This window comes from Streptomyces silvisoli (assembly GCF_029269905.1).
In the GTDB taxonomy this organism is placed as follows: Bacteria; Actinomycetota; Actinomycetes; order Streptomycetales; family Streptomycetaceae; genus Streptantibioticus_A; species Streptantibioticus_A silvisoli_A.
Map to the genome: position 1 here is coordinate 171,056 of NZ_JARJBC010000006.1, position 55,982 is coordinate 227,037.

The following is a 55,982-nucleotide window of genomic DNA, read 5'->3' on the forward strand; positions in this document are numbered from 1 at the left end:
CGCCCGGGTCATGGGCGACCAGCCGGTCGATCAGGGCGAGCTGTTCGTCGTGCGGCAGCGTGGCCAGGCTGCGGCCCTCCACCGCCAGCAGCTGGAAGGGGGCGAGCCGCACCCCGTCCAGACCCTCGGTCGGCCAGCAGTGGCGGCGGTAGGCGTCGGTGAACGCGACGGCGTCCGCGGCCCGCTCGCCCTGCCGGGCCAGCAGCTCCGCGACGTCGGCGCCGTTTTCCAGCGCCTGCCGCAAAGCGGCCACGGCGGCGGGGAGGACCGCGCGGGACGCGGCGCCCACCGCCGCGTACTGCCGGCGCAGCAGCCCGGATGCCTTCAGTGACCACGGCAGCAACTCGGCGTCCAGCAGCAGCCAGTCGGTGCCCAGCTCGTCCCACAGCCCCGCGCCCCCGACGCTGTCCCGCAGCCGGTCCAGCACCCGCTCGGTCATGCCCGGGTCGGTGAAGAACGGGCGGCCGGTACGGGTGTAGAGCGCACCGGTCTGCTCGCCGCCGGTGCCGAAGCGCTTGCGGGCGGTCTCGGCGTCCCGGCACACCAAGGCCACCGCACGCGAGCCCATGTGCTTCTCCTCGCACACCACCCGGCCGACGCCGTCCGCGCGGTAGGCGGCGAAGGCGTCCTGCGGATGCTCCAGATAGCCGTCCCGCCGCGAGGTCGCGCAGGGAGCCATGGTCGGCGGCAGATAGGGCAGCAGCCGCGGGTCGACGGCGAAGCGGCTCATGACCTCCAGGGCCGCCGCGGCGTTCTGCTCACGTACCGCGACCCGGCCGTGCCGGGCGGTCTCGATCACCCGTCGGCCGTGTACGTCGCCCAGGTCCAGGGGACGTCCGTCATGGCCGCCCGGGGCCTGACCGGCCAGCGGACGGACCGGCTCGTACCAGACCCGTTGCGCGGGCACCTCGACCAGTTCGCGCTCCGGCCAGCGCAGCGCCGTGAGCTTGCCGCCGAAGACGCAGGCGGTGTCAAGGCAGATGGTGTTGTTGAGCCAGGTGGCCCGCGGTACGGGCGTGTGCCCGTAGACGACCGCGGCGCGGCCCCGGTACTCCTCGGCCCACGGGTAGCGGACCGGCAGGCCGTACTCGTCCGTCTCACCGGTGGTGTCGCCGTACATGGCGAACGAGCGGACCCGGCCGGAGGTGCGGCCGTGGTACTTCTCCGGCAGCCCCGCGTGGCAGACCACCAGGGCACCGCCGTCCAGCACGTAGTGGCTGACCAGTGAGCCGATGAACTCCCGTGCGCGGTCGGGGAACTCCGGCTCCTCCTCGGTCACCCCGGCCAGCTGCGCGATGGTCTCGGCCAGGCCGTGACCGGGCTTGACCTGGCGTCCCCTGAGGTGGCGGCCCAGCTTGTCCTCGTGGTTGCCGGTGACGCACAGCGCGTTCCCGGCGGCGACCATGCCCATCACCAGGCGCAGCACACCGGGGCTGTCCGGGCCGCGGTCGACCAGGTCGCCGACGAACACGGCGGTGCGCCCCAGCGGATGCGCGGCGCCCACCGGCCGTCCCGCCGCGTCGTGGCACAGCTCGTAGCCGAGCCGGTCCAGCAGCCCCGTCAACTCGGCGCGGCAGCCGTGCACATCGCCGATGATGTCGAACGGACCGGTCAGGTGGCGCAGGTCGTTGAACCGCCGCTCCAGCGTGACCTCGGCCGCCGCCACCTCCTCGACGCCGCGCAGCACATGCACCCTGCGAAAGCCCTCGCGCTCCAGCGAGCGCAGCGAGCGGCGCAGTTCGCGCTGGTGGCGGGCGATGACATGGCGGGGCATGTCCGCGCGGTCCGGGCGGGCGGCGTTGCGCTCGGCGCACACCTGCTCGGGGACGTCGAGCACGATCGCCATGGGCGGCACATCGTGCTCGCGGGCCAGCCGGACGAGCTGCGCCCGGTCCTCGGACTGGACGTTGGTGGCGTCGACCACGGTCAGCCGTCCGGCGGCAAGCCGCTTGCCGACGATGTGGTGCAGCACGTCGAACGCGTCCGCGCTGGCGCTCTGGTCGTTCTCGTCGTCGCTGACCAGGCCGCGGCAGAAGTCGGAGGAGACCACCTCGGTTGGCCTGAAGTGGCGCCGGGCGAAGGTGGACTTGCCGGAGCCGGTGGCGCCGACCAGCACCACCAGGGACAGGTCGGTGACGGGCAGCGGTACCCGGCGCTCGCTCATGCGGACGCCCCCTTCGCGGTGCTCTCGGTCCTGCTGAAGACGGCCGACTGGGTCGGCGGCCCGGCCTCGGGGTCGTCCTCGCCCACCGCGCCGAACTCCACGCGGTAGCCGTACCGTTCGCCGACCTGGTCCGCCCAGCGGCGGAACTCCTCGCGGGTCCACTCGAAGCGGTGGTCCGGATGCCGTACCCGCCCGTCCGGCAGCGTCTCCCAGCGCACGTTGTACTCGGTGTTGGGCGTGGTGACGATGACGGTGGCGGGCCGGGCGGCACCGAACACCGCGTACTCCAGGGCGGGCAGCCGGGGCGGGTCCAGGTGCTCGACGACCTCGCTGAGGACGGCCGCGTCGTAGCCCTTCAGCCGCGAGTCGGTGTATGTCAGCGAGCCCTGGAGCAGCCGCACCCGGTCGGCCTGCCGCTCCGTCATCCGATCAGGGCGCAGCCGCCGCGCGGCGACGGCGAGAGCGCGTACCGACACATCGACACCGACGATCTCGGTGAACGCCGCGTCCTTGAGCAGCTCGCCCACCAACTGGCCCTGGCCGCAACCGAGATCGAGGACCCGGTGGGCGCCGGCGGCGCGCAGTGCGGCGACGATCGCCTCGCGGCGGCGCACCGCGAGCGGCACCGGGCGCTCCTCGGTGTCCGCGGTCTCGTCCACCGCGTTGTCGATCTCCTCGGCCGCGCTGTCGTCCACGGCGGCGAGCCTGGCGAGTTCCGGTCGCTCCGTGGCCTGGCAGGTCAGCGACCGGCGGCGGGCCAGATAACGGGAGGTGATCAGCTTCTGCTCGGGGTGGCCGGCCAGCCAGCCGTCACCGGCGCGCAGCAGCTTGTCGACCTCGTCCGGCGCGATCCAGTGGTGCTTGGCGTCGTCCAGCACCGGGAGCAGGACGTACAGATGGCGCAGCGCGTCCGAGAGCCGCTGCCGCCCCTCGAGGGTCAGCGCCACGTACCGCGAGTCGCCCCACTCGGGGAACCGCTCGTCCAGTGCGATGGGTTCGGCGGCCACGGCCCAGCCGAGCGGCTCGAACAGCGCGTGGACCAGGGCCGCACCGCCCTTGGCGGGCAGCACGGGTATCTCGACGCGCAGCGGCAGCGACTCGGCGGCGCGCTGCGGCATGGTGCGGCAGACGCCCTTGAGCGCGGTGGAGAAGACGTTGCCGAGCGCCACGGCGAGCAGCGAAGTCGCCGCGTACGGGCGGTCGTTGACGTAGCCGGCCAGCGCCACCTCGGGGCTGCCGCCACGGCCCCTGCCCTTCGCCCGGCGGGCCAGGGTCACCGGATCGACCTCCAGCAGCAGCGCGGCCGTGCAACGCCGCTCCGACGCCTCGGGGTAGAAGACGTGCGCGGTGCCGTGCGCGGTGGCGAACGCCTGGGCCCTGTCGGGGTGCTTGTGCAGCAGGAACCCCAGATCGGTGGCCGGGGACTTCGCGCTGCCGGTGGTCGACATCGTCAGGAACACCTGGCCGAGTATGACCCGGTGCGCCGCGGCTGACCAGCGGATTAGCGGGCGTTACGGGTGGGCGAGCGCGGCGGCGACACGGGCGATGTCCCGTGGCCCGACCCGGCAGCAGCCGCCGATCAGCCGGGCGCCGTCCGACCGCCAGCCGCGCACCAGGGCCGCCACGTCGAGGGGCGTGTCGCGCCAGGTGCGAGCCACCGCGTCCCACTCACCGCCGTTGGGGTAGGCCACCACCGGCTTGCCGGTGACGGCGTGCGCGACGGCCACCGCCGGGCCGATGTCCTGGGCGGCGGAGCAGTTGACGCCGACCGCGATCACCTCGGGCACGGTCGCGGCCAGTGCGAACGCCTCCGCCAGCGGCTGCCCGGCGCGGGTGCGTCCGCCGCTGATGGTGTACGACAGCCAGACCGGCAGCCCGACGCCGTCGACCGCCCTGAGCAGCGCCTCCGCCTCGTCGGTGTCCGGGACGGTCTCCAGGGCCAGCACATCGGGACCGGCCGCGGCCAGCGCGTCTATCCGGGGCCGGTGGAAGCGCTCCAACTCCCCTACCGAAAGACCGTACCGGCCCCGGTACTCGCTGCCGTCGGCGAGCATCGCGCCGTACGGGCCGACGGAGGCGGCCACCCACACCTCGGGCAGCCCGCGCGCCGCCCGCCGGGCGAGTTCCACGCTGCGCCGCAGCAGCTGAGAGGTCTCCCGCTCGGACCGTCCCCGCTGGGCGAAGCCCTGGTAGGTGGCCTGGTAGCTGGCGGTGGTGAGCACCCGCGCGCCCGCCCGCAGATACGCCGCGTGCGCCGCCTCGATCTGTCCGGGGGCGTCGGCGAGCAGTCGGGCGGTCCACAACTCGTCGGACAGGTCGCAGCCCTGGTCCTGGAGTTGGTTGGACAGACCGCCGTCGAGCACCACCGGTCCCTCGGCGAGGACGGCGGCCAGCGGGGTGGTCGGGGCGGCCAACGCGGATGCTCCTTGGGGGTGTTGGGGGCGAGCGCCGTCCGGTCAGCCGAGTTGCGACTGTACGCGGGAGGCGATCAGCTCCAGGTGGTCCAGGTCGTTCAGGTCGAGGATCTGGAGGTAGATCCGGGACGAGCCGACCTCGCGGTAGCGGCCGATCTTGTCGACCACCTCGTCCGGCGAGCCCGCGAGGCCGTTGGCCTTCAGCTCCTCCACCTCCCGGCCGATGACCGCGGCGCGGCGGGCCACCTCGGCGTCGTCCTTGCCGACGCAGGCGACCAGCGCGTTGGAGTACACGATCTCGTCCGGCTTGCGGCCGTGCGCCACGGCGGCCTCGCGGACCCGGCCGAACTGCCGCTCGGTGTCCTCGACCGAGGCGAACGGGATGTTGAACTCATCGGCGAACCGGGCCGCGAGCCGCGGGGTGCGGTTGGCGCCGTGTCCGCCGATGATCACCGGGATCTTGCGCTGCGCGGGCTTGGGCAGCGCGGGCGAGTCCTTGAGCTGGTAGTAGGTGCCGTCGAAGTCGAAGGTCCGGCCCACCGGGGTGGACCACAGACCGGTGATGACGGCCAGCTGCTCCTCAAGGCGACCGAACTTCTCCTTGGGGAACGGGATGCCGTACGCGGTGTGCTCCTCCTCGTACCAGCCCGCGCCGAGGCCGAGTTCCACCCGGCCTCCGGACATCTGGTCGACCTGCGCCACCTGGATGGCCAGCACGCCGGGCAGCCGGAAGGTGCCCGCGGTCATCAGCGTGCCGAGCCGGACGCGCTTGGTCTCCCGGGCGAGTCCGGCGAGGGTGATCCAGGCGTCGGTCGGGCCAGGCAGCCCGTCGACCGCCCCCATCCGCAGATAGTGGTCCGAGCGGAAGAAGGCGTCGTACCCCAGCTCCTCGGTGGCCTTGGCCACCGAGAGCAGGGTGTCGTAGGAGGCGCCCTGTTGAGGTTCGGTGAAAATGCGTAGATCCATAACCTCCATCCTGCACCGGGTACGGCCGCGATGCCGCGCTCTACCGGGCGGGGCGTGCCAGGGAGAGTGCGAACCGGCCTTCCGGATCGGTCCACCAGTGCGCCAACTCCATTCCGGCTGCGGCCAGTTCGCGGCGCACCCCGGCCTCGCGGAACTTCGCCGACACCTCGGTGCGTATTTCCTCACCGCGCGCGAAGTCGACCTTGAGGTCCAGTGCCGGGACCTTGACGGTGAGCGGGCGCCGGGCGCGCAGCCGCATCTCCATCCACTCCTGTTCGCGGTCCCACAGCGCCACATGGTCGAAGTCGTCCAGGGCGAAGTCGGCTTCGAGTTCCCGGTTCAGCACGCTCAGCACGTTCTTGTTGAACTCGGCGGTGACTCCGGCTGCGTCGTCGTAGGCGGCGACCAGCACCCGTTCGTCCTTCACCAGGTCGGTGCCGAGCAGCAGCGCGTCGTCCGGGCCGAGCGCGGTGCGCACCGCGTTGAGGAACGCGGCGCGCTCGGCGGGCCGCAGATTGCCGATGGTGCCGCCGAGGAACGCCAGCAGCCGCGGGGCCTCGCTGTCCGGGAGGCTGAGCCCGGCCTGGAAGTCGGCCACCAGGCCGTGCACGTTCAGCCCCGGGTAGTCGACAAGCAGCGCCCGGCCCGCCTGTTCCAGGGCGGACTCGCTGACGTCGATGGGCAGATACGTGGCCAGCGTGCCGTACTCGCGCAGCGCGTCGATCAGCAGCCGGGTCTTCTCCGAGGATCCGGAGCCGAGTTCGACCAGCGTCCTGGCGCCAGTGGCGGCGGCGATGTCGGGGGCGACACGGTCGAGGATGGCCCGCTCGGCGCGGGTCGGGTAGTACTCGGGGAGCCGGGTGATCTCCTCGAACAGTTCGCTGCCGCGGGCGTCGTAGAACCACTTCGGCGGCAGCCACTTGGGGTTGGCGGTCAGTCCCACCGCGGCGTCGGCGCGCAGCGCCGCGGTGGTGGCGTCCAGCGGAAGCTGCCTGGTCAGGGTGAAGGCGCTCATACGGTCGGCTCCTTGAGGGGGGTCGTCTCGATCCCGTCCCGGGTGGCGAGCAGCAGGGTGCGGTCGGGGACCTCGGTCCAGCCGGGTTCGTCGTCGTACGGTTCGGAGGCGACGGTGACGCCGTGGCCGGGTTCCAGCCGGTGCCACAGGGAGTCGCCCCAGGCGGTGGCGGCTATGCAGCTGCCGTCGGTGAGCAGCAGGTTCAACCGGGCCTCCGTGCGGGCGGCGACATCGGTGACCGTCTCCGCCAGGGCGTCGCCGAGCGCGTAGCCCGACCGCAGCCGGTGCAGCACCAGCGCCCACAGCAGCGCCGAGTCGCAGCGCGCCTCGATGTCGAGCAGTTCCTCGGCGGGCAGTTCCTCGGCCAGTTCGGCGACGGAGCGCGGCCAGCCGGGCACGGCGCCGTTGTGGCTGAACAGCCAATCCCCCGCGCCGTAGGGGGCGGTGGCGGACTCGTCGGGCGTCGAACCGTCAGTGGTGTCCCGTACGGCGGCCAGCAGCGCGCCGGTACGCACCACCCGGGCCAGGTCGGCGAACGACGGGTCGGCCCAGATCGGCCGGGCCTGCCGGTAGCGGGCCGGCACCGGATCGTCGGGCGCGTACCAGCCGACGCCGAAGCCGTCCGCGTTGACGGTGCCGTTGCGCTGGCGGCGCGGTGCCCAGGACTGCCGGTACAGCGAGTGCGGCGGCTCGACGAGGATCCGGCGCAGCGGGACGTCGGGGCCGAGGTAGGCGAGGTGGCGGCACATCAGAGCACCTCGGCGGGGTCGGCGTCGCGGGCGGTGCGGAACCCGGCGAAGATCTGCCGCCGGACGGGGTAGTCCCAGTTGCGGAAGGTGCCGCGGCAGGCGACCGGATCCACGGCGAAGGACCCACCGCGCAGCACCTTGTACTCCGGCCCGAAGAAGACCTCCGAGTACTCCCGGTACGGGAAGGCGCGGAACCCCGGGTACGGCACGAAGTCGCTGGCGGTCCACTCCCACACGTCGCCGACCAACTGCCTTATGCCGTACGGCGAGGCGCCCTCGGGATAGCTGCCCGCGGGGGCGGGCCGCAGATGGCGCTGGCCGAGGTTGGCGTGCGCCGGGGTGGGATCGGCGTCCCCCCATGGGTAGCGGCGGGAGCGGTCGGTGGCCGGGTCGTGGCGGGCTGCCTTCTCCCACTCGGCCTCGGTGGGCAGTCGGCGGCCCGCCCAGCGGGCGTAGGCGTCCGCCTCGTACCAGCTCACGTGCACCACCGGCTCGTCGGCACGCACCGGCTCGACCGCGCCGAAGCAGCGGCGCAGCCACTGGCCGCCCTCATGGGTCCAGAACAGCGGTGCGGACAGGACGTGTTCGCGCACCATGGCCCAGCCCTTCGGCTGCCACCAGCGTGACTCGCGGTAGCCGCCGTCCTCGATGAAGCGCGCATAGTCGCCGCAGGTGACCGGGGTGGTGTCCAGGAAGAACGGCGCGACGTCCACCCGGTGCGCGGACCGCTCGTTGTCCAGCGCCCAGGGCTCGGTGTCGGTGCCCATGGTGAACGGGCCGCCGGGGACCAGGACTTCGGCCGGTAGCCGTAGCGCGTCGGCGGGGGCCGGGCCGGGTGGTGGCGCGGTGAGCGCGGCGTGCCCCTGGCGCAGCTGGTGTGTGATCAGCATGGTCTCGTCGTGCTGCTGCTCATGCTGGGCGATCATGCCGAACGCGAAGCCCGCCGTGAGCAGTTCGGTACCGTGCAGCGCCGTGGCGTCCAGCAGGTCGAAGACCCGTCCGCGCACCTCGGCGGCGTATCCGCGGGCCTCGGCGGGCGACAGCAGCGGCAGGCTCGGACGGGCGGCCCGGGGGTGCTCGAAGGCGTCGTAGATCGGGTCGATCTCCGGGCGCATCGCGTCACGCCCGCCGACGGCCCGCAGCAGCCACAGCTCCTCCTGGTTGGCGATGTGCGCGAGGTCCCACACCAGCGGAGACATCAGCGGAGAGTGCTGGGTGATCAGATCCTGGTCGTCGACGCAGGTGGTGAGGGTGCTGGTGCGGGTGCGCGCGGTGTCCAGTACCCGCGCGACCCGCTCCTTCAGGAGTACCGGGTCGGCGCTCTCGGCGGTTTCGGAGTGCTGGGCCGTCACGGTCGGCCGTCCTTTCCGATCAGCGAGGCGGTGCGGGCGGTCGCCCGCTGCCCCTGTGTCACTTGGTCGAGCAGGTCGTCGGCGGGACATCGGCCCCGTGCGACATAGCGCTCGGTGAAGGCGTCCACAGCGGTACGGATCGCCATCGAGGCCCCCAGCCTTGGCAGCGCGTCGCGGGCCGCGGCGAAGCACCCCTCGGCGGCGCGGCGCAGCGCCGGGTCGGTCAGCCCGTGCCGGGCGGCTCGTCGCCACAGCGGGTTGCCGGGCGCGCGGTCGTACGGGCGCAGGTCCAGCGTGCCCACCGCACGGTGCGCCGCCACCGCCGCCACCGGGTCGTCCAGCAGCGCGGCGGTGACCGCCAGCGGGACGATCCAGCCGTCGTCGCCCGGCTGCGCGTCGATCATGCGCAGTTCCAGATGGCCGTGCGGGCGCACCGGCGGGAAGAGGGTGGTCAGGTGGTAGGCGAGGTCGTCGTCGGTGGGCGCACGCGGCGATCTGTCGCGGCCGCCGTCGCGTATCCAGTCGCGGAAGGACAGCTTCTCGGGGACCGCCCATGCTTCGCCGTCCTGCCGTATGCACAGCACGGGGGCGTCCAGTGCGTATCCGGCCCAGGCGTCGCGGGGGTCGGCGGCCTCCGGCGGGGCCATGGTGCGGGGCGGGTCGAGTGCCGCCCACACCGCCTGCCTGGTACATCGGATCCCGGTGGGCTGACCGAGGCTGAACGGCGAGTTGGCGAACGACGCGACCAGCACCGGCCCGATCAGATGGGCCAGCCGCCAGCGGGCCGCGTAGCCGTCCGCGCCCCGCCCCTCGGTTCCGGCGTCCAGACAGACCTGGACGGAGGCGGTGCCGCACATCATGGCGCGGCCGACCGGGCCGCTCCGGTCGAAGTACTCCTCCATGGCGGTGTAGCGCGGTAGTCGCAGCAGCCGACGGGGTCTTCGCCAGGGCTCGTGCCCGTATCCGACGAGGCGCAGCCGGTGGCCGTGCAGCGCTTCCCGTACCGCCGCCAGGTCATTCGCCATCGAGGTCACGCACTCGGTGATCGAGTCCGCGGGCGGCGAGCTGAGTTCGAGTTGGCCACCCGGTTCCTGGGTGAGCGTGGAGCGCAGCGGGAGTCGTCTCAGGTCGGCCAGTGCGGCGCTGTAGCGTGCCCGGCCGACGGTGCGCAAGGGGTCGAGGTCATCGTGGACCAACCATTCCAGTTCGACACCCGTGCGCCTGGGCGGGCCGTTCTTGAAGCAGATGCCGTGTGCTCGGGCCTCTGCTTCGGTCTCGCTGATCGGACGGTCACTCGTCATCGCGGGGACCCCTTGTCGACGGTCGCTGTCTGACAACCACTCCACTGCATCACGTTCACGTGCAAACCGCATGTGCTTTGCGAACATGTGTTCACACGCCGACCACTCCTTTCGCCTGTTTGCCCACCGGGGGGCCGGTCAATCCCCTGTCTCGAACATCGGCTTCCGGCTGCCACCGGAGGGTGAACATCTTCAACTCGCCGCCAGCCGCGCCCCGTTGGCAGTGACCACCGGCATTCGTGATCGTTTGGTCGGGCGGAGCCCGGGCGCCGGGCCCGCGCGAGTCCGGCGCCCGCCACGATCGGTTACATCGCCCGCCCGCTTGGGGAGGGCCAGGGCCCAAGGAGGCCACGTTGTCCCAGGAGACCGCCCCCGACCAGGGCCTCTCGGACGCAGGGAGCACGGGCGCGGCACCGCCCAAGGGGCTGCTGCAGCAGATGGAGGAACTACTTGCCGCCGTGACGGCGGATCTCGCGGGGCTCGACGCGGACCTACGCTCGTCCGACCGCGCCCCCGCCCCGTCGGCGGACGCCGACGGCCCTGCCGCCTGACGCACCGCCCGCCGGGCCGGCGGGCTGCGGTGGGTCCGGCACCTGTGGACCTGGCCGGTCGTGGTGGCTCGCCGAACCCGCCGCAGGCAGAGTGCTCCCCCGGGCACGCCCCTCATGGCGGCGCCGGTGGCGGCTCCTCCGGGGGCTCGGGGCGGCGCGCCCCGTACTGGCGCAGTAGCGCGCGCACGCGGTCCTTCGTCTCGTCCGTCGCGTCCAGCGCGTCAATGCACTGCCAGTAGACCCGCTCGTCCTCCGTCGTGCAGGCGAGCGTGGCCACGGCTGCGCCCGTCTCCGCCAGGAGGGCCAGCAGACGCCGCAGGACGGCCGCAGGATCCCGTACCCCGGTCAGCCGCGCCGCGCGTATCACGGGCGAGCGGGCGCCCTGGGACTGTGCCGTGTCCCGGGCCCGGCCGCCCGCAAGGCACAGCGCGCGGGCCGCGTCCCGTAACGCGGGGTCACCGCGCGCCGCGAGACAGGCGCCGACGGCCTGGGCCAGCGCCTGTGCCTGCCAGACCTCGGCGATCACCGCCGCCACGTCCGTGGCCTGCGCGAGTGCCTGTCGGTTCGCCACGATGAGTCGTGTAGCGTCCATCGCCCTGTCCCCCTTCACGATCCGGTTCGTTGACCGGCTGACACCCAGCGTGACGGCTGGCGATCAACCCGGAAAGAAGGGCGGTGAATTCGGTGGACAACCAATCCGATGTGGATAACTCACTCACCCGCACGAGTGAGTTACGGCTTGGGGAAACGTTCCTCGTTACGGTCGATCTTCGCCGACAACGCCGCCAGCGGATCGATTCCCAATGACTCGCAGAACTGCAGCAGATAGGCCAGCACGTCGGCGACCTCGTCCTCGACCCGGTGCGCGGTGTCCGGTTCGGCCATCACCCGCGCCGATTCCTCCGGCGTCAGCCACTGGAAGATCTCCAGCAGCTCCGCCGCCTCCACGCTCAGCGCCGCCGCGAGGTTCTTGGGCGTGTGGTAGGGCTCCCAGCGGCGCGCCGCCGCGAACTCGACCAACCTGCGCCGCAGTCCATGCAGTTCTTCACTCACCCCGCCAGGTCTACCGCATGAGCGCCGCGCACCCTGCGCCCGGCCCCGCATCGCACGGCGCTACTCCCGATCACGGCGCGTCGTCACGGCGGACGCGCCCCGCTCCGCCTCCCCGCGCTGCTGCGGCACCCGCGCCCCGCCCTCGTCAGCAGACCGCAACCGGATCACCGACACCGACTCCGCGTCCTCGAACGGTTCAGCGTCGTACACCGTCCCCAGGAGCCGCACATGCCCCCGGCGGGCGGCGCGGGCCGCCAGGGCGAGGAGTTCGGCGGTCTGGCGGCGGTCCAAACCGCTGTCCAGACCGTCCGCCAGCACCGTCATGGCACGCAACGCGGGCGGCACCTCGGCGCTTTGGTCCATCTCCAGCACGCCTGGCCCGGTGAGCAGCACCAACGCCATTGCCAGGAAGCGCAGTTCGCTGTCTCCCAGCCGGTCCAGCGGAGTCGCGCCCAGCGGTCCGCGGTCCACGGCGGCCAGCACGCTGTCGCGTCCCTCTGGATGAGCCACCAGGCCGTCCACCGGTCCGGCGCAGGCCACCCGGGCGGCGCCGACCAGGGCGGCGTGCCGGGTACGGCACTCGTCCTGGGTGCGGTACAGCACGGCGGACAGGTTGTCGCACCCACCGCGCAGCAGCCCGTCGCCGAGCCGGGCGGGCTCGCGCATCCGCCATGGCTGCGGATCGACGGGGAAGACCGCGCGCAGCGCGATGACCACCTGCTCCGCGGCGGCCAGCACCAGCCTCTGCCCGTCCGTCGTACCCGCCACACGCAGCGGCAGCAGGGCCGTGGCCAGCCGGTCGGCGGGCAGCGGCGCGCGGGTGACCCGGGTCAGGCCCGCGGTGTGCCAGGCAGCCTGGACGGCGTGCCGGGCCGGATCCCTCAGCGCCGTGGCCAGCAGGATCCGTCCCCCGCCCGTCAGTCGCTCGCCTACGACGCGGAGCTCCGGCTCGGTCTGCACCGCCACGTCGAGCCGTACCGTCCCCGCCGGGCCCTCCACCGTGCAGCCGATGCGGAAGCCGCGTCGTCGGGTGTCCGGTCGGGGGCCGCGCGGCGCGCAGGCGGGCGCGCCGCCGCGTACCACCCCGTCGAAGGCGCCGCCCAGTTCATCACCGCCGGCCAGCCGGGCCAGCACCGCCAGCGCCTCCAGCACGCTGGACTTGCCGCTGCCGCCGCCTCCGGCGATCAGCGTGAGCGGACCGAGCGCGAAGCGCGCACCACGGTGTGCCTTGAAGGCGGCCAGCCGCAGTTCGGTGATCGTGGGGCGGGTGTTGCTGGGATTCATGATCGGGAACGTAGGACATTCCCCCGCGCGCCGAACCGTTCCGCCCGGGGTGCAGTCCTCCGAACGGGCTACCGTGACGTCGTGACGAGATATGTGGCCCTGCTGCGCGGCATCAACCTCGGTTCGCGCAACCGGCTGCCGATGGGCACCCTGCGCGAACTGATCGGCGCCATGGGCGGGGAGAACGTCAAAACGCTGCTGCAGAGCGGCAACGCGGTTTTCGACCACGCCGAGGCGGATCCGGCGCTGCTCGCCGAGGAGTTGGAATCACGCATCGCCGCGGAGAGCGCACTGACGGTGCCGTGCACGATCCGCACCGGCGCGGATATCCAGCGGGTCGTCGAGCGCAATCCGTTCGCGCGGGAGCTGGCGGGCGAGGTCACCGGGGTACGCATCGACCCGGCCAGGCTTGTGGTGACATTTCTTTCCGGCCCGATCGACGCGTCAAGGCTCCCCGAACTGGATCCGGAACGGTACGCTCCGGACCAATTCCGGCAAGGGGAGCGTGAGTTGTACGTGCATTGCCCGAACGGCATCAGTGGCAGCCGTCTCGTCCGCGATCTCGCGACGGCCCGCCTCGGCGTGACCGGCACCTCCCGCAATTGGCACACGGTCACCAAAATCGCGGCGCTGACCAGCGGTTAGGTGCGCGCCAACTGCCACTGCCGGAAAACCGAGTTCGGCGATTTGGCCTCGCGCCGGTGACGGAGCACATCCTCGCCGCACGATTTCAAGATCCCCGTGTCACCCGGGTGCGACATCCGTGTCACACACGGGTACAACATTGCGTGTGGGGCGCCACGTCCCACCCGTTCCGTCCTCTTCCCCCCACCCTTGAGGAGGCGCCCCCACCATGTTGCAGGGCATCGACGTCAGTTCCTACCAACCCAGCGATTACTCCACCACCGGGCTTTCCTTCGTCTTCATCAAGATCACCGAAGGCCTCGGTTACGTCAATCCGAAGTGGGTCGCCCAACGCACCACCGCGCGCCACGCCGGGCTGGTCACCGGCTTCTACCACTACCCCCACATCGCCAACTCCCCGACGGCGGAGGCCGATCACTTCCTCGCCCAGATCAACCTGGTGGCGGGCGACATCGTGTGCCTCGACTGGGAATGGTATGGGCAAAACGTTTCGGACCAGCAGGCACGCGCATACAAGGACGCCTGGGTGGCACACGTCCGCGCCAGGGCGAAGGGCCATCGCGTGGTCGTCTACTGCAGCCGGACCGACTGGCTGACCGTGGACACCGATTCCAACTGCGGCGACGGCCTGTGGATCGCCGACTACACCAACGCCGGGCACCCGCGGGTCAAGCACCACTGGACCTTCCACCAGTACACCAGCACCCCGCTGGACAAGGACGTCGCCAACTTCCCCAGCATCGCCGCACTGCGTTCCTGGGCGGGGGCACCGCACCGTCTGACCACCGAGGCCGAGGCCCCGGCCTCCGAGACCTCGTCAGGCTGAGCCCTCGCGCACCGGCTCCAAAATCGCCACGCACTCCACGTGATGGGTCATCGGGAACAGGTCGAACGCCCTCAGTGACACCGGGTGGTAGCCCTCCGCGGCGAAGTAGGACAGGTCGCGGGCGAGGGCGGCGGGGTCGCAGGCCACGTAGGCGATGCGGCGGGGGGTCAGGGAGGCGAGGTGGCGGACGGTGGGCTTGCCCGCGCCGGCTCGGGGCGGGTCGAGGACGACGAGGTCGGCCTCGGTGATGCCGGTGCGCGGCAGGACGTGCTCGACCTTGCCGAGTTCGATCCGCACCCGGTCCAGGTCGGCGAGGTTGTGCCGGGCATCCTCCACCGCGCGCTTGTCGGACTCGACGGCGAGCACCGCGCCGCGGTCGCCGAGCCGCTCGCGCAGCGCGCCCGCGAACAGGCCGACGCCGCAGTACAGATCGAGTGCGGTCTCCCCCTTGCGCGGCTTCAGCCCGTCCAGCACCGCGCCGACCAGGATGTCCGCGGCCTGCGGGTGTACCTGCCAGAAGCCGCCGGAGCCGACCCGCCAGGTGCGGTCGATCGCCCGCTCGCGGACGAAGCCGCGGCCGTGCACCCGGTGCACGCCGCCCTGCTCGTCCACCCGCAGCACGGAGACCGGACGGTCGAGTTCCACGATGGGCAGCCGACCGCCGGGGGCCGGGGTGACGATGACCTGGCGGTCCGAGGAACCGGTCGCGGCGATGGCCTCGACAGCGGCGACCCCGGTCCAGTCACGGGACTCGACGCCGAGTTCACTGACGCCCGGGGCGGCGATCAGGCAGTGGTCGATCGGCTCGACCTCGTGCGAGCGGTGCCGACGCAGACCGGCCCGGCCCTCGGCGTCCACCGCGTACTGCACCCGGGTGCGCCACGCCGGGACCTGGCCCTTGGCCACCTTGTCACCGGGGGCGGGCTCGACGGTGCCGTCCCAGCCCGCCTCCTCGGGGGTGAGCCCCGCGAGCCGGGCGAGCTGCTCGGTGACGACGGCGACCTTCAGCCGACGCTGCGCGCCGGGCGCCACGTGCTGCCAGTCGCAGCCGCCGCAGCGGCCGGGCCCGGAGAACGGACAGGGCGCCGCCACCCGGTCGTCGGAGGCGTGCAGCACCTCGACGGCGTCGGCCCGTAGGAACCGGGAGTCCTCGCCGCCCTCGGTGACCTGGGCGATCACCCGCTCGCCGGGCAGCGCGTGCCGTACGAACAGCACCCGGCCCTCATGGCGGGCGATGCAGTGGCCGCCGTGCGCGACCGGGCCGACCTCGACCTCGTACCGCTCGCCCACCAGCGAGCCGCCGCCCGCGGTGTCCTGGTCCTTCGTACGGTTCGCACGGGTGCGGTTCTTCACGGTGCGGGGGCTCCTGAGCACGATCCAGTGCCTCCGTTGAGGCAACAGCCCCTCAGTCTACGTCCCGCTCCGCTCGCCACCGACCGGCCGCTCCGCCTCGCCGGACCGCCGGGGCGCGGAGACCTGGCCGCGGCGCACCGAACCGGGGGCGCTCCAGTCGCGCCGCCCACGGGAACGGTTCTTCGCCCGGACGCTGGAGTCGAGCTGCCACGGTACGGAGGTGACCATCACGCCCGGGGTGAACAGCAGCCGCCCCTTGAGCCGCAGCGCGCTCTGGTTGTGCAGCAGGTGCTCGTACCAGCGGCCGACGACGTACTCGGGGATGTAGACGCTGACCACCTCGCACGGGCTGTGGCGCCGTACGTCGCGCACATACTCCACGATCGGCCGGGTTATCTCGCGGTACGGCGAGTCGAGCACCCTCAGCGGTACGTCGAGGTCGCGGCGCTCCCACTCCCGCTGGAGCAGTTCGGTCTCGGCGGGGTCGACGTTGATGCTGAGCGCTTCGAGGGTGTCGGAGCGGAACAGCTTCGCGTACGACAGGGCGCGCAGCGTCGGCTTGTGCAGCTTGGAGACGAGGACGATGGAGTGCACCCGGGACGGCGCCGCCGTCTGGTCGTCCGGGTCCTCGGCCACCGACAGCTCCTCGCTCACGCTGTCGTAGTGCCGTCGGATGCCGGTCATCAGCAGGTAGAACACGGCCATGCCGACCACCGCGACCCAGGCGCCGTGGGTGAACTTGGTGAGCAGCACGATGACCAGGACCAGGGCGGTCAGGAAGGCGCCGAAGGTGTTGATCGCCCGGGAGCGGATCATCCGGCGGCGCTCGGCCGGGTCGGTCTCGGTGGCCAGATGCCGGTTCCAGTGCCGGACCATGCCGGTCTGGCTGAGGGTGAACGAGACGAAGACGCCGACGATGTACAGCTGGAGCAGCCTGGTGGAGTCGGCACCGTACAGGTACACCAGCAGCCCGGCGAACAGGGCCAGGGCCACGATGCCGTTGCTGAACGCCAGCCGGTCGCCGCGGGTGTGCAGCTGGCGCGGCAGGTAGCGGTCCTGGGCGAGGATCGAGCCGAGCACCGGGAAGCCGTTGTACGCGGTGTTGGCGGCGAGGAACAGTACCAGCGCGGTGACCGCGGACAGGAAGACGAACGGGATCGAGCCGTCGCCGAACACGGCCGCGGCGACCTGGGTGATCACGGGGTTCTGGACGAAGCCCGGGCCCACCGGGTGCCCGTCGCGCAGCAGGTCGGTGGCCGGGTACTCGGCCATCCGCACACGGGTGGTCAGCGCCAGCGTGATGATGCCGACGAACATGACCACCGCCAGACCGCCCATCAGCGCCAGCGTGGTCGCGGCGTTCCTGCTCTTGGGCTTGCGGAAGGCGGGTACACCGTTGCTGATCGCCTCGACGCCGGTGAGCGCGGCGCAGCCGGAGGAGAAGGCGCGCAGCAGCAGGAAGACCATGGCGAACCCGGCGATGCCCTGGGTCTCGGCGTGGATGGTGAGGTCGGCGGTGGGCGCCCTCATGTGCGCGTCGAGGACGAGGGCCCGCACCGCACCCCAGATGATCATGAGGCAGACGCCGCCGACGAACGCGTAGGTCGGGATGGCGAAGATGGTGCCGGACTCGCGGACCCCGCGCAGGTTCATCAGGGTCAGCACAGCGATCACCGCGAGCGCGCAGAGCACCTTGTGTTCTATGACGAACGGCACCGCGGAGCCCAGGTTCTCGATACCCGAGGAGATCGAGACGGCGACCGTCATCACGTAGTCGACGAGCAGCGCGCTGGCGACGGTGAGCCCGGCGCGCGGACCCAGGTTGGTGGTGGCCACCTCGTAGTCGCCGCCGCCACTGGGGTACGCGTGCACGTTCTGCCGGTAGGAGGCGACCACCGTGAACATCAGCACCACGATGGCGACCGTGATCCACGGGCTGAGGTGGTACGCCGAGACGCCCGCCATGGACAGGACGATCAGCACCTCACCGGGCGCGTAGGCCACGGAGGAGAGCGGGTCGGAGGCGAAGACCGGGAGGGCGATGCGCTTGGGGAGCAGTGTTTCGCCCAGTCGGTCGCTGCGCAGCGCCCGGCCGATCAGGATCCGTTTCGGCAGGTCGGTCAGATTGGACACCAGAGGATGTTAAGGGTTCGTCAAGATTGCTCGACAGTCGCCACCCCCGTGTGCCCGCGCGGAACGCTTGCGAGCCGTGCGTGGACTCCCCGCGACGACCGCGCGTGTGTAGCTTTGGCCCCGGTCTGAGACGCTGGGATGGTCTCCGACGAGATGAACACAGCCGGAAGGACAGGCGTGCACGTCGTAATCATGGGCTGCGGACGAGTGGGGTCCACACTCGCCCAGACCCTCGAACAGCAGGGTCATACGGTCGCCGTGGTCGACCAGGACCCGACGGCGTTCCGCCGTCTCGGGTCCGGTTTCGCCGGGCGCCGGGTGACCGGGGTCGGCTTCGACCAGGACACCCTGCGCGAGGCCGGGATCGAGGAGGCCGGGGCGTTCGCGGCGGTCAGCAGCGGCGACAACTCCAACATCATCGCCGCCCGGGTGGCGCGTGAGATGTTCGGCGTGGAGAACGTCGCGGCCCGCATCTACGACCCCCGCCGGGCCGAGGTCTACCAGCGGCTGGGCATTCCCACGGTGGCCACGGTGCGGTGGACCGCGGACCAGATGCTGCGCCGACTGCTGCCGTCGGGTGCGGAGCCGCTGTGGCGTGACCCCAGTGGCACGGTGCAGTTGGCGGAGGTGCCCACCTCCACCAAGTGGGTGGGGCAGCGCATCCGCAAGCTCCAGGAGGACACCGGGGTGCGGGTGGCGTTCCTCACCCGGCTGGGCGAGGCGGTGCTGCCGACAGCGTCCACGGTGTTGCAGGAAGGCGACCTGGTGCACGTGATGATGCGCACCGACGAGGTCGAGAAGGTCGAGGCGGCGTTCGCCGACGGGCCCGAGGAGAGTCGTTCATGAGGGTCGCGATCGCCGGAGCCGGTGCGGTGGGGCGTTCCATCGCCGGGGAGCTCCTGGAGAACGGGCACGAGGTGCTGCTCGTGGACAAGAACCCGTCGTCCATCTCGGTGGAGCGGGTGCCGCAGGCCGAGTGGCTGCTGGCCGACGCCTGCGAGATCACCTCGCTGGACGAGGCCGCGCTGCAGCGCTGCAACGTGGTCATCGCGGCGACCGGTGACGACAAGGTCAACCTGGTCGTCTCACTGCTGGCCAAGACCGAGTACGGGGTGCCGCGGGTGGTGGCCCGGGTCAACAACCCCAAGAACGAGTGGCTGTTCAACGAGGCGTGGGGCGTGGACGTCGCCGTCTCCACACCGCGGCTGATGTCCGCGCTGGTGGAGGAGGCGGTCAGCGTCGGCGACCTGGTACGGCTGCTGCGCTTCAGCCAGGGCGACGCCAACCTGGTGGAGCTGACGCTTCCGCCGGACGCGGCGCTGGTCGGCACCCGGGTCGGCGACGTGGCCTGGCCCACCGACACCTCGCTGGTGACGATCATCCGCGGCCACCGGGTACTCACGCCCGCCAAGGACGACGCGCTGGAGGCCGGTGACGAGCTGCTGTTCGTGGCCGCGCAGGACCGCGAGGAGCAGCTGGAGCAGTTGCTGTCGGTCTCCCGCACGGACACCGCGGGCTGATCCCCGACACTGCGACGGGGTCCGGAACCGACTCGGTTCCGGACCCCGTCGCGTTCGCGGGTCAGGCGGCGCTGCTCTCCCGCTTGGCGCGTTCGGCGGCCTCCTCGGCCTCCAGTTCGGCGATCACGTCGATCGGCGGCGGCGCCTTGGCCAGGAAGATCCAGGTCAGGTAGACCGCGAGCAGGAACGGTGGGATGCCGAGGGCGACCTTGACCCAGCCGAGCTGGGTGGCGTTGCCCCACCAGTACAGCGGGAAGAGGATCGCCGACTTGGCCAGCAGGATGAGGCCCCACGCCCAGGTGGCCTTGGTGTACGCCCGGAAGCGGCCTGGGTTGCGGGTCCGCCAGGACAGGTTCTCCCGCAGGATCGGGCCGAGCAGCACCCCGATCAGCGGGAAGCGGACCAGCGCCGAGACCACGTACGCCACCGCCAGGCCCAGCGTGTAGAGCATGCCCGGCAGGTAGAAGTTCTTGGCGTCGCCGGAGAGCATCGCGAAGAACGCGCCGAAGGCGACCCCGAACACCCCGCTCAGCGCGTGCTTGAGGGTCTGCTTGCGGACCAGCCGGGCGATGGCCAGCAGCAGGGTCAGCCCGAGCGCCGCCACAGCCGAGGCGGTGATGTCGTGCCGGATGGTGAAGACCGCCACGAAGACCAGGCCGGGGACGGTGGTGTCCACCATGCCCCAAACGCCGCCGAACGCCTCAAGCAGCGCGGCGTCGGCCGCCGCCTTGGACGCGGCGGCCTCGTCCGGCGAACGCCGGTCCTGGTCTGCCTGCTGGTCGGTCCGCTTGTTGGTGAACGCCACCGGCTACTCCTGTCCGACGGGACGCAGCTCGTACTTGGGGTTGAACAACACCAGCCGACCGCGGTTCTGGGCGATCCGGCCGGAGGCGATGATCCTGCGTCCCGGTTCTATCCCGGCGATGCTGCGGCGGCCCAGCCACACCACGTCGAGCGGGGCGGTGCCGTCGAACAGCTCCGCCTCCAGGGCGGGCACACCGGCCCGCGGCCGCAGCGTGACCGTGCGCAGCGTACCGGTCACGGTCACGATCTGGCGGTCCTGACAGTCCCTTATCCGGGTGCAGTCGGCCGTCGGTGTGTCCTTGCGCAGGTCCTCGGCGTGCTCGTCCTCCTGGGAGGCGGCGAGTCGACCGAAGATCCGGCGCAGGCGTCCGGTCGGCCGGTCCGGACGAGTGGCTCCACTCATACAGGAAGGGTACCGGTCGCCCCCTGGATACCGGCCACGGCTCGAAGCGGCGGCCCGGTCCGTCCGGGGGACGGCCCGCACCCCCGTACGCCGGCGGCTCAGGGCTCGAAGCGGTAGCCCATGCCCGGCTCGGTGATGAAGTGCTTGGGGTGTGCCGGGTCGGCCTCCAGCTTGCGGCGCAGCTGCGCCATGTAGACCCGCAGGTAGTTGGTCTCGGTCCCGTACGCCGGTCCCCACACCTCCTGGAGCAGCTGCTTCTGGCTGACCAGCCGCCCGGTGCTGCGCACCAGGACCTCCAGCAGGTGCCACTCGGTCGGGGTGAGGCGTACGTCGACGCCGTCCCGGTTCACCTTCTTGGCGGCCAGGTCGACGGTGAACGAGTCGGTCTCGACCAGCACCGCCTCGTCCCCGTCGCCGGTGGGCTGGGAGCGGCGGACCGCGGCGCGCAGCCGGGCCAGCAGCTCGTCCATGCCGAACGGCTTGGTGACGTAGTCGTCGGCCCCGGCGTCCAGCGCCTCGACCTTCTCGTCGGAGGCCTGCCGTGCGGACAGGACGATGATCGGCACCCGGGTCCAGCCGCGCAGACCCTTGATGACCTCGGCGCCGTCCATGTCGGGCAGGCCGAGGTCGAGCACGATCACGTCGGGATGGCGGGCTGCCGCGAGTTGGAGCGCGGTAGCGCCGTCGGGTGCGGCGTCCACTTCGTACTTGCGGGCCCGCAGGTTGATCACGAGTGCGCGGACGATCTGCGGCTCGTCGTCAACCACGAGCACCCTGACGGGGGGCCGGGTCGCCCCGCCGGAGGGCTGCGGCATGGAACCTGCCTTTCGGGTCATGAGGTGGCCAGTCACGGGGTGGCCTGCGCCGGAAGCTTGGAGGCGGTCGGCAGCGCGGTGGCCGCCGCCTGGAGGGTGAGGACCATGGTCAGGCCGCCACCCGGAGTGTCGTCGGCGACGAGCGTGCCGCCCATCGCCTCGGCGAAACCGCGGGCCACCGCGAGGCCGAGGCCCACTCCGGCGCCGCGCGGAGCGTCACCGTACCGCTGGAAGGGTTCGAATATCCGGTCCTTGGCGTGTTCCGGAACGCCGGGGCCCCGGTCCGCGACACGCAGTTCGACCCGGCCGCCGAGGGCGCTGGCGGCGACCAGGACGCGCTCGTCGGGCGGGCTGTACTTGACCGCGTTCTCCACCACGTTGGCGACCACCCGCTCCAGCAGGCCGGGGTCGGCGAAGATCATCGGAAGCGTTTCGGGGATGTCCAGGGTGACCGAGTCCGGCGGTACGCCGCCGAGCGCCATCGGGACGACCTCGTCGAGGTCGACCTCCTGCATCAGCGGGGTGACGGTGCCGGTCTGCAGCCGGGACATGTCCAGCAGGTTGCCGACCAGGTGGTCGAGCTTGTCCGCGCCTTCCTCGATGCCTTCGAGCAGTTCAGCCTCGTCCTCCGGCGACCATGCCACGTCGTCGGAGCGCAGTGAGGAGACGGCGGCCTTGATGGCGGCCAGCGGGGTGCGCAGGTCGTGTGAGACGGCGGCGAGCAGCGCGGTCCTTATCCGGTTGCCCTCGGCGAGTTCCCTGGCCTGCTCGGCCTCGCCCAGCAGTCGCTGGCGGTCCAGGATGCCCGCGGCCTGCGCGGCGAACGCGGAGAGCAGCCGGCGGTCCTCGGCGGGCAGCACGCGCCCGCTGAGCGCCAGCGACATGTGGTCGCCGACCGGCACCTCCACGTCGGCGTCGTCGGGCCGGACGCACGGGGACGGGCCGACGCTGCCCGCGCAGGTCCACGGGCCGTAGTCGTCGGCCCGCTCCAGCAGCGCGACCGACTCCATCGCGAAGGTCTCCCTGACCCGGTCCAGCAGCGCGTCCAGCGAGCTCTCGCCGCGCAGCACGCTGCCCGCGAGCAGCGAGAGTATCTCCGCCTCCGCGCGCAGCCGGGCCGCCTGGTGGGTGCGGCGGGCCGCCAGGTCGACCACCGAGGCGACCGATATCGCCACCGCGACGAAGACCACTTCGGCGACGATGTTGTGCGGATCGTTGATCGTCAGGGTGTGGACCGGAGGCGTGAAGAAGTAGTTCAGCAGCAGGGATCCGGCCGCCGCCGAGGCCAGTGCCGGGAGCATGCCGCCGATCAGCGCCGCCGCCACGGTCAGCGACAGGTACAGCAGCATGTCGTTGGCGAGCCCGAGCCCGGGGTTGAACTGGTCGAGCAGCACCGTCAGCAGTACCGCGCCGCCGCAGCCGACCAGCCAGCCCAGCGCCTTGCGGCCGTTGCCCAGCCGGGCGCCACGCGCCATCGGCAGGCCGCGGCCCTTGGCGGCCTCCTCGTGGGTGACGATGTGCACGTCGAGGTCGGGGCCGGACTCACGGGCCACGGTGGCGCCGACGCCGGGCCCGAAGATGTACTGCCAGGCCTTTCGGCGGCTGGAGCCGAGCACGATCTGGGTGGCGTTGACGCCCCGGGCGAAGTCGAGCAGCGCGGTGGGGATGTCATCGCCCACCACATGGTGAAACGATCCGCCGAGATCTTCCACGAGGGTGCGCTGTACCGCCAGCTCCTTGGGTGAGCCGGAGGCCAGGCCGTCGCTACGGGCGACGTAGACGGCCAATATCTCGCTGCCGGAGCCCTTGGCGGCCATCCGGACGGCCCGGCGTATGAGGGTGCGCCCCTCGGGGCCGCCGGTCAGGCCGACGACGATGCGCTCACGGGCCTGCCAGGTGCTGGAGATGCGGTGCTCGGCGCGGTACTGCTGGAGGTACTCGTCCACCCGGTCGGCGACCCACAGCAGCGCCAGTTCGCGCAGCGCGGTGAGGTTGCCGGGCCGGAAGTAGTTCGACAGGGCGGCGTCGACCTTGTCCGGCTTGTAGATGTTGCCGTGCGCCATGCGGCGGCGCAGCGCCTGTGGCGACATGTCGACCAACTCGATCTGGTCGGCCCTGCGCACCACCTCGTCGGGCAGGGTCTCCTGCTGGCGCACCCCGGTGATGGACTCGACGACGTCGCCGAGTGATTCCAGGTGCTGGATGTTGACGCTGGAGACGACATCGATGCCCGCCTCCAGCAACTCCTCGATGTCCTGCCATCGCTTGGCGTTGCGGCTGCCCGGGATGTTGGTGTGCGCCATCTCGTCGACGAGGGCGACCTTGGGGCGGCGGGCCAGCACCGCGTCCACGTCCATCTCGGTGAACATGGCGCCGCGGTACTCGATCTCACGGCGCGGGACCAGCTCAAGGCCGTGCAGCATGACCTCGGTACGCGGGCGGTTGTGGTGCTCCACGAAGCCGACCACGATGTCCGTGCCCCGCTCCAGGCGCCGGTGCGCCTCCGAGAGCATGGCGTAGGTCTTGCCCACGCCGGGGGCCGCCCCGAGGTAGATGCGCAGTTTGCCGCGTGCCATGGCTCCATCTTCGTATGGGGTGAGCTGATCTGGCACACATGACCTTACGGCGGGGCTTCACGGCATAACGGACAGGTGGGGGCGCCCGGCGAGGTATTGACACGATTCTGACGACACCCTGTCGTCCGGCCGCCCCCTGCCGCTCAGACGCTGGTCAGCGGCTCCTCCACGCCCTGGTCACCAGCGGCGGCGCGGCCGAACCGCTCCTCCCGGCGCTGGGCCGAGTCCAGCAGGTACGGCACGCTGATCACCATCACGCCGGAGGTGAACAGCAGCCGGGCCTTGAGCCGCAGCGCGCTCTGGTTGTGCAGGATCTGCTCCCACCAACGGCCCAGCACGTACTCCGGGATCAGCACGGTGACCACGTCGCGCGGGCTCTCCCGGCGCAGTCCGCGCACGTACTCCAGCACCGGTCGGGATATCTCCCGGTAGGGGGAGTCCAGCACCTTCAGCGGTACGCCCATCTCGTGCGCCGCCCACTTGTCGTTCAGCTTCTCCGCCGCCGCCGGGTCGACGGCCACGGTGACCGCCTCCAGGGTGTCCGGGCGCATCGACTGGGCGTAGCCCACCGCCCGCAGCGTGGGCGCGTGGATGGTGGAGACCAGCACCACGGCGTGGTTCCGGGACGGCCGCTCGGGGCGGGCGTCGGGCGTCACCTTCAGTTCCTCGGCGACCCGCTGGTAGTGCCTGCGCACCGCCTTCATGGCCAGGAACAGGGCGGGCATGGCGATGCAGACGATCCAGGCGCCGTGCGCGAACTTGGTGATCAGCACGATCACCAGGACCAGCGCGGTGAGCGCGGCGCCCAGCGCGTTGATCGCCTGGGACCTGCGGATCCGCAGCCGGCCCGAGGCGTCGGTGGTGTCGGTGAGCTTGCGTCCCCAGTGCCGCACCATGCCCGCCTGGGACAGGGTGAAGGAGACGAAGACACCGATGATGTAGAGCTGGATGATCTCGCTGAGGTCGGCGTCGAAGGCCACGATCAGGCCCGCGGCGGCCAGCGCCAGCAGCACCACGCCGTTGGAGAAGACCAGCCGGTCACCGCGGTTGTGCAACTGCCGTGGCAGGTAGCGGTCCTGGGCCAGGATCGAGGCGAGCATCGGGAAGCCGTTGAACGCGGTGTTCGCGGCCAGGATCAGCACCGCGGCGGTGGCTGCCTGGACGAAGTAGAACAGCACGGTGACGTTACCGAAGGCGGCCCGGGCGATCTGGGCCAGCGCGGTGGGCGTCGAAGTGCCGGCGGGCAGGCCGAGTTGGGTCGGGTCGTCGGCGACGTGCACCTGGAAGACCATCGCCAGGATGGTGATGCCGACGAACATGGTGATCGCCAGCGCGCCCATGACGGCCAGCGTCATGGCGGCGTTGCGGCTCTTGGGCTTCTTGAACGCCGGGACGCCGTTGCTGATCGCCTCGACACCGGTCAGCGCGGTGCAGCCGGAGGCGAAGGCCCGAAGTCCCAGCAGCAGCAGGCCGATTCCGGCGTAGGTGCCGGTGGCGTGGATGGACAGGTGCGCGGACTCGGCGCGGATGGTGTGGCCCATGAGCATGCGGGCCGCGGCGAACGCGAACATCACGTAGATGCTGATCACGAACGCGTAGGTGGGTATCGCGAAGGCACGCCCCGACTCCCGCACACCGCGCAGGTTCATCACGGTGAGCAGGGCCACGAAGGCCAGCGAGAGCAGCACCGCGTGCTTGCTCAAGCCCGGGAAGGCGGAGGTGATGGCGGCGACACCGGCCACCACCGAGACCGCGACGGTCAGCACGTAGTCGACCATCAGCGCGCTGGCGGCGGTCAACGCCGCTGTCGGGCCGAGGTTCTCCGCGCTGACGACGTAGGCGCCGCCTCCGCCTGGGTACGCGTAGCAGGTCTGCCGGTACGAGGCGACGACCACGACCAGTAGCAGGACGATCGCGGCACCTACCCACCAGGCGAGGTGGAGCAGGGCGGCGCCGCCGAGCGCCAGCACCATCAGGATCTCCTCGGTGGCATACGCGACGGAGGAGAGCGGGTCGCTGCAGAAGACCGGAAGGGCCAGTCGCTTCGCCAGAAGCGTCTCTCCCATCTGCGTGGTACGCAGCGGGCGGCCCAGCAGGAACTGCTTGGGGAGCATTGTCACGGCCAGCGATCCTAAGCATGGATTCGGCCGCGTAGTCCCTCGAATGGGGGATGGGCGCGTTAGGGATGCGTAAAGTTTTGGCCGGTATGCGTATTCGTTGCGTCAAACCTCTTGTGAGCGAAGTCTCATCGGCGTAGTCAGTGCGACACGACGAAGGCCCCGGATCCACCGTGGTGTGGACGGATCCGGGGCCTTGTCCTGGCCTGACCGGTCAGCGCTGACCGGCCTTCTTGCCGTGGTTGGCGCCCTTCTTCTTACGGGCCTTCTTCTTGCGGGCTCGCTTGGACATGAGCGGTGCGTCCCCCTTCAGGCGTGCGAGCCGACCAGCTGGTCGGCGAGCTTGTTCAGGCGCTTGACGGTGCGCTCCTCGGTGGCCGCCGGAGCGGGCTCGGTGCGCTCGGCGCGGTCGTAGTAGGCGCCGTTGACGATCTCGGTGCCGGGGTCGCACAGCCGCACCACGTGCGCCGCGCCCTCGGCCGCGGGGGCTCCCTCGTGCCCGTACAGCGGCAGCAGCGCGGTCTCGCAGTTGCCCGGGTGCACGCTGACCGCCTGGACCGCAGAGTCGGCGGCGAAGACGGTGAGCGCCAGCTGCGACTGCGCGTAGGCGGCGAGCCGGGAGTAGCGGCGGGCCCGGTTGGGGTCACTCCAGGCGATCGACGCGGTGCGGTGCAGCGACGACGAGACGTTGACCACCCGGCCGCTCGGCGACGCGTTGAGCGGACCCTCGAGCTGCCGGGTGAGCAGGTACGCGGCGAGGAAGTTGACCTGGAAGGCGATCTCGTTGCCGTCGTCGGTGATGGTGTGCCGCTCGGGAGCGGCCACCGCCGCGTTGTTCACCAGTACGTCGAGCCGCGGGTGGCTGTCACGGATCCTGCGGGCCATCGCCTCCACCTCCTCGAGGCGGGTGAAGTCGGCGACGGCCGGGCAGAGCCGGGACGGGTCGGCGCCCGCCGCGACCAGCCGCTCGACGGCCTCGCTGGCGGACTCGGCGGTGGGGGCGTGCACGATGACGGTGCAGCCCTGTGCTGCGAGCAGCCGCGCGGTCTCCCAGCCGATCCCGGAGGTCGCTCCGGTGACCAGGGCCGTACGGCCGGTGGACGGCGTGCTTGCGGTTTGGGACATGGTCCGATCCATGGGCAGGGCACACCGCCGCGGCGCGCGGATCCGCGCGCCGCGGGGCATGCGTACGGGAGAGCACCGCCGCGGTACGGGCGGCGGTCACAAAAGGGGAGGACGACGCCTCAGTGCGTCTCGACGGCGCGTCAGTGCGTCACGGGGAAGCGGAGCGCGACCGACGCAGGCCCGGTACTCGGGGGTCGGTCATCATGGCGCGTTCCGCTGTTCACAGCGTCCATCCAACCGTTGCGCGCGGTCTCGCACAAGAAGCGCCACATGTCCCATACGCGCTGATGACGGGCCACTGACGCCCCGTTGACGCACCCGTCTTCGCCAAACGCCCGTTCGGCACGCGAAAAAGGCGAACCACCCGGCGGCCGAAGGGAGTTCGGCGCACCGGGTGGTCCGGGTGGGCGGGTGGTCAGCCCGCGAGCTGCTGGAGGGCGATGTTCAGCTCCAGCACGTTGACCGTCGGGTTTCCGAGGAAGCCGAGCTGGCGTCCGTCGGTGTGGTCGGCGACCAGCTGGGCCACCTTCGCCGGGTCCAGGTGGCGGGCCTTGGCGACCCGGTCGACCTGGATCTTGGCGTACTCCGGCGAGATGTCCGGGTCAAGGCCCGAGCCGCTCGCGGTCACCGCGTCCACCGGTACGGCGGACGGCGAGACCCCGTTGAACTCGGCGACCTGCTTGCGCCGGTCGTTGACCGTCTGGACCAGCTGCGGGTTGGTCGGGCCGAGGTTGGACGCACCGGAGGCGGTGGTGTCGTAGCCGTCGGTACCGGCCGCCGAGGGCCGCGGCTGGAACCACTTGGGGTCCGGCTGCGCGGTCTCCTTGGGGTCGTTGGGGTTCTTCTTCGGCAGGTTGAAGTTCTGGCCCAGCAGGCTGGAGCCGACCACCTTGCCGTCGACCTTCACCTGGGAGCCGTTGGCCTTGTTGTTGAACGCGGCCTGGCCGACGCCCCACACGGCGAGCGGGTAGATCACACCGGTCACCACGGTCAGTACGAGCAGCGCGCGCAGCGCGGCCCACGCCAGCCGGGCACTGTTACGGAAGGAGTTGTTCATGGCGGGTCACCCGATCCCGGGGATCAGAGTAATGAGCATGTCGATGATCTTGATGCCGATGAACGGGGCGATCAGGCCGCCGACACCGTAGATGGCGAGGTTGCGCCGCAGCATCTTGTCGGCGCTCATCGGCCGGTACCGGACACCGCGCAGGGCGAGCGGCACCAGGGCGACGATGATCAGCGCGTTGAAGATGATCGCCGACAGGATCGCCGACTGCGGGCTGTGCAGCGCCATGACGTTGAGCTTGTTCAGGCCCGGGTACGCGACCGCGAACATGGCCGGGATGATGGCGAAGTACTTCGCCACGTCGTTGGCGATGGAGAAGGTCGTCAACGCGCCCCGGGTGATGAGGAGTTGCTTGCCGATCTCGACGATCTCGATCAGCTTGGTGGGGTTGGAGTCCAGGTCCACCATGTTCCCGGCCTCCTTGGCGGCCGAGGTACCGGTGTTCATGGCCACACCGACGTCCGCCTGGGCCAGCGCCGGAGCGTCGTTGGTGCCGTCACCGGTCATCGCGACCAGCTTGCCGCCCGCCTGCTCCCGCTTGATCAGCGCCATCTTGTCCTCGGGAGTCGCCTCCGCGAGGAAGTCGTCGACCCCCGCCTCCTCGGCGATCGCGGCGGCGGTCAGCGGGTTGTCGCCGGTGATCATGACGGTCTTGATGCCCATCCGGCGCAGTTCGTCGAACCGCTCGCGCATGCCGTGCTTGACGACGTCCTTGAGGTGGATGACGCCCAGCACCCGGGCTCCGTCGGTGTCCTCGACGGCGACCAGCAGCGGAGTACCACCGGCCTGGGAGATGGTGTCGGTGAGCGACTGGGCGTCCTCGGCGACCGTGCCGCCGCGCTCCTGGACCCAGGCGATCACCGAACCGGTCGCGCCCTTGCGGACCTTGCGGCCGTCCACGTCCACACCCGACATCCGGGTCTGGGCGGTGAACGGAATCCACTCGGCGTCCACCAGCTCGCCCTCGTGGCGCTCGCGCAGGCCGAACTTCTCCTTGGCGAGCACCACGATCGAGCGGCCCTCGGGCGTCTCGTCGGCGAGCGACGAGAGCTGGGCGGCGTCCGCCACCTCGGCGGCGGTGGTGCCGCGCACGGGTACGAACTCGGAGGCCTGACGGTTGCCGTAGGTGATGGTGCCGGTCTTGTCCAGCAGCAGCGTGGAGACGTCACCGGCGGCCTCGACCGCCCTACCGGACATCGCCAGCACGTTTCGCTGCACCAGCCGGTCCATACCCGCGATGCCGATCGCGGACAGCAGCGCGCCGATGGTGGTCGGGATCAGGCAGACCAGCAGCGCGACCAGCACGATCATCGACTGCTCGGCCTTCGCGTAGATCGCGAACGGCTGGAGGGTGACGACCGCCAGCAGGAAGACGATGGTCAGCGAGGCCAGCAGGATGTTGAGCGCGATCTCGTTCGGCGTCTTCTGCCGCGCCGCGCCCTCGACCAGGCTGATCATGCGGTCGATGAAGGTCTCGCCCGGCTTCGTCGTGATCTTGATGACGATCCGGTCGGACAGCACCTTGGTGCCGCCGGTGACCGCGCAGCGGTCGCCACCCGACTCGCGGATGACCGGGGCCGACTCACCGGTGATCGCCGACTCGTCGACGCTCGCCACACCCTCGACCACGTCACCGTCGCCGGGGATGATGTCGCCCGCCTCGCAGACCACCAGGTCGCCGACGCGCAGTTCGGTGCCGGGGACGCTCTCCTCGGCATCGCCGTCAAGACGGCGCGCGACGGTGTCGGTCTTGGCCTTGCGCAGGGTGTCGGCCTGCGCCTTGCCGCGGCCCTCGGCGACCGCCTCCGCCAGGTTGGCGAAGATCACCGTCAGCCACAGCCAGGCGGCGATCGCCCAGCCGAACCAGTCGCCGGGGTGGACGATGGACAGGACCGTGGTGAGCACGGAGCCGATCTCGACCACGAACATGACGGGCGACTTGACCATCACCCTCGGGTCGAGCTTGCGCATCGCGTCCGGCAGCGACTTCAGCAGCGCCTTCGGCTCGAACGCACCGGCCCCTACCCGGCCCCCCTCGGGCTGGGCGTTCGCAGGGACTTCCGCTTCCGGAGCCCGTACGGGAGTTTCAGTGGACATGGGTTCCTCGACAGAAGTCTTTATGTCGCCGGTGGTCATGACAGCCCCTCAGCGATCGGGCCCAGCGCCAGCGCGGGGAAGTACGTCAGACCGGTGACGATCAGCACGGTGCCCACCAACAGCCCGGCGAACAGCGGCTTTTCGGTGCGCAGGGTGCCCGCGGTCTCCGGGACCGGCCGCTGCTCGGCGAGCGAGCCGGCCAGCGCCAGCACGAACACCATCGGCAGGAAGCGACCCAGCAGGACCGCGAGACCGGTCGTGGTGTTGAACCAGTCGGTGTTGGCGTTCAGACCCGCGAAGGCCGAACCGTTGTTGTTGGCCGCGGAGGTGTACGCGTAGAGCACCTCGGAGAAGCCGTGCGGGCCGGGGTTGGCCGCCGAGTGGATCGGGGTCGGCAGGGCCATCGCCAGCGCGGTGAAGATCAGCGCCACCGCGGGGGTGATCAGGATGTAGCACGCGGCGAACTTGATCTCGCGGCCGCCGATCTTCTTGCCCAGGTACTCGGGGGTGCGCCCGACCATCAGACCGGCGATGAACACCGCGATGATCGCCATGATCAGCATGCCGTAGAGGCCGGAACCGGTACCGCCGGGCGCGAGTTCGCCGAGCATCATGGCGAGCAGGTCGAGGCCGCCGCCGAAGGCGGTGAACGACGAGTGGAAGGAGTCCACCGCGCCGGTCGAGGTGAGCGTCGTGCTGACCGAGAAGAGCGCGGACGCTCCGACGCCGAACCGCTGCTCCTTGCCCTCCATCGCGCCGTGCGCGGCCTGGAGCGCGGCGCCCGGGTGGGCGAACTCGGTCCAGCTCATCAGGACGACGAAGCCAAGCCAGATGATGAACATCGCGGCGAGGATCGCGTAGCCCTGCTTCACGTTGCCGACCAGCTTGCCGAAGGTGCGGGTGAGCGCGAACGGGATGACGAGGATCAGGAAGATCTCGAAGAGGTTGGTGAAGGCGTTCGGGTTCTCGAACGGGTGGGCCGAGTTGGCGTTGAAGAAGCCACCGCCGTTGGTGCCCAGTTCCTTGATCGCCTCCTGCGAGGCGACCCCGCCGACCGGCATGCCCTGCGAACCACCGGTCAGGGTGGTCAGGTTGTGCCAGGTGCCGAAGTCCTGGATGGCGCCGCAGGCGACCAGCACGACCGCGGCGACGAAGGAGAGCGGCAGCAGGATGCGGACGGTGGTGCGCACCAGGTCCGACCAGAAGTTGCCGAGCTCACCGGTGCGCGACCGGGCGAAGCCGCGGACCAGCGCGATGGCCACCGCGATGCCGACGGCGGCGGAGACGAAGTTCTGCACCGCCAGGCCACCGGTCTGCACGACGTGACCCATCGTGGTCTCGCCGGAGTACGACTGCCAGTTGGTGTTGGTGACGAAGGAGGCGGCGGTGTTGAACGCCTGCTGCGGTGTGACGGCGGCGAAGCCGAGCGAGCCGGGCAGGTGGTTCTGGATCCGCTGCAGCAGGTAGAGGAACAGGACGCTGATCAGCGAGAAGGCGAGGACGCCGCGCAGATAGGCGGGCCAGCGCATCTCGGTGTCGGGGTTGGCGCCAATGGAGCGGTAGATCAAGCGCTCCACGCGCAGGTGCTTCTTCGAGCTGTAGACCCCGGCCATGTAGTCGCCGAGGGGCACATACACCAGGGCGAGCGCCACGACCAGCGCGGAGACCTGGAGCACGTCTGCGAGTATCGGGCTCATGTGGGCGCTCAGAACCTCTCCGGGTAGATGAGGGCGAGGACCAGGTAACCCAGCAGGGCGACGGCCACGACGAGGCCGGTGATGTTCTCGGCGCTCACAGCTTCGCAACCCCCTTGGCGACCAGAGCCACCAGCGCGAAGACCGCGAGAGTGGTGAGGACGAAGGCCAAGTCGGCCATCGCGTGCTCCTATTTCGGGATCGGATTTCGGACAACGTCGAGTGAAACCGCCGATCCCCCGAACGCGAGCCGCGTTGACGCCTCCCTTACGCCCTTTGTCGCGCCCTTGACGCCTTCCATACGCACAAGAAAAACCGGTGGCCCGGACCTGTTTTCACAGGTCCGGGCCACCGGTTTCCTACGTATTGAAGGCGTTATCCCATCGCGTCCAAAACGCGATCCGCCGCGCGTGGGCAGGCACCGCGGCGCGGGCGGTCGACCGCTGTCAGCGGACCTCGGTGATCTCCGGTCCGCGGCGCATCGGGTCGATGCCGTCGGAGAACTTGCCCGGCGCGCCCTGGTCCTGGAGACCCTCCGGCATCATCTGGGCGTCGTCGGGGAGTTTGAGGACGACGGGGTCGCGCGGAGCCATCGGCGAGTCGCCGCGGTTGACCACGGTGTCCCGGAAGATCTGCTCCAGCACACCGGCGGCCTGCGGATGCACCGCGCCCTGACCGGAGATCACTCCGCGCAGGAACCAGCGCGGCCCGTCGCAGCCGACGAAGCGCACCAGCTGCACACCGTTGGTGCCGTCCGGCAACTGCACCGGGACCTGCGCGCGCAGCTCCCAGCCGAGCGGGCCCTCGACCTCGTCGATGACACCGCCCTGCTGGGTGATCCCGGAAGCGATCTCATCGCGTACCTCGCCCCAGATCCCCTCGGACTTGGGCGCGGCGAACGCCTGTAGCTGGATGGCGCTGTCCTGGAGCACGACGGTCGCCGCGACGATCGCGTCGCCCGCCACCTCCACCCGCAGCTCCATGCCGTCCACCCCGGGCACGAACAGCCCGCCGAGGTCGACCCGGCCCTGGCCGGGGTTGCTGACCTCACTGATGTCCCACGGTCCGTCCGGACGCGGGGCTGGCGGCAGGTTGAAGCGCCGGGACTCCTCCGGCTCCTCTGACGCGTCGGCGTCCTGTGTCGTCTCGTCCGGGCCCGCCTCTTCGGCGAGCCCGTCGAGGGCGTCTTCGCGCTCCTTGCGGCGACGACGGAACACGGTCACTGTCCTTCCCGGTCTGCGGCGACCGAAGCGTAGCCCTTACCGATCGTAGAACCCGTCGTACGAGCCGCCGGGCCCGCCACCGCGGCATGCCCCCCAGTGGAGCCGAAGCCCCCCGCGGCCCTCGCAGAGCCGGGCAGCTCCGCGACCTCGTGGAAGCGGACCTTCTCGACCTGCTGGACGACCAGCTGGGCGATCCGGTCGAACCGCTCGAACCGTACGCTCTCGCGCGGGTCCAGGTTGACCACAATCACCTTGATCTCCCCACGGTACCCGGCATCCACCGTCCCGGGCGTATTCACCATGGAGACACCACACCGAGCGGCAAGCCCCGAACGCGGGTGGACGAACGCGGCGTACCCGTCGGGCAGCGCGATGGCGATGCCGGTCGGCAGCACCATGCGCTCGCCGGGGGCGAGTTCGGCGGCCTCGGTGGTCACCAGGTCGACGCCCGCGTCGCCGGGGTGGCCGTAGGACGGGATGGGAACCTCGGGGTCGACGCGGCGGATCAGCACGTCCACCGGTTCGCGGGCGGCACTCACGGGTTCACCTCGAAGGCGCGGGCGACCTTGACCTGGTCGGGGTCGGCGAGGGCGGCCTTGATCTCCTGGGGGCGGCCGTTCTTGGTGAAGTGTTCGAGCTTCACCTCGACGAAGACGGCGTCGGCGCGCACCGCCACCGGCCCGTCCGGGCCGCCTATCCGGCCGACGGCGGAACCGTAGATCTTGCGCCCCGCGACGCCGGTGCAGCGCGCCTGGAGGTGGAGGGTGGCGCCGACCGGGACCGGACGCAGGAAGTCGGTCTCCAGCCGGCCGGTGACCGCGATGACCCGCAGCAGCCAGTTCAGCGAGCCCAGCGTCTCGTCCAGCGCCAGCGTCAGCACGCCGCCGTGGGCGAGGCCGGGGGCGCCCTGGTGGGCGGGGCGCACGGTGAACTCGGCGGTGACGGTGACGCCCTCGCCGGCCCGTGCCTGAAGGTGCAGCCCGTGCGGCTGGTCCTCGCCGCAGCCGAAGCACTGGTCGTAGTGCGCCCCCAGCAGCGTGCCCGGCTCGGGGGCCTCGGGGTGCCGGACCGGTGGGGTCGCCCCGGGCGGTGGCGTCAGCGCGGCGCCAACGCCGCTGTCGGATCCTGTAGCTGCACTCACGGCCCGAACCCTACCCTCCTACGGGTGCGGAATCCGTACGGTGCGCACAGGGGATCGAATCGCCCGGCACGTACCGGAAGCGGAGCCTTCCGGTACGTGGGGGCGTGGAGCGGTCGAACGCGTTCATAGTCACGCATGTCAAGCTGTTGCCATGCAGCCTTACGACGAACGCCTCACCGTGCCGCGCTCCTGGTGGTTCCTCGCCGTGGTGGGTGGAATCGGCTGTGCGCTGATAGCTCTGCCGTTCGGGACGCTGCCGCTGCTCGGTGTCTTCGTCGGGGCGACGGCGCTGTTCCTGGCCCTGGTGAGTTCCTACGGTTCGGCTCGGATCCGGGTGGTCGCCGGGTCGCTGGTGGCCGGGGAGGCGAAGATCCCGGTGGAGGCGCTGGGCGAGGCGCTGGCACTGGACGCCGAGGAGGCACGGGCATGGCGCACGTACAAGGCGGACATGCGGGCCTTCATGCTGCTGCGCAGCTATGTGCCGACCGCGTTGAAGGTCGAGGTCACCGATCCGCAGGACCCGACCCCGTACCTGTATCTGTCGACCCGCTCGCCGGAGCGGCTGGCCGCGGCACTGGAGGCGGTCAGGGCGCGCTAGGCGCGTCCAGGTCTCCCCAGGGCATCTGGCGCCGGCGCAGGTCGGCGCGGACCCGCTGGGCGAGCTTGCGGGTGTCGCGCCGGTTCAGTACGGCACCGACGGTCGCGCCGACCATCAAAGGCGTGAGCGTCGGCAGGTGGCGCGCGGTGCGCTTGACGAGCTGCTGGCGCAGCTCGCGCTTCATCTGGGCGCTGAGCGCGACGTCGACCGAGGACGGCTTGCTGACCTGGATGCCGCGCTGCTCGGTCCACGCGCCGAGGTAGGCGGCGGCGCGCTGCCGGACCGTACCGGTCGCGGGCACGCCGTAGACCTCGTGCAGCTCGGCGATGAGCTTGAACTCCACGGCCGCCACCGCGAGTGTCTCGGCGGCCAGCTCGGCGGTCATGGCGGGCGGCACCGGAAGCATCGCGGCGGCGCCGATGCCCGCACCGACGGTGGCGGTACCGGCGGTCGCCCCCGCGACCAGCCGGTCGGCGATCTCCTCCGGGCCGAGGCCGGGGAACTGCGCCCGCAGCGTGGCCAGGTCGCGGACCGGGATCCGTGGCGCGGCGTCGACCAGCCGCTCGGTGAGCACGGTGGCACCGGCCCGCGCGCCGCTGCCCACCCGACGCACGAGCGAGACTCCCCGCCGGACGCCCACCGCCGCCCGGTCGGGCCGCGCCGCGCGCCGCTGGTCAGCGGAGCCTCGCTCGCCGTCGTCTGCCGCCGGAGCGCCGACCTTGCCCTTCTTCCGGAACGGTACGGGGCCCGCCACGGCTACCCCGGCCGTCAGGCCGCGCAGTCGCGGCAGATCGGCTGGCCGTTCTTCTCCTCGGCCAGCTGGCTGCGGTGGTGCACCAGGAAGCAGCTCATGCAGGTGAACTCGTCCGCCTGGCGGGGCAGCACCCGCACCGAGAGCTCCTCGTTGGAGAGGTCAGCGCCGGGCAGTTCGAGTCCCTCGGCCTGCTCGAACTCGTCGATGTCCACGGTGGACGTCGACTTGTCGTTCCGCCGGGCCTTCAGTTCCTCGATGCTGTCTTCGTTGACGTCGTCATCGGTCTTGCGTGGCGTGTCGTAATCGGTTGCCATGGCGCTCTCCCCCTCTGGGTGTTTGCGGTATCTCCAGCGCACGTAACGCGCGAGGGGCCGGTCTTGTGCCCGACCCGAGGCGGAGATTTTGCCTCACATCAAGGCCTGTTACTCAATCGACACCCAACCGCACCCCCGAAGAGGTGATCGGGTGGGCTGCCTATCAGGACCGAACACGGTCCGAATGTCGCACTTCACTCACGCCGTCACGTGTACTTCCCGTGATCATGACCTGCGGAAACATGGATTTTTCGGCTTTTTGCGCAAGTGAACTGATCACTCAGAGTATGCATGGCCGAAATCGCATGTGCGATCGGTCACAGGGGGCCAAACGGTCGGACAGATCAGAAAATTCCGCGCGAAGCGAACGCGTCCCGGGCGCGCCGCACACTATCGCCCGATCGGGTTACCCCGCTGGTCACGTCGCAGGTCACAGCGGGATGGCGACCCGCATCACCAGGCCGCCTCCGTCCCGGGGCGTGGCGGTGATCGAGCCGCCGTGCGCCCGGGCCACCGACCGGACGATCGACAGGCCGAGCCCGACGCCCTTGTCGCTGTGAGTGCGCTCGGTACGCAGCCTGCGGAACGGCTCGAAGATGTTGTCCAGCTCGTACGCCGGGACCACCGGGCCGGTGTTGGCGACGGTCAGCACGGCCTGGCCGTCCTCGGTGGCCGTGTTGACCTCCACCCAGCCGTCCGGAGCGTTGTAGCGCACCGCGTTCTGCACCAGGTTGAGCGCGATCCGCTCCAGCAGCACCCCGCTGCCCCGCACCACCGCGGGCCGGAGGTTCTCGCCGCGCAGCTCCACGCCCTTGGCGACGGCCTCGGCGCGGGTCTGGTCGAGCGCCTGGGTGGCCACCTCGGCGAGATCGACCGGTTTGCGCTCCACCACCTCGTTGTCGCTGCGGGCGAGCAGCAAGAGCCCCTCGACCAGCTGCTCGCTGCGCAGATTGGTGGCCAGCAGCGTCTTGCCCAGCTGCTGCAGGTCGGGCGAGGCGTTGGGGTCGGCGAGCTGCACCTCCAGCAGGGTGCGGTTGATCGCCAGCGGCGTGCGCAGCTCATGGGAGGCGTTGGAGACGAAGCGGCGTTGCGACTCGAAGGAGCGCCCCAGCCGGTCGAGCATGTCGTCGAAGGTGTCGGCCAGCTCCTTCAGCTCGTCGTCCGGGCCGTCCATCTCGATCCGCCGGGACAGGTCGGAGCCGGCCACCGCCCGGGCGGTGCGCATGATCCGGCCCAGCGGCGCCAGCACCCGTCCGGCCATCACATAGCCGAAGGCGAACGCGACCACCGTCAGGCCGAGCAGCGCCAGCAGCGAGCGGCGCAGCAGGTCGCTCAGCGCGTGCTCGCGCTGCGCCCGCATGCACTGGTCGAGGGCGTCGTTGAAGTTCGACGTGGTCAGGCTGGGATCGGACAGCCCGGGACAGGTGTTGCTGGTGATCTGCACCTTGCCGCTGTACAGCCGGAACGGCGCCTCGTCACCGGAGTGCATGGCCTGCGCGGCGAGCAGGTAGATGATCAGCAGCAGCAGTACACCGGCGATCAGGAACATGCCGCCGTACAGCACGGTCAGCCTTATCCGGATCGTCGGCCGCAGCCAGGGGCCGGTGGCCTCCGCGGGGCGCGGGTCCCACGTCGGCTTCGGCGGGGTCTTGGGCGGCGGTCCGGACACCGGGGACGAGGAGGGGGAGGACGAGACGGCCATGGCGGATCAGATCCGGTATCCCGAGCCGGGCACCGTCACGATGACGGCGGGCTCGCCGAGCTTGCGACGCAGCGTCATCACCGTCACGCGCACCACGTTGGTGAACGGGTCGGTGTTCTCGTCCCACGCCTTCTCCAGCAGCTGCTCGGCGGAGACCACCGACCCCTCGCTGCGCAGGAGCACCTCAAGCACCGCGAACTCCTTGGGCGCCAGATGCACCTCCTTGCCGTCCCGGAAGACCTCGCGGCGGTTCGGGTCCAGCTTGATCCCGGCCCGCTCCAGCACCGGGGGCAGCGGCACGCTGGTGCGCCGGCCCAGGGCACGCACCCGGGCGGTCAGCTCGCTGAACGCGAACGGCTTGGGCAGGTAGTCGTCGGCGCCCAGTTCCAGGCCCTCGACCCGGTCGCTGACGTCGCCCGCGGCGGTCAGCATGAGTACCCGGGTGGGCAGCCCGAGGCCGACCAGCTTGCGGCACACCTCGTCGCCGTGCACCACGGGAAGGTCGCGGTCGAGGACCACCACGTCGTAGTCGTTGACCCCGATGCGCTCCAGGGCGGCAGCGCCGTCGTAGACGACATCGACGGCCATGGCCTCCCGGCGCAGGCCGGTGGCCACGGCATCGGCGAGCAGCTGCTCGTCCTCGACGACGAGTACGCGCACGAGGCAGGTTCCTTCCACGAAAACAGACTGGGTGTCCCTACATCCTGCCTTGGATGCCCATAAAACACCGGTAAGCGGCCGTGCGGGAGTACGGGAGTACGTCCGGCGGAGGGCGGCGGCGAGGCCGTCGGCAAACTTCTCCGGCATAAGGAGGTTTCCGTTCCGCCGGGGCAGGGGAAGACGACTGCAACCCCGCGGTCACGACCCACACCTCGCGCGTATCCGTGCGCGTTCACAGTGATCGCCCAGAGCAGACACACCACCTTGTGCCACCGACGACAACGAGGGGGCGCCTCATGGACGCATTCACCACCGGAATCATGCAACGCATACGGAATGCCGAGTCCGACCTGCACCGTGCCCTGGAGACCGGAGACGAGTTCCTGGCCGAGGTGGAGCAGGCCGAGCTTGACGACCTGCACCGCCTCGCCGCCGAGCACGGTGTCGTGGTCTCTCGCAAGGTCGCCTGATTCCGCCAGGTGAAGGCGCGGCTTCGCGCTCTTTTTTATTTCGGGACCGAATCACTGACGTGTACCGCGCCCCGGACGCCTCATCGAGGCGTCCGGGGCGCGGGCGCATCCGGGCCGTCGGCGCGGCTCAGTCGTGCCAGGCGCCCAGTTCGTCCAGCAGCCCCTGGAGCGGCTCGAACAGACCGGCGGGCGCGGCCACCGTCAGCTCGGTGGACGCCGGCTGGCCCGGCCTGCCCCCGGTGAGCGCTCCGGCCTCCCGGGCGAACAGCTCACCCGCCGCGTAGTCCCAGGCGTTCAGCCCCCGCTCGTAGTAGCCGTCCAGCCGACCGCAGCCAAGGTCGCACAGGTCGATCGCCGCCGAGCCACCGCGGCGGATGTCCCGGACCCGGGGCAGCAGTGCGCGCACCACCTCGGCCTGGGCGGCCCGCCGCTCGGTGAGGTAGCCGAAACCGGTGCCGATCAGCGCCTGCTCGAACGCGGGGGCGGTACGGCAGCGCACCGCCGCACCGTTGACGTGCGCGCCGCCGCCCAGCACCGCGTGGTACGTCTCCCGGCGCATCGGCGCCGCCACCACGCCGACGACGGTCCGCCCGTCGCGCTGCGCCGCGATGCTCACCGCCCAGGAGGGCAGCCCGTAAAGGTAGTTGACGGTGCCGTCCAGCGGGTCGATGACCCACCGCACCCCGCTGCTGCCCTGGACACTGGCGCCCTCCTCCCCCAACAGGCCGTCGTCCGGGCGCCGTTCGGCGATCAGCCCGGTGATCAGCTTCTCCGCGGCGATGTCCATCTCGGTCACCACGTCGATCGGACTGGTCTTGGTGGCGGCCACCGCCAGGTCACCGGGCCTGCCGTCGCGCAGCAGCGCACCGGCGCGCTCCGCGGCGTCCAGCGCGATCTCCAGGAGTTCACGGTCCAGGTCTTCCACAGTGGTCCTCTCGTACGGCATCGGGCTCGGCGGTCTCAGTCGAGGCCCGCGGCGGCCGGGCGCGGGCCGCGGGCCGGGCAGCAGCCGATCGGGCAGACGTCATGGCTCGGCCCCAACTCGCCCAGCGCGCAGCGCTGGACGCTCTCGCCGCGCTCCACGGCGGACCGCTCCAGCACCAGTTCGCGCACGGCGGCGGCGAACCGCGGGTCGGCGCCCACGGTCGCCGCACGGGCGACCGGCAACCCCAGTTCGGCGGCCTTGGCGGCGGCCTCGGTGTCGAGGTCGTACTTGACCTCCATGTGGTCGGAGACGAACCCGATCGGAACCATCACCACCGCGGGCGCCCCGGCGGCGTGTTCGGCCTCCAGGTGGTCGCAGACGTCCGGCTCCAGCCACGGGATGTGCGGGGCGCCGCTGCGCGACTGGTAGACGAGCCGCCAGGGCCGCTCGACGCCGGTCGCCTCGCGTACCGCGTCGGCGATCACCCTCGCGGTGTCCAGGTGCTCGGCGACGTAGGCGCCGCCGTCGCCGTGTGCCTCGACGGGGCCGGAGGTGTCGGCGGCGGCGGTCGGGATCGAGTGGGTGGTGAACGCCAGGTGCGCGCCGGACCGTACGTCCTCGGGCAGTTCGGCGAGAGCGCGGAGCACCGCGTCGATCATCGGCCGTACGAAACCGGGGTGGTTGAAGTAGTGCCGCAGCTTGTCCACCCGCGGCAGCTCGCGGCCCTCGGCGGCCAGTGTGGCGAGCGCGTCGGCGAGGTTCTCGCGGTACTGGCGGCAGCCGGAGTACGAGGCGTAGGCACTGGTGGCCAGCACCAGGACGCGGCGGTGTCCGTCGTCCACCATGGTGCGCAGAGTGTCGGTCAGATAGGGCGCCCAGTTGCGGTTGCCCCAGTAGACCGGAAGGTCCAGGCCGTGCTCGGCGAAGTCCTTGCGCAGCGCCTGCAGCAGTTCGCGGTTCTGCGCGTTGATCGGGCTGACCCCGCCGAAGAGGTAGTAGTGCCGCCCGACCTCCTTCAGCCGCTCGCGCGGGATGCCGCGCCCGGCGGTGACGTTCTCCAGGAACGGCACCACGTCGTCGGGCCCCTCGGGGCCGCCGAAGGACAGCAGCAACAGGGCGTCGTAGGGAGTGGGGTCCAGCTGATCGGCCATGGCTCCGATCCTGCCATCCGCCACCGGCGGCCGAGACGCCAGGCGGGTGCCGATCGTGCCGGAAAACCCCTTGCGCCCCATCCATAAGCTGTATAAGCCATCTACCGCGTCTTGCCCCGTCCTTCCCTCAGCTGACTGAGCCGCCTGGAGCGCCCGTGCTCGCCCCCTACCGCGCGATATTCGCCGCCCCTGGCACCAAGGGGTTCTCGGCCGCCGGGTTCCTCGGCCGGATGCCGCTGTCCATGCTCGGCATCGGGATAGTGACGATGATCTCCCAGGTCAACGGGCGCTACGGGCTGGCGGGCGGGCTGTCGGCGACGCTCGCGCTGGCCGCCGCGGTCATCGGCCCGCAGATCTCCCGTCTGGTGGACCGCTACGGGCAGCGGACGGTGCTGCGGCCCGCCGCCACGGTGACCGTGGCCGCGGTGGCCGCACTGCTGGTGTGCGTACGGCTCGGGGCGCCGGACTGGGCGCTGTTCGTGTGCGTGACGGGGGCGGGCGCCACGCCGAGCCTGGGGTCGATGGTGCGGGCGCGCTGGGCGGCGATCCACCGCGACTCCTGCCGACTGCACGCCGCCTACTCGTTCGAGTCGGTGCTCGACGAGGTCTGCTTCATCTTCGGGCCGATCCTGTCCATCGGACTGAGCACCGCCTGGTTCCCCGAGGCCGGACCGCTGCTGGCCGCGGGCTTCCTGGCGGTCGGGGTCTGCTGGCTGACCGCCCAGCGGGGCACCGAGCCGGTGCCGCAGCCGGGTGAGCACCGTACGGGTGGCTCCGCGCTGCGGTCGGCCGGGCTCCAGGTGCTGGTGGTCACCTTCACCGCCACCGGCGCGATCTTCGGCGCGGTGGACGTGGTCACGGTGGCCTTCGCCCAGGAGCAGGGGCACAAGCCCGCGGCGAGCGTGGTGCTGGCGGTGTACGCGCTGGGCTCCTGCTGCGCCGGAGCCGTGTTCGGGCTGCTGCGCCCGAAGGGCAGCGCTTCGCGCCGCTTCCTTCTGGGGGTGTGCGCGATGGCCGTGAGTATGATCCCCCTCCAACTGGTCGGGAACCTGCCCGCCCTGGCCGTGGCGCTGTTCGTCGCCGGGCTGTCGATCGCCCCGACGATGGTCACCACCATGGCGCTGGTCGAGCAGTTGGTGCCGCGCGCGCAGCTGACCGAGGGCATGACCTGGACGAGCACCGGGCTCGCGGTCGGGGTGGCCCTCGGCTCCTCCGCCGCCGGGTCGGTCGTGGACGCGTCCGGCGCCGGGACGGGGTACGCGGTGCCAGCGGCCGCCGGGGCGCTGGCCGCGGCGGCGGCGTTCCTCGGGCACCGCCGGCTGCGTCCGGCGCCGGAGCGGGAGGGGCCGCAGCGTGACGAGTACGACGAGCACCACCAGCGAGACGACTACGTGGCGTAACTGGGCCGGAAATGTGACCGTGCGACCGCGCAGGATCGTTTCCCCCGCCTCTGTGGACGAACTGGCCGCCGCCGTGCGCCAGGCGGCCGAGGACGGACTGACGGCCAAGGCGGTGGGCACCGGGCACTCCTTCACCGCGGTCGCCGCCACCGACGGACTGCTGATCCGCCCGGACCGGCTGACCGCTGTGCGCGCGGTGGACCGCGCCGCGGGCACCGTCACCGTCGAAGCGGGCCTGCCGCTGCACCGGTTGAACCGGCTGCTGGACTCGGCCGGCCTGTCGCTGATCAACATGGGCGACATCCAGCAGCAGACCGTCGCCGGTGCGACCAGCACCGGAACCCATGGCACCGGGCGCGACTCGGCGTCGATCGCCGCCCAGGTCAAGGGACTTGAGCTGGTGCTGGCCGACGGCTCGGTACTGGACTGCTCGGCCAAGCGGAACCCGGAGGTGTTCGCCGCCGCCCGGGTCGGCCTCGGCGCGCTCGGCGTGGTCAGCGCGATCACGTTCGGCGTGGAACCGTCGTTCCTGCTCACCGCGCGCGAGGAACCCATGCCGTTCGACACGGTGTTGAGCACGTTTGACCAACTGGTGGCCGAGAACGAGCACTTCGAGTTCTACTGGTTCCCGCACACCGACAGTTGCAACACCAAGCGCAACAACCGCAGTCTGGGTCCGGCGGCCCCGCTGCACCCCGTACGCGGCTGGCTGGACGACGAGTTGCTGTCCAACGGGGTCTTCCAGGCGGTCTGCGCACTGGGCAAGGCCGTGCCGCCGGCCATTCCGGCCATCGCGAAGGTGTCCAGCCGCGCGCTGTCCGCGCGGACCTACACCGACGCCGCGTACAAGGTGTTCACCAGTCCGCGCCGGGTGCGGTTCATCGAGATGGAGTACGCCGTTCCGCGGGCGGCCGCCACCAGCGCGCTGCGCGAGCTGAAGACCATGGTCGAGCGCTCCGGGCTGCGGATCAGCTTCCCCGTGGAGGTGCGGGTGGCCCCGGCCGACGACATCACGCTGTCCACCGCCTCCGGGCGGGACACCGCCTATGTCGCGGTGCACATGTACCGGGGCAGCCGCCACCAGGAGTACTTCACGGCGGTGGAGCGGATCATGACCGCCCACCAGGGGCGCCCGCACTGGGGCAAGTTGCACTCCCGCGACGCGGAGTACCTCGCGCGGGTCTACCCGCGCTTCGGCGAGTTCCAGGCGCTACGGGACCGGCTGGACCCGCAGCGCCTGTTCGCCAACGACTACCTGCGCAGGGTGCTGGGCGAGTGACCGGCCGTCCGGTACCGGCTCACTGGGCGCCGGTACCGGAACCGCCCCGCGGGGAGGGCTGGGCGGCGCCCGGCTGGCCCGGACCGCCGCCCGCGCCCTGACCGCTGCCGCTGTCGCCGCCGTCCGAGCCGGTGCCGTGCGACGGGCCCGGCGAAGGCGCCTGCGACGGCGTGGTGTTGGGGCTGGCCGCGCCACCTCCCTGTGATGGTCCAGCGCTCGGCTGCTCCGACGGCGTGGAACCGCCCGTTGCGGTCGACGGGTCCTGCGACGGGGTCGTGCCGCCGCCGGTGCCGGACTCGCTGGAACCGCCGCTGGGCACCGTACTCGGCTGGTGGCCGGGGACGGTCGGCGCGTGGCGCGCGCCACCGGGGTTGACCGCCTGGCCGATCGAGGTGCGGGACAGCGGGCTGCCCGAGGCCAGTTCGATGGTGGTGAACACGGCCATGGCCAGGGCGAACACCACTCCGGCTGCCAGCAGCGAGCGGCGCCAGCCGCGCCAGCGGGTGCCGTGCAGGGTCGACTCGCTGTACGACTCGTCGTGCGGCAGCCGCGGCATCAGCAGCGCGGTGTCCGGCTCGGCCTTCGGCACCACGGCGGTCGGGTCGTTCGCCGCCGATCTGGCGTACGCGGGGAGCATTCTGGTGGCATCGTCCGCCGGGCCCGTGCGCCGGTTCTGCGTCCGGACCATCGGGGTGGTCGCGTCGCGCAGTTGTTCGCCGGTGCGGCGGAAGAGGTGCTGGAAGATCGCGCCGCCGGTGGTGGCGAGCACGCTGACCACGGCCGCGCCGAGGATCGTTCCGTAGACGCCCAGGAAGGACGCGAGATAGGCCGCCACCAGTGCGGCGGCGCCGCTACCGGCGACTTGGGTCAGGCTGAGATCGATGCGCTTCTTGTTCGGTTTCGTACCGTTTTCCGCCTTGACATCCATCCCCGTCCCTTGCTTGTCGGTCTCTTCCACCTTGCACACAGAAAGGACCGACAAGCAAAAGCGTCAGTTCCGGTTCTGAAGATTGTGTGAACATCGCCACGCGGAAAACCGGGCGCCCACCCGGAGCCCAGCCCAACTCCCCCCACTCCCCCGGAACATCGGCGGCGCGGTGCTGCACCGAAGTGGCCCGAATGGAGTACTGTTGCCAGCCCGTGCACCGGTTTCCCGTCCGGCTGCCCGGATCCTGCGGGAGGGGTCCCGAAGGTGCCGCCAGCCAGGCGCCGCCCAGCAGGACTGGCATTCGCGACAGTTTGTGACAGGGAGTGATGAAGCTCGTCACTTTCAGTTGCGAATAGGTAACCGTGCCATAACGGCGCGTTGGGGAAGGTGCCCGACACGCCGGGTAAGTCGGCAAGGTTGTGGCAGGCCGGAGCCGGGCAGGCCACACTCGTTCTTCGGGAGCAGCGACGCACGTGACGTCGGCAGGCACCACCCGGGAGGTCCCCATGCCCGATCTGCGTGTCGTGGCCGTGAGCAACGACGGCACACGACTGGTGCTCAAAGCTGCGGACAACACGGAGTACACCCTCCCCATCGACGAGCGGCTGCGCGCCGCCGTACGCAACGACAGAGCCCGCCTCGGACAGATCGAGATCGAGGTCGAGAGCCATCTGCGCCCGCGTGACATCCAGGCCCGCATACGAGCGGGCGCCTCCGCTGAGGAGGTGGCGCAGCTCGCCGGGATCCCCGTCGAACGCGTTCGGCGTTTCGAGGGACCGGTGCTGGCGGAGCGGGCGTTCATGGCCGAGCGGGCCCGCAAGACGCCGGTACGGCGGCAGGGCGAGAGCACCGGCCCGCAGTTGGGCGAGGCGGTGGCCGAACGGCTGCTGCTGCGCGGCGCGGAGAAGGACAGCGCCCAGTGGGACTCCTGGCGGCGGGACGACGGCACCTGGGAGGTGCTGCTGGTCTACCGGGTCGCGGGTGAACCGCACTCGGCCACCTGGACGTACGACCCGCCCCGGCGGCTCGTGCAGGCGGTGGACGACGAGGCGCGGGCGCTCATCGGCGAGACGGTGCCGGAGCAGCCGGAGCCGAGCTTCCCGTTCGTACCGCGGATCGCCCGGCTGCCCAGGGACCGTCCGCTGGACCGCGGCACGCCGCGCATCGACCGTGTGGACCGGGTCGAGCGCGCCGACCGCGCCGAGCAGTCCGAGGAGCGTCCCGAGGACGGCAAGGACTCGCTGACCAGCCTGCTGGAGGCGGTGCCGAGCTTCCGCGGCGACATGGTGGTCCCGCCCACCTCCACGAGCTCCGAGACGGCCTCGGCCACCGAGCCGGACGACGAGCCCGCGGAGGTGGAGGAGGCGCCGCCCGCCCCGGCGGCCAGCGCGGGCGCCGGCTCCGCCTACGCGGACGTGCTGATGCCGCGTTCGGTGGCCGGCCACCGCGAGCGGCTGGTCGGCACCACCGACCGCCAGGCGGAGGCGGACGGGGTACGGCCGGGTCGGCGGGCCACGGTGCCGAGTTGGGACGAGATCGTCTTCGGCAGCCGTCGTAAGAAGCAGGACTAGCGCGCCGGGGGCTGCCGGGTGCGCCCGGCAGCCCCCGGCGCGCCCCAAAGCGCCCCCCGGAGCCGCCCGGTCGCTACGGCGTCGCCCCCGTGGCGACCGGGCGGCTGCCGTCATGGCACCACTCGCTCCACGAACCCACGTACAGCGCGGCCGGAATGCCCGCCACCGCGAGCGCCAGCACCTGCTGGGCGGCCGAGACGCCCGAGCCGCAGTAGACGCCGACCTCGGTGCCCTGCCCAACACCGAGGGCGGCGAAGCGCTTTGCCAACTCCTCGGGCGAGCGGAACCGGCCGTCCTCGGCGATGTTCTCGGTCGTCGGAGCGCTCACCGCGCCCGGAATGTGCCCGGCCACCGGGTCGATCGGCTCGACCTCGCCGCGGTACCGCTCCGCCGCCCGGGCGTCGAGCAGCACCCCGGTGCGGGCCAGCGCCGCCGCGTCGTCGGCGGTCAGCAGCGGGGCCGCGCCCGGCCGGGCGGTGAAGTCGCCCTCGGCGGGCCGTGACTCGCCGGTCTCCAGCGGGCCGGTCCAGGCCGGCAGCCCGCCGTCCAGCACCCGTACGTCCCGGTGCCCCGCCCAGCGCAGCATCCACCAGGCGCGGGCCGCCGCCCAGCCCTGCCCGCCGTCGTAGACCACGACCTGCCGGTCGTCGCGGACCCCGGCACGGCGCATCGCCGTGGTGAAGACGTCGAGTTCCGGCAGCGGATGGCGGCCGTGCGCCCCGGGCGGCCCGGCGAGTTCGGCCTCGAGGTCGACGTAGCGGGCGCCGGGGATGTGTCCCGCCTCGTACTGCGGCTGACCGGGCGGGCCGCCGAGTTGGTAGCGCACATCGAGGATCGTCCGGTCCTGGAGGGCGCTGAGCAGCTCCGCCGCTGAGATGATGGCATCCATGCCGCCATTGTCCCCGCACCGGGTTCCGGGCGCCGGTACGGCCGTTGGCGGTTTCACCCCGGCATACCGATCGTCATGAGGCGGCAACGGTCGTGACACGGACAAGAGATGACCAACCGGGCACCCTCCTCGCGGCCCACCGTGGAAGCGGCGCGGTGGGGGCGCGCGACGGGCCCAGTGGTGACAGCATCATCTCTGGCTCGTCCCCCGCTAACCGTCGCGCGAGGAGAGAATCCGATGACCGAGGTATCGGCCCGGCGTCCCCAGGGCACGCCCTGCTGGGTCAGCCTGTTGGTGCGCAGCCTGCCGGTGACCGAGGAGTTCTACGGCAGGCTGTTCGGCTGGGAGTTCCAGCCCGGCCCCAAGCACTTCGGGCCGTATGTCCGGGCGCTACGGGAAGGCCGCCTCGTCGCCGGGATCGGCGAGGTCCCCAAGGGCCACGGCCTGCCCGTCGCCTGGACCACCTACCTGTGCTCGCAGGACGCGGACGCCACCTGCGAGCTGGTCCGCGACTGCGGTGGCACGGTGGCCGTGGGGCCGTTGGACGCCGACGACGAGGCGGGCCGGATGGCGATCGCCGCCGACCCGAGCGGAGCGGTGTTCGGGGTCTGGCAGCCCAACACCCACCTGGGGGTCGGGGTGGTGGGCGAGCCGGGGACGCTGGCGTGGAACGAGCTGCTCACCCGTGAGTCGGCCAACGTCGGCAAGTTCTACACCGCGGTCTTCGGCTACGAGACGCAGGCCGTGGTCTCCGCCGACCTGGACTATCTGACACTTCTGCTGGAGGGCCGCCCGGTGGCCGGGATCCACGGCGTCGGCCAGGCGGTGCCACGCGACCGCGGGCCGCACTGGATGACCTACTTCGCGGTGGCGGACACCGACGAGGCGGCGCGCCGCGTGGTGGAGTTGGGCGGGCGGGTGCTGCGCGGGCCGCACGACTCGGCGTACGGGCGGACGGCGACCGTGGAGGACCCGCAGGGCGCCCGGTTCTCCGTGGTCAGGACCACCGAGCCGTAGATCTCGTGTCGTGGGCTGCGGCAGTCGCACAACCGCCCGACAGGCTCCGGACCTCAGTGCTGTTCGACGGGCAGCACGTCCGGGGACAGCGCCGCCGCGCGAGCCGAGGCCGCCGTCATCCGGCGAATATGGTGACGGCGGCACAACACCTCGTAACCCACCTCGCCCCGCGACTGGTTGACGTCGCCCACCACGACCTGGGCGCCCTCGACGACCATCCGGCCGTCCACGGTGCGCGCGTTGTGGGTGGCCCGGGCGCCGCACCAGCACAGCGCCTCGACCTGGAGCACCTCGATCCGGTCGGCCAGCTCCACCAGGCGCTGGGATCCCGGGAAGAGGCGGGTGCGGAAGTCGGTGGCGATGCCGAAGGCGTAGACGTCCAGCTCCAAGTCGTCCACCACCCGGGCGAGTTGGTCGACCTGCTCGGGGGTGAAGAACTGCGCCTCGTCGGCTATCACGTAGTCGGCGCGACCGCCGCCGGACAGGTGGCCCACCACGTACCCGTAGAAGTCGAGGTCGTCCGTGGCCTCGACGGCCTTGGTGGACAGGCCGAGGCGGGAGGAGAGCACACCGGCGCCGGCACGGTCGCTGCGGGTGAAGATCAGCCCCTGGAGGCCGCGCGCCGAGCGGTTGTGCTCGATCTGCAGGGCGAGCGTGCTCTTGCCGCAGTCCATGGTCCCGCAGAAGTACACCAGTTCGGACATGGAGCAGCCATGGGCCTTTCGGAAAGAGGATGTCGACAGGGTGCCACGCGGCCCGGCGGCAGGAAGGGCACGGGAGCAAGGCCCCAGAACCCCCACGCCTCCGGCGGGAGGCGTCTAGCCGCGCACTTCGAGCAGCGGTACGAGCTGTTCCACCGGCGCGAGCGAGCCGTGCAGTCCGACCATGGAGGACTCGCCCGGCTCGTTGCGGGTGGCGACCACCGCGATGTCGTCCCGGGCCACCGCCACCACGTCGCCGATCCGGCCGTGCACCCGCTCGTCCACCCGTGGTCCGAACCACCCGGCGGCGATGGCCTGTTCGCGCGTGGCCACCCACATCCGGTCGCCCAGCACCTCGCTCCACACCGCGTGCACATCCGCGGCGGCGCCCGGCACCGCGTAGACATGACGGGCCCGCGCCTCGCCACCGAGCAGCTCGACGCCCGCGCCGAGCTCCCAGTCCTCGTCGAAGTCGATCCGCGACTCGGGGTCGAAGGGGATGTCGATCATCCCGTGGTCGGCGGTGACGTACAGCACGGAGCGCGGTGGGAGTTGCTCGGCGAGCCGCTGCGCCAGCCGGTCGACCATCATCAACTGGCCGCGCCAGGCATCGGAGTCGACACCGTGCCGGTGCCCCATGCCGTCGAGTTCGCTGTAGTACGTGTAGACCAGCGTGCGGTCGGCGGCGGCCAGCCGGTCGGCGGCCAGGTCCATCCGCTCCTCGCCGGTCAGCCGACCGTGAAACGTTCCGCCGGACAGCGCGATCTGGGTCAGCGGGGTGTGCTCGAAGGCCGGTGCGGACACCTGGCAGGTGGCCACCCCCGCGGCGTCGCTGAGCTGGAAGACCGTGGGGTACGGCTGCCACTTGTGCGGGTCGGTCCACGGCTGCCAGCGCAACTGGTTCATCAACTGGCGCTGCCCCGGTACGGCGACCGTGTACCCGGCCAGGCCGTGCGCGCCCGGGGGCAGCCCGGTGCCCACCGAGGCCAGCGAGGTGGCGGTGGTGGACGGGAAGCCCGCCGTGAGCGGGGTACCGGAGCCGCCCAGCGAACTGCCCAGCAGTGAGGTCAGGTAGGGCGCCTCGTCCGGGTGGGCCTTGAGCAGTTCCCAGCCCATGCCGTCCACCAGGAAGACGCACACCCGGTCGGCCGGCGTCAGGTCCAGGGCGGTGGCCGGAACGCCCGGCACCGACAGGCCGCGCGCCACCGCGGGCAGCAGGTCGGCCAGGGCCGCCGTCCCGTAACGGGGGGCGGGGGCGGTGCGGATGTCGAGCGGGGCGGGGTAACCGTGCTGCCCGGTCGCGGCAGGCTGCGCCATCAGCGCTGCGCCGTAGCGGAGGCGGTGGCTTCGGAGAGCGCCTGGGCGAAGGCGAGCGTCTGGCGCACCGCCTCCGGGCCGTCGCCCGCCTCGCTCACCCGCAGCGAGAGGTCGTCGGCGGTGGAGGAGCCGGTGAAGCCGTGGTCCGCGTCGCAGTTGGGGTCGCCGCAGGCGGCGGGCTCCAGGTCGATACGGCTGACGGCGCCCCACCCTATGGTGAGCACCACCTCGCGCGGCAGCGTGCCGGGAGTGTACGACTCGGGGTTGGCGACGACCCGGCTGACCACCACGGACGAGATCCGGCCTATCTTCACGGACTCGGTGGAGGTGGTGGCGTACGGGGAGGGCGAGGTGTCGTCCGCGCCCTGTTCGTCGGTGTGGCTGACCAGGAAGCGGGTGGGGGTGAGGACGAGGACGGTGATGTGTCGGCGCACCTCGTTGGCGTCGAATGTGGTCTCTTGGTTGACCAGGTACGCCACCACCGGTTCCCCGCCGACCGAGGCCTCCACGGCCTCCGCCACGAGCGCCGGGTAGTAGCCGCTGCGCTCGATCGCCGCGCGCAGCCCCTGAGTCGTCGTACCGGTCTTCGCCATGGGCACCATCTTAGTGTCGGCCGCACGCTCACAGAGACGACAGTGCACGCGGTCCCAGGTCGGTACGGGCCGGGGGGTGCGCCAGCCGTACGGTCGCGCCCAGGACGCTGACCCCGAGCCCGCGGGGGGCCACGACAACGGGTTCGAGGTGGACGGAGACCACCTCCGGCAGGTCGTCGACCAGCCGGGACACCCGCAGCAGCGTCTCCTCCAGGGCGGCGGTGTCGGCGGGCTCCGCGCCGCGCCAGCCGAACAGCATGGGCGCCGCCTTGATGGTGCGCACCAGTTGGGCGGCGTCCCGGTCGGTGACCGGCACCAGGTGGTGCGCGAGATCACCGAGCAGCTCGGATGCCGCGCCCGCGAGCCCGAAGGAGAGCACCGAGCCCGCGGCCGGGTCCACGGCGGCCCGCACCACGGTGTCGACCCCGCGTGGCGCCATGGACTGCACGACCGGCAGCACCTCGTCGGGCCTGCCCAGCTGCCGTGTCAACTCCTCGTAGGCACGCCGCAGTTCGCCCTCTCCCGCGAGGTCGAGCCGCACCCCGCCGAGGTCGGCGCGGTGCCGCAGGTGCGGGGCGGTGGCCTTGAGCGCCACCGGGAAGCCCAGCCGCCGGGCGGCGGCGACCGCGCTGTCGGCGTCGGGGGCTGCCAGCGCGGCCCGTACCTCGATCCCGTACCGGCCGAGCAGGGCGCGTCCGGCCGCGTCGTCCAGGGTGACGCCCCGGCCGCCCGCGGGCTCGGTGGCGTCCAGCAGCCGGTCGACGTCCGCCCTGGCCGCCGTCTCGTCGACGCCGTCCAGTTCCGGCACCCGGCCGGGGGTCGCGTCCTCCCTCCGCCAGCGCGCGTAGCGCACCGCCTCGGCCAGCGCCCGTACCGCCCGCTCGGCGGCCGGGTAGGCGGGGATCCGGGGCGCGCCGGACGCGCCCTCGGGGGCGGCCTCGCCAAGCCGGTCGGCGAGCCGGTCCAGGGCGAGCTGGACCACGGCCACCGGCTTGGCGGCGGCCCCGGCCGCGGTGCGCAGCGCCGCCGCCAGCGCCGGGTCGTCGGCCGAGTCGGGGTCACCGGCGTCCACCGCGCCGACCCGTGGGATCGCGGTGACCAGGACCGCGTCCACGTCGTCGTCGGCCAGCGCGGCGGCCAGCGCGGCATGGAAGTCCTGGGGCGCCGCCCCGGTGGTGAGGTCGCGCGGTGGCCTCGGGCGCAGTCCGGCGCTCAGGCAGGCGTCGTACGCGAGCAGGCCCAGCGACTCGGAGTTGCCGAGGATGGCGACGCGTTCACCGGCGGGCAGCGGCTGGTGCGCCAACAGCACCCCGGTGTCCAGGAGTTCGGTGACCGTGTCGACCCGGATGATCCCGGCCTGCCTCAGCAGCGCGGAGACGGTGGCGTCCGGGATGCGGGTGACGGGCACGGTGTGGCCGGGCGGCAGCGCACCGGAGTGCCGGGCGCCCTTGACCACGACGACGGGTTTGACGGCGGCGGTGCGGCGCGCCAGCCGGGTGAACTTGCGTGGGTTGCCGATGGATTCCAGGTACATCAGCGCCACGTCGGTGTCGGGGTCGTCGTGCCAGTACTGGAGCAGGTCGTTTCCGGACACGTCGGCGCGGTTGCCCGCCGAGACGAAGGTCGAGATGCCGCCGAGTCCGGCGCCGCGCCGGTGCAGTCCGGACAGCAGGGAGATGCCGATGGCGCCGGACTGGGTGAACAGCCCGAGCCGCCCGGCGGCGGGTGCCTCGGGTGACAGCGACGCGTTGAGCCGCACCCCGGGAGCGGTGTTGATCAGTCCGAAAGCGTTCGGTCCGATGACCCGCATCCCGTAGGACCTGGCCTGGCGGACCAGGGCGCGCTGTCGCTCCCGCCCCTGCGGGCCGGACTCGGCGTAGCCGTTGGCGATCACGAGCAGGCCCTGCACGCCGTGCACCCCGCAGTCCGCCACGGCTTCCGGCACCGCCTCGGCGGGCACCGCGAGGACCGCCAGGTCCACCGGCTGGCCGATGGCGGCCACCGAGCGGTACCCGGGAACGCCTTCCGGCTCCAGCATGTCCATGCCCTGCGGGAAATTGCGGTTGACCGCGTACAGGCGGCCGGTGAAGCCCGCGGCGAGCAGGTTGCGCAGCAGGCCGCGGCCGACCCCGCCCTCGGCCCGCCCGGCGCCGACCACGGCGACCGCGCGGGGGGCCAGCAGCCGCTGCACGGAGCGGGCCTCGGCGCGCTGCTCGCGGGCGCGCATCACGGCGACCGAGGCCTCGGTGGGCTCCAGGTCGAGTTCGAGGCGGACCACGCCGTCGGTGAAGCTGCGTTGAGCGGTGTAGCCCACGTCCGTGAAGACTTTGATCATCTTCCGGTTGGCGGGCAGCACTTCGGCGTCGAAGCGGCGGATGCCGTTCTCCCGGGCGACGGCGGCGATGTGCTCCAGCAGTGCGGAGGCGACGCCCCGGCCCTGATGGGCGTCCTGGACCAGGAACGCGACCTCCGCCACGCCGTCGTCCAGCCGGTCGTAGCGGACGGTGGCGATGAACTCGCCGCCCACGGTGGCCGCCAGGCCCACCCGGTCGACGTAGTCGTGGTGGGTGAAGCGGTGCACGTCCCGGTCGGAAAGCCGGGGGTAGGGAGCGAAGAAGCGGTAGTACTTCGACTCGTCGGACACCTGCTCGTAGAAGCTGACCAGCCGCTGCGCGTCGTCGGGCGTGATGGGCCGGACGTGGGCGATCCCCCCGTCGCGCAGCACCACGTCCGCCTCCCAGTGGACGGGGTAGGCCGGGGTGCGCGAGGTCTCCATGGGCGCAAGAGTAGGCCGATCGGCCCGGTTCGGCGCTGCCGTGGGCGACGTTCGGCGCATGGCGTGCCGGGGAGGCGTCCGGCACCCGCGCGGTCATGGTTAACTGGTCTAGACAACCGGAGTCATCAGAAGGGTTGAACCATGGCTGAGCGCCGCGTCAACGTCGGTTGGGCCGAGGGCCTGCACGCCCGCCCCGCGTCGATCTTCGTCCGCGCCGCGACCGCCGCCGGCGTGCCGATCACGATCGCCAAGGCCGACGGCACCCCGGTCAACGCCGCCTCCATGCTCGCCGTGCTCGGGCTGGGCGCGCAGGGCGGCGAGGAGATCGTGCTGGCCTCCGACGCCGAGGGCGCGGAGGAGGCGCTCGACCGGCTGTCCAAGCTGGTCGCCGAGGGCCTGGACGAGCTGCCGGAAACCGTCTGAGACCTTTCCGCGCCCAACGCGCGGCACGGCGGTGCCGGGTATCGGTTCAGATATCTGGCACCGCCATTCGCATATCCGCGGAAAAATGGCCGGGCAATTCCCTGCGAGTTGTATACGGCACGCCTGTTAAATGCGGTCGCGTCTGGTGTTTACGGCATGTTTCAACCGGTGCGCGGCGGTCGCCCTGGCGACGTGCGCGGCGGCCAGCTCGCGCGCCCGTACCGCGTCGCGCCGCGCCACCGCGTCGGTGATCGCCGCGTGCTCCTCCCAGGCGCCGGGGGCCCGCCCGGCCTGCTCCACCGCGTACATCCAGGAGATCTTCCGCCGCAACTGGGTGAGCAGCGAAGCGAGTCCGGGACTGCCGGAGGCCTGGGCCAGCGTCTCGTGGAACCAGCCGTCCAACGCGGGCAGATCGGACAACTGCCCCTCCCTGCAACGCTCCTGCCCCAGCCGCACCAGCCCACTCAGCACGCGCAGTTGTTGCTGGGTGCGGCGTTGAGCGGCCCGCGCCGCCCCCAACGGCTCCAGCAGCGACCGCATTTCGAGCAGATCGCCCGCCTCCTGCTCGGTGGGCTCGGCGACGGTGGCGCCCGCATGCCTGCGGGTGCGCACGAACCCCTCGGACTCCAGGGTGCGCAGCGCCTCACGCACCGGCACCCGGGACACCCCGTACCGCTTGGCCAGCAACTCCTCGGTCAGCCGGCCGCCGGGAGCGAAGAATCCGCTGACGATGTCGTCCCGGATCGCGGAGCACACCGTGCGGGCGGAAATACGCCGCGCCGCTTCACCGGTGCCGTCCACTTCCGATCGCGTTTTGCCGGTCGCCATTCCCAAACTGTATTCCAAATCGGCGGCGATTCCGGCGGCCGGGATGAATTCGGCGCATTCTCGCGTATGGCCGTCCCGCGCGCCCCGGCGCGCGGGACGGCGGGGCCGCTAGCCGCGGACCACGGACACCGGGCCGATGCCCAACTCCCGTACCGGCTGCTCGATCACCGAGGCGTCACCGACCAGCACCACCACCATGCGGTCCGGCGCGAAGGCGTTGACCACGGCCGCCGTCGCCTCCACGGTTCCGGTGGCGGCCAGCCGCTCGTACAGCCGGGCCTGGAAGTCGTCCGGCAGGTACTGCTCGACCTGGTCCGCGAGGGTGTCGGCGACCGCGGCGGCGGTCTCGTACTTCAGCGGCGCGACACCGACCAGGTTCTGCACCGCCACGTCGCGTTCCTCGTCGGTCAGCCCGTCCTTGGCGAGGGTGCGCAGCACCTGCCAGGTGTCGGCGAGCGCCGGAGCCGTGACGTCGGTGGCGACCGAACCGCTGATCGCCAGCAGCGAGGCCCCCGAGCCGTCCGGCGCCGAGCGCAGTACCTGGCCGAAAGCCCGCACCCCGTAGGTGTAGCCCTTCTCCTCACGCAGCACCCGATCCAGCCGCGAGGTCAGCGTGCCGCCCAGGCAGTACGTGCCGAGCACCTGCGCGGGCCACGCCATGTCGTGCCGGTCGCCGCCGACGCGGCCGATGAGCACCTGGGTCTGCACCGCGCCCGGCCGGTCCACGACCACCACCCGGGCGGTGTCGTCCGCGCTGATCGGCGGCATCCGGCGGGGCGCCGCGGTGTCGCCGGTCCAGGCGCCGAGGGTCCGGGCCAGGACCGCGTCAAGATCGATTCCGGTCAGATCCCCGACGATGACGGCGGTCGCGGTGGCCGGGCGGACATGTGCCGAGTAGAAGGCGCGCACCGCCGCGGCGTCGATGTCGGCGACCGTCTCCTCGGTGCCCTGCCGCGGCCGGGACATCCGGGACTCGGCCGGGAACAGCTCGGCGGACAGCGCGACCGCCGCCCTGCGCGCCGGGTTGGCCATCTCGTGCGGGATCTCGTCCAGCCGGTTCTTGACCAGCCGGCTGACCTCGCCCTCCGGGAAGGCGGGCGCGCGCAGCGCGTCGGCCATCAGGCCGAGCGCCTTCTCCAGCCGGGAGGCGGGGACCTCGAGCTGCACCCGTACCCCGGGGTGGTCGGCGTGAGCGTCCAACGTGGCGCCGCAGCGCTCCAGTTCGGCCGCGAACTCCTCGGCGGTGAGGGTGTCGGTGCCCTCGGAGAACGCCCTGGACATGATGGTGGCGACGCCTTC

Annotated in this window: 53 protein-coding genes (2 of these 53 running past the window's edge); 12 read left to right on the forward strand and 41 right to left on the reverse strand. The window is 71.6% G+C overall.

Features of this window, described 5'->3' with window-relative positions; all coding sequences use genetic code 11:
• The 8 genes in view from P3G67_RS12450 to egtA are tightly spaced (at most 51 nt apart) and all read right to left on the reverse strand, a layout consistent with a single transcriptional unit that may run on beyond the window.
• On the reverse strand, positions 1-2,164 hold the 5' portion of the coding sequence (locus P3G67_RS12450) for a polynucleotide kinase-phosphatase (protein WP_276093509.1). The gene continues 410 nt to the left of window position 1, outside the view; only the first 2,164 of its 2,574 coding nucleotides appear in the window; the start codon lies at positions 2,162-2,164; the stop codon falls past the left edge of the window.
• Positions 2,161-3,624, reverse strand: a complete 1,464-nt coding sequence (locus P3G67_RS12455) for a 3' terminal RNA ribose 2'-O-methyltransferase Hen1 (protein WP_276093510.1) — start codon at positions 3,622-3,624, stop codon at positions 2,161-2,163. Before P3G67_RS12455 ends, P3G67_RS12450 begins: the two co-directional genes overlap by 4 nt.
• 51 nt (positions 3,625-3,675) lie before the next feature.
• Complete coding sequence (mmuM, locus tag P3G67_RS12460) at positions 3,676-4,578, reverse strand: homocysteine S-methyltransferase (RefSeq protein ID WP_276093511.1); 903 nt, start codon at positions 4,576-4,578, stop codon at positions 3,676-3,678.
• Between the two features lie 42 nt (positions 4,579-4,620).
• Positions 4,621-5,544 carry an LLM class F420-dependent oxidoreductase gene (locus tag P3G67_RS12465; protein WP_276093512.1) on the reverse strand — a complete coding sequence of 308 codons (924 nt, stop codon included), beginning with the start codon at positions 5,542-5,544 and terminating at the stop codon, positions 4,621-4,623.
• 40 nt (positions 5,545-5,584) lie between these two features.
• Positions 5,585-6,559: an L-histidine N(alpha)-methyltransferase gene (gene egtD / locus P3G67_RS12470; protein WP_276093513.1), complete on the reverse strand. Its 975-nt coding sequence runs from the start codon at positions 6,557-6,559 to the stop codon at positions 5,585-5,587.
• On the reverse strand, positions 6,556-7,308 hold the full coding sequence (egtC, locus tag P3G67_RS12475) for an ergothioneine biosynthesis protein EgtC (RefSeq protein ID WP_276093514.1): 753 nt from the start codon (positions 7,306-7,308) through the stop codon (positions 6,556-6,558). The genes egtD and egtC overlap by 4 nt, the downstream gene beginning before the upstream one ends.
• Positions 7,308-8,612, reverse strand: a complete 1,305-nt coding sequence (gene egtB / locus P3G67_RS12480; RefSeq protein ID WP_276093632.1) for an ergothioneine biosynthesis protein EgtB — start codon at positions 8,610-8,612, stop codon at positions 7,308-7,310. The genes egtC and egtB overlap by 1 nt, the downstream gene beginning before the upstream one ends.
• A gap of 44 nt (positions 8,613-8,656) precedes the next feature.
• Positions 8,657-9,961: an ergothioneine biosynthesis glutamate--cysteine ligase EgtA gene (egtA, locus tag P3G67_RS12485; protein WP_276093515.1), complete on the reverse strand. Its 1,305-nt coding sequence runs from the start codon at positions 9,959-9,961 to the stop codon at positions 8,657-8,659.
• 353 nt (positions 9,962-10,314) lie between these two features.
• On the opposite strand from egtA, the gene P3G67_RS12490 reads away from it, so the two are divergent.
• Positions 10,315-10,512: a hypothetical protein gene (locus P3G67_RS12490; RefSeq protein WP_269856546.1), complete on the forward strand. Its 198-nt coding sequence runs from the start codon at positions 10,315-10,317 to the stop codon at positions 10,510-10,512.
• A 112-nt stretch (positions 10,513-10,624) separates the two neighbouring features.
• Here the strand turns inward: P3G67_RS12490 and P3G67_RS12495 are convergent, their stop codons facing one another.
• From P3G67_RS12495 to P3G67_RS12505, 3 genes are all read right to left on the reverse strand, one after another.
• A complete protein-coding gene (locus P3G67_RS12495; RefSeq protein WP_276093516.1) occupies positions 10,625-11,104 on the reverse strand; it encodes a DUF6099 family protein in 480 nt (159 codons plus the stop codon).
• A gap of 140 nt (positions 11,105-11,244) precedes the next feature.
• On the reverse strand, positions 11,245-11,616 hold the full coding sequence (locus P3G67_RS12500) for a nucleotide pyrophosphohydrolase (protein ID WP_391858247.1): 372 nt from the start codon (positions 11,614-11,616) through the stop codon (positions 11,245-11,247).
• 9 nt (positions 11,617-11,625) lie between these two features.
• Positions 11,626-12,849 carry an ATP-binding protein gene (locus tag P3G67_RS12505; protein WP_276093517.1) on the reverse strand — a complete coding sequence of 408 codons (1,224 nt, stop codon included), beginning with the start codon at positions 12,847-12,849 and terminating at the stop codon, positions 11,626-11,628.
• Between the two features lie 93 nt (positions 12,850-12,942).
• On the opposite strand from P3G67_RS12505, the gene P3G67_RS12510 reads away from it, so the two are divergent.
• Together P3G67_RS12510 and P3G67_RS12515 are read left to right on the forward strand one after the other, a co-directional pair.
• Positions 12,943-13,494, forward strand: coding sequence for a DUF1697 domain-containing protein (locus P3G67_RS12510; RefSeq protein ID WP_276093518.1), 552 nt, complete (start codon positions 12,943-12,945; stop codon positions 13,492-13,494).
• A 208-nt stretch (positions 13,495-13,702) separates the two neighbouring features.
• Entirely contained in the window at positions 13,703-14,320 is a 618-nt protein-coding gene (locus tag P3G67_RS12515; protein ID WP_276093519.1) for a glycoside hydrolase family 25 protein, read from the forward strand.
• Here the strand turns inward: P3G67_RS12515 and P3G67_RS12520 are convergent.
• Both P3G67_RS12520 and P3G67_RS12525 read right to left on the reverse strand, forming a co-directional pair.
• Positions 14,312-15,673, reverse strand: coding sequence for a class I SAM-dependent RNA methyltransferase (locus P3G67_RS12520; protein ID WP_276093520.1), 1,362 nt, complete (start codon positions 15,671-15,673; stop codon positions 14,312-14,314). The two genes, P3G67_RS12515 and P3G67_RS12520, sit on opposite strands and share 9 nt — an antisense overlap.
• A gap of 57 nt (positions 15,674-15,730) precedes the next feature.
• Positions 15,731-17,806, reverse strand: coding sequence for an APC family permease (locus P3G67_RS12525; RefSeq protein WP_276093521.1), 2,076 nt, complete (start codon positions 17,804-17,806; stop codon positions 15,731-15,733).
• A gap of 177 nt (positions 17,807-17,983) precedes the next feature.
• Between P3G67_RS12525 and P3G67_RS12530 the strand changes: the two genes are divergently transcribed.
• Together P3G67_RS12530 and P3G67_RS12535 are read left to right on the forward strand one after the other, a co-directional pair.
• Complete coding sequence (locus P3G67_RS12530; protein WP_269856554.1) at positions 17,984-18,652, forward strand: potassium channel family protein; 669 nt, start codon at positions 17,984-17,986, stop codon at positions 18,650-18,652.
• Positions 18,649-19,326 (forward strand): potassium channel family protein, encoded by a 678-nt coding sequence (locus P3G67_RS12535; protein WP_269856555.1) that lies wholly within the window; start codon positions 18,649-18,651, stop codon positions 19,324-19,326. Before P3G67_RS12530 ends, P3G67_RS12535 begins: the two co-directional genes overlap by 4 nt.
• A 61-nt stretch (positions 19,327-19,387) precedes the next feature.
• Here P3G67_RS12535 and P3G67_RS12540 read toward each other — a convergent pair whose 3' ends face one another.
• The 14 genes from P3G67_RS12540 to P3G67_RS12600 form a co-directional block, all read right to left on the reverse strand.
• A complete protein-coding gene (locus P3G67_RS12540) occupies positions 19,388-20,131 on the reverse strand; it encodes a DUF3159 domain-containing protein (protein WP_269856556.1) in 744 nt (247 codons plus the stop codon).
• Positions 20,132-20,134: 3 nt separating this feature from the next.
• Positions 20,135-20,533: an OB-fold nucleic acid binding domain-containing protein gene (locus P3G67_RS12545; protein ID WP_269856557.1), complete on the reverse strand. Its 399-nt coding sequence runs from the start codon at positions 20,531-20,533 to the stop codon at positions 20,135-20,137.
• Between the two features lie 98 nt (positions 20,534-20,631).
• Complete coding sequence (locus tag P3G67_RS12550; RefSeq protein WP_269856558.1) at positions 20,632-21,348, reverse strand: response regulator; 717 nt, start codon at positions 21,346-21,348, stop codon at positions 20,632-20,634.
• Positions 21,349-21,380: 32 nt separating this feature from the next.
• The gene (locus P3G67_RS12555) at positions 21,381-23,924 is read right to left on the reverse strand and encodes a sensor histidine kinase (protein ID WP_276093522.1); all 2,544 of its coding nucleotides are present in this window, start codon (positions 23,922-23,924) and stop codon (positions 21,381-21,383) included.
• A gap of 143 nt (positions 23,925-24,067) precedes the next feature.
• Positions 24,068-26,038, reverse strand: a complete 1,971-nt coding sequence (locus P3G67_RS12560; RefSeq protein WP_276093633.1) for an APC family permease — start codon at positions 26,036-26,038, stop codon at positions 24,068-24,070.
• Between the two features lie 217 nt (positions 26,039-26,255).
• Positions 26,256-26,333: a 50S ribosomal protein bL37 gene (locus P3G67_RS36015; RefSeq protein WP_391858249.1), complete on the reverse strand. Its 78-nt coding sequence runs from the start codon at positions 26,331-26,333 to the stop codon at positions 26,256-26,258.
• Between the two features lie 17 nt (positions 26,334-26,350).
• Entirely contained in the window at positions 26,351-27,166 is an 816-nt protein-coding gene (locus P3G67_RS12565; RefSeq protein WP_269856560.1) for an SDR family NAD(P)-dependent oxidoreductase, read from the reverse strand.
• 415 nt (positions 27,167-27,581) lie between these two features.
• Positions 27,582-28,223 carry a potassium-transporting ATPase subunit KdpC gene (gene kdpC, locus P3G67_RS12570; RefSeq protein WP_276093523.1) on the reverse strand — a complete coding sequence of 214 codons (642 nt, stop codon included), beginning with the start codon at positions 28,221-28,223 and terminating at the stop codon, positions 27,582-27,584.
• A gap of 6 nt (positions 28,224-28,229) precedes the next feature.
• Positions 28,230-30,329, reverse strand: coding sequence for a potassium-transporting ATPase subunit KdpB (gene kdpB / locus P3G67_RS12575; RefSeq protein ID WP_276093524.1), 2,100 nt, complete (start codon positions 30,327-30,329; stop codon positions 28,230-28,232).
• A gap of 35 nt (positions 30,330-30,364) precedes the next feature.
• The gene (gene kdpA, locus P3G67_RS12580) at positions 30,365-32,026 is read right to left on the reverse strand and encodes a potassium-transporting ATPase subunit KdpA (RefSeq protein ID WP_276093525.1); all 1,662 of its coding nucleotides are present in this window, start codon (positions 32,024-32,026) and stop codon (positions 30,365-30,367) included.
• Positions 32,027-32,034: 8 nt separating this feature from the next.
• The gene (gene kdpF / locus P3G67_RS12585) at positions 32,035-32,124 is read right to left on the reverse strand and encodes a K(+)-transporting ATPase subunit F (RefSeq protein WP_269856564.1); all 90 of its coding nucleotides are present in this window, start codon (positions 32,122-32,124) and stop codon (positions 32,035-32,037) included.
• Between the two features lie 345 nt (positions 32,125-32,469).
• Positions 32,470-33,240, reverse strand: coding sequence for a DUF3710 domain-containing protein (locus P3G67_RS12590; RefSeq protein ID WP_276093526.1), 771 nt, complete (start codon positions 33,238-33,240; stop codon positions 32,470-32,472).
• A 2-nt stretch (positions 33,241-33,242) separates the two neighbouring features.
• Positions 33,243-33,785, reverse strand: a complete 543-nt coding sequence (gene dut, locus P3G67_RS12595; RefSeq protein ID WP_269856566.1) for a dUTP diphosphatase — start codon at positions 33,783-33,785, stop codon at positions 33,243-33,245.
• The gene (locus P3G67_RS12600; protein WP_276093527.1) at positions 33,782-34,387 is read right to left on the reverse strand and encodes a PaaI family thioesterase; all 606 of its coding nucleotides are present in this window, start codon (positions 34,385-34,387) and stop codon (positions 33,782-33,784) included. Before P3G67_RS12600 ends, dut begins: the two co-directional genes overlap by 4 nt.
• Positions 34,388-34,538: 151 nt before the next feature.
• On the opposite strand from P3G67_RS12600, the gene P3G67_RS12605 reads away from it, so the two are divergent.
• A complete protein-coding gene (locus P3G67_RS12605; RefSeq protein ID WP_269856568.1) occupies positions 34,539-34,985 on the forward strand; it encodes a DUF3093 domain-containing protein in 447 nt (148 codons plus the stop codon).
• On the opposite strand, the gene P3G67_RS12610 is transcribed toward P3G67_RS12605, so the two are convergent.
• From P3G67_RS12610 to P3G67_RS12625, 4 genes are all read right to left on the reverse strand, one after another.
• Positions 34,972-35,739: a hypothetical protein gene (locus tag P3G67_RS12610; protein ID WP_276093528.1), complete on the reverse strand. Its 768-nt coding sequence runs from the start codon at positions 35,737-35,739 to the stop codon at positions 34,972-34,974. The genes P3G67_RS12605 and P3G67_RS12610 overlap by 14 nt on opposite strands.
• 14 nt (positions 35,740-35,753) lie before the next feature.
• Complete coding sequence (locus P3G67_RS12615; RefSeq protein WP_255930806.1) at positions 35,754-36,053, reverse strand: DUF4193 domain-containing protein; 300 nt, start codon at positions 36,051-36,053, stop codon at positions 35,754-35,756.
• A 430-nt stretch (positions 36,054-36,483) separates the two neighbouring features.
• Positions 36,484-37,755, reverse strand: coding sequence for a sensor histidine kinase (locus tag P3G67_RS12620; RefSeq protein WP_276093529.1), 1,272 nt, complete (start codon positions 37,753-37,755; stop codon positions 36,484-36,486).
• 6 nt (positions 37,756-37,761) lie between these two features.
• Positions 37,762-38,415: a response regulator transcription factor gene (locus P3G67_RS12625; RefSeq protein WP_255930808.1), complete on the reverse strand. Its 654-nt coding sequence runs from the start codon at positions 38,413-38,415 to the stop codon at positions 37,762-37,764.
• A gap of 296 nt (positions 38,416-38,711) precedes the next feature.
• Between P3G67_RS12625 and P3G67_RS12630 the strand changes: the two genes are divergently transcribed.
• A complete protein-coding gene (locus tag P3G67_RS12630; protein WP_269856571.1) occupies positions 38,712-38,885 on the forward strand; it encodes a hypothetical protein in 174 nt (57 codons plus the stop codon).
• A gap of 127 nt (positions 38,886-39,012) precedes the next feature.
• On the opposite strand, the gene P3G67_RS12635 is transcribed toward P3G67_RS12630, so the two are convergent.
• Positions 39,013-39,831: an inositol monophosphatase family protein gene (locus P3G67_RS12635; protein ID WP_276093530.1), complete on the reverse strand. Its 819-nt coding sequence runs from the start codon at positions 39,829-39,831 to the stop codon at positions 39,013-39,015.
• A gap of 14 nt (positions 39,832-39,845) precedes the next feature.
• On the reverse strand, positions 39,846-40,961 hold the full coding sequence (locus tag P3G67_RS12640; RefSeq protein ID WP_269856573.1) for a ferrochelatase: 1,116 nt from the start codon (positions 40,959-40,961) through the stop codon (positions 39,846-39,848).
• Positions 40,962-41,116: 155 nt separating this feature from the next.
• On the opposite strand from P3G67_RS12640, the gene P3G67_RS12645 reads away from it, so the two are divergent.
• Together P3G67_RS12645 and P3G67_RS12650 are read left to right on the forward strand one after the other, a co-directional pair.
• The gene (locus P3G67_RS12645) at positions 41,117-42,361 is read left to right on the forward strand and encodes an MFS transporter (RefSeq protein ID WP_276093531.1); all 1,245 of its coding nucleotides are present in this window, start codon (positions 41,117-41,119) and stop codon (positions 42,359-42,361) included.
• Positions 42,315-43,640 (forward strand): D-arabinono-1,4-lactone oxidase, encoded by a 1,326-nt coding sequence (locus P3G67_RS12650; RefSeq protein WP_276093532.1) that lies wholly within the window; start codon positions 42,315-42,317, stop codon positions 43,638-43,640. Before P3G67_RS12645 ends, P3G67_RS12650 begins: the two co-directional genes overlap by 47 nt.
• A 19-nt stretch (positions 43,641-43,659) precedes the next feature.
• Here P3G67_RS12650 and P3G67_RS12655 read toward each other — a convergent pair whose 3' ends face one another.
• The gene (locus P3G67_RS12655) at positions 43,660-44,568 is read right to left on the reverse strand and encodes a hypothetical protein (protein WP_276093533.1); all 909 of its coding nucleotides are present in this window, start codon (positions 44,566-44,568) and stop codon (positions 43,660-43,662) included.
• A 473-nt stretch (positions 44,569-45,041) separates the two neighbouring features.
• Between P3G67_RS12655 and sepH the strand changes: the two genes are divergently transcribed.
• Entirely contained in the window at positions 45,042-46,139 is a 1,098-nt protein-coding gene (gene sepH, locus P3G67_RS12660) for a septation protein SepH (protein ID WP_276093534.1), read from the forward strand.
• Between the two features lie 73 nt (positions 46,140-46,212).
• On the opposite strand, the gene P3G67_RS12665 is transcribed toward sepH, so the two are convergent.
• Entirely contained in the window at positions 46,213-47,028 is an 816-nt protein-coding gene (locus P3G67_RS12665) for a sulfurtransferase (protein WP_276093535.1), read from the reverse strand.
• A gap of 237 nt (positions 47,029-47,265) precedes the next feature.
• Here P3G67_RS12665 and P3G67_RS12670 point away from each other — a divergent pair, with 237 nt between their 5' ends.
• Positions 47,266-48,045 carry a VOC family protein gene (locus tag P3G67_RS12670; RefSeq protein WP_276093536.1) on the forward strand — a complete coding sequence of 260 codons (780 nt, stop codon included), beginning with the start codon at positions 47,266-47,268 and terminating at the stop codon, positions 48,043-48,045.
• A 53-nt stretch (positions 48,046-48,098) separates the two neighbouring features.
• Here P3G67_RS12670 and P3G67_RS12675 read toward each other — a convergent pair whose 3' ends face one another.
• From P3G67_RS12675 to P3G67_RS12690, 4 genes are all read right to left on the reverse strand, one after another.
• Complete coding sequence (locus P3G67_RS12675; RefSeq protein WP_276093537.1) at positions 48,099-48,749, reverse strand: thymidine kinase; 651 nt, start codon at positions 48,747-48,749, stop codon at positions 48,099-48,101.
• A gap of 114 nt (positions 48,750-48,863) precedes the next feature.
• Positions 48,864-50,063 carry an alkaline phosphatase family protein gene (locus P3G67_RS12680; RefSeq protein WP_276093538.1) on the reverse strand — a complete coding sequence of 400 codons (1,200 nt, stop codon included), beginning with the start codon at positions 50,061-50,063 and terminating at the stop codon, positions 48,864-48,866.
• Positions 50,063-50,656, reverse strand: coding sequence for a DUF5998 family protein (locus P3G67_RS12685; RefSeq protein ID WP_269856582.1), 594 nt, complete (start codon positions 50,654-50,656; stop codon positions 50,063-50,065). The genes P3G67_RS12680 and P3G67_RS12685 overlap by 1 nt, the downstream gene beginning before the upstream one ends.
• Before the next feature lie 28 nt (positions 50,657-50,684).
• On the reverse strand, positions 50,685-53,432 hold the full coding sequence (locus tag P3G67_RS12690) for a bifunctional acetate--CoA ligase family protein/GNAT family N-acetyltransferase (protein WP_276093539.1): 2,748 nt from the start codon (positions 53,430-53,432) through the stop codon (positions 50,685-50,687).
• Between the two features lie 141 nt (positions 53,433-53,573).
• On the opposite strand from P3G67_RS12690, the gene P3G67_RS12695 reads away from it, so the two are divergent.
• Positions 53,574-53,855 (forward strand): HPr family phosphocarrier protein, encoded by a 282-nt coding sequence (locus tag P3G67_RS12695; protein ID WP_269856584.1) that lies wholly within the window; start codon positions 53,574-53,576, stop codon positions 53,853-53,855.
• Positions 53,856-53,981: 126 nt separating this feature from the next.
• On the opposite strand, the gene P3G67_RS12700 is transcribed toward P3G67_RS12695, so the two are convergent.
• Both P3G67_RS12700 and P3G67_RS12705 read right to left on the reverse strand, forming a co-directional pair.
• Positions 53,982-54,683: a GntR family transcriptional regulator gene (locus tag P3G67_RS12700; protein WP_276093540.1), complete on the reverse strand. Its 702-nt coding sequence runs from the start codon at positions 54,681-54,683 to the stop codon at positions 53,982-53,984.
• A gap of 108 nt (positions 54,684-54,791) precedes the next feature.
• Positions 54,792-55,982, reverse strand: partial view of a M16 family metallopeptidase gene (locus P3G67_RS12705; RefSeq protein WP_276093541.1) — the 3' portion only. 201 nt of this gene lie beyond the right edge of the window; the window shows 1,191 of its 1,392 coding nt (coding positions 202-1,392); its start codon lies beyond the right edge, outside the window — the gene reads right to left on this strand; the stop codon is at positions 54,792-54,794.

Coding starts and splice junctions, on each gene's coding strand:
- P3G67_RS12465 (WP_276093512.1), bottom strand. CDS start 5,544: ATGGATCTACGCATTTTCACCGAACCTCAACAGGGCGCCTCCTACGAC.
- P3G67_RS12500 (WP_391858247.1), bottom strand. CDS start 11,616: ATGCGGGGCCGGGCGCAGGGTGCGCGGCGCTCATGCGGTAGACCTGGC.
- P3G67_RS12505 (WP_276093517.1), bottom strand. CDS start 12,849: ATGAATCCCAGCAACACCCGCCCCACGATCACCGAACTGCGGCTGGCC.
- egtC (WP_276093514.1), bottom strand. CDS start 7,308: ATGTGCCGCCACCTCGCCTACCTCGGCCCCGACGTCCCGCTGCGCCGG.
- P3G67_RS12560 (WP_276093633.1), bottom strand. CDS start 26,038: ATGCTCCCCAAGCAGTTCCTGCTGGGCCGCCCGCTGCGTACCACGCAG.
- P3G67_RS12680 (WP_276093538.1), bottom strand. CDS start 50,063: ATGGCGCAGCCTGCCGCGACCGGGCAGCACGGTTACCCCGCCCCGCTC.
- egtA (WP_276093515.1), bottom strand. CDS start 9,961: ATGACGAGTGACCGTCCGATCAGCGAGACCGAAGCAGAGGCCCGAGCA.
- P3G67_RS12535 (WP_269856555.1), top strand. CDS start 18,649: ATGAGGGTCGCGATCGCCGGAGCCGGTGCGGTGGGGCGTTCCATCGCC.
- P3G67_RS12605 (WP_269856568.1), top strand. CDS start 34,539: ATGCAGCCTTACGACGAACGCCTCACCGTGCCGCGCTCCTGGTGGTTC.
- P3G67_RS36015 (WP_391858249.1), bottom strand. CDS start 26,333: ATGTCCAAGCGAGCCCGCAAGAAGAAGGCCCGTAAGAAGAAGGGCGCC.
- P3G67_RS12670 (WP_276093536.1), top strand. CDS start 47,266: ATGACCGAGGTATCGGCCCGGCGTCCCCAGGGCACGCCCTGCTGGGTC.
- egtD (WP_276093513.1), bottom strand. CDS start 6,559: ATGAGCGCCTTCACCCTGACCAGGCAGCTTCCGCTGGACGCCACCACC.
- P3G67_RS12690 (WP_276093539.1), bottom strand. CDS start 53,432: ATGGAGACCTCGCGCACCCCGGCCTACCCCGTCCACTGGGAGGCGGAC.
- P3G67_RS12620 (WP_276093529.1), bottom strand. CDS start 37,755: ATGGCCGTCTCGTCCTCCCCCTCCTCGTCCCCGGTGTCCGGACCGCCG.
- P3G67_RS12635 (WP_276093530.1), bottom strand. CDS start 39,831: ATGCCGTACGAGAGGACCACTGTGGAAGACCTGGACCGTGAACTCCTG.
- P3G67_RS12630 (WP_269856571.1), top strand. CDS start 38,712: ATGGACGCATTCACCACCGGAATCATGCAACGCATACGGAATGCCGAG.
- P3G67_RS12655 (WP_276093533.1), bottom strand. CDS start 44,568: ATGGATGTCAAGGCGGAAAACGGTACGAAACCGAACAAGAAGCGCATC.
- P3G67_RS12685 (WP_269856582.1), bottom strand. CDS start 50,656: ATGGCGAAGACCGGTACGACGACTCAGGGGCTGCGCGCGGCGATCGAG.
- P3G67_RS12515 (WP_276093519.1), top strand. CDS start 13,703: ATGTTGCAGGGCATCGACGTCAGTTCCTACCAACCCAGCGATTACTCC.
- P3G67_RS12545 (WP_269856557.1), bottom strand. CDS start 20,533: ATGAGTGGAGCCACTCGTCCGGACCGGCCGACCGGACGCCTGCGCCGG.
- kdpB (WP_276093524.1), bottom strand. CDS start 30,329: ATGTCCACTGAAACTCCCGTACGGGCTCCGGAAGCGGAAGTCCCTGCG.
- P3G67_RS12665 (WP_276093535.1), bottom strand. CDS start 47,028: ATGGATGCCATCATCTCAGCGGCGGAGCTGCTCAGCGCCCTCCAGGAC.
- P3G67_RS12495 (WP_276093516.1), bottom strand. CDS start 11,104: ATGGACGCTACACGACTCATCGTGGCGAACCGACAGGCACTCGCGCAG.
- P3G67_RS12695 (WP_269856584.1), top strand. CDS start 53,574: ATGGCTGAGCGCCGCGTCAACGTCGGTTGGGCCGAGGGCCTGCACGCC.
- P3G67_RS12555 (WP_276093522.1), bottom strand. CDS start 23,924: ATGGCACGCGGCAAACTGCGCATCTACCTCGGGGCGGCCCCCGGCGTG.
- P3G67_RS12550 (WP_269856558.1), bottom strand. CDS start 21,348: ATGCCGCAGCCCTCCGGCGGGGCGACCCGGCCCCCCGTCAGGGTGCTC.
- P3G67_RS12700 (WP_276093540.1), bottom strand. CDS start 54,683: ATGGCGACCGGCAAAACGCGATCGGAAGTGGACGGCACCGGTGAAGCG.
- P3G67_RS12615 (WP_255930806.1), bottom strand. CDS start 36,053: ATGGCAACCGATTACGACACGCCACGCAAGACCGATGACGACGTCAAC.
- kdpC (WP_276093523.1), bottom strand. CDS start 28,223: ATGAACAACTCCTTCCGTAACAGTGCCCGGCTGGCGTGGGCCGCGCTG.
- P3G67_RS12640 (WP_269856573.1), bottom strand. CDS start 40,961: ATGGCCGATCAGCTGGACCCCACTCCCTACGACGCCCTGTTGCTGCTG.
- P3G67_RS12565 (WP_269856560.1), bottom strand. CDS start 27,166: ATGTCCCAAACCGCAAGCACGCCGTCCACCGGCCGTACGGCCCTGGTC.
- kdpA (WP_276093525.1), bottom strand. CDS start 32,026: ATGAGCCCGATACTCGCAGACGTGCTCCAGGTCTCCGCGCTGGTCGTG.
- P3G67_RS12675 (WP_276093537.1), bottom strand. CDS start 48,749: ATGTCCGAACTGGTGTACTTCTGCGGGACCATGGACTGCGGCAAGAGC.